The sequence below is a fragment of the Bacteroidota bacterium genome, from assembly GCA_016706865.1.
GTDB lineage: Bacteria > Bacteroidota > Bacteroidia > Chitinophagales > BACL12 > UBA7236.
Window position 1 is genome coordinate 288,358 of record JADJIS010000002.1, and the last position, 57,671, is coordinate 346,028.

General features: G+C 35.3%; 40 protein-coding genes (2 of these 40 only partly in view). 34 read left to right on the forward strand and 6 right to left on the reverse strand.

Going from position 1 to position 57,671, the window contains the following annotated elements; all coding sequences use genetic code 11:
* Positions 1-121: the 5' end (the start) of a MoxR family ATPase gene (locus tag IPI31_04385; protein ID MBK7567043.1), read on the reverse strand. The gene continues 881 nt to the left of window position 1, outside the view; 121 of the gene's 1,002 nt are visible here — the first part of the coding sequence; its start codon is at positions 119-121; its stop codon lies beyond the left edge, outside the window.
* A 183-nt stretch (positions 122-304) separates the two neighbouring features.
* Between IPI31_04385 and IPI31_04390 the strand changes: the two genes are divergently transcribed.
* Together IPI31_04390 and IPI31_04395 are read left to right on the forward strand one after the other, a co-directional pair.
* The gene (locus IPI31_04390; protein ID MBK7567044.1) at positions 305-709 is read left to right on the forward strand and encodes an OsmC family protein; all 405 of its coding nucleotides are present in this window, start codon (positions 305-307) and stop codon (positions 707-709) included.
* A 3-nt stretch (positions 710-712) separates the two neighbouring features.
* Positions 713-1,111 carry a group III truncated hemoglobin gene (locus IPI31_04395; GenBank protein ID MBK7567045.1) on the forward strand — a complete coding sequence of 133 codons (399 nt, stop codon included), beginning with the start codon at positions 713-715 and terminating at the stop codon, positions 1,109-1,111.
* A 2-nt stretch (positions 1,112-1,113) separates the two neighbouring features.
* Here the strand turns inward: IPI31_04395 and IPI31_04400 are convergent, their stop codons facing one another.
* Positions 1,114-1,521, reverse strand: a complete 408-nt coding sequence (locus IPI31_04400; protein ID MBK7567046.1) for a 6-carboxytetrahydropterin synthase — start codon at positions 1,519-1,521, stop codon at positions 1,114-1,116.
* Between the two features lie 128 nt (positions 1,522-1,649).
* Here IPI31_04400 and IPI31_04405 point away from each other — a divergent pair, with 128 nt between their 5' ends.
* The 6 genes from IPI31_04405 (at position 1,650) to IPI31_04430 (ending at position 7,603) form a co-directional block, all read left to right on the forward strand.
* A complete protein-coding gene (locus tag IPI31_04405) occupies positions 1,650-2,138 on the forward strand; it encodes a glutathione peroxidase (protein MBK7567047.1) in 489 nt (162 codons plus the stop codon).
* Between the two features lie 128 nt (positions 2,139-2,266).
* Positions 2,267-3,424: a hypothetical protein gene (locus IPI31_04410; GenBank protein ID MBK7567048.1), complete on the forward strand. Its 1,158-nt coding sequence runs from the start codon at positions 2,267-2,269 to the stop codon at positions 3,422-3,424.
* A 12-nt stretch (positions 3,425-3,436) separates the two neighbouring features.
* A complete protein-coding gene (locus tag IPI31_04415) occupies positions 3,437-4,834 on the forward strand; it encodes a hypothetical protein (protein MBK7567049.1) in 1,398 nt (465 codons plus the stop codon).
* A gap of 6 nt (positions 4,835-4,840) precedes the next feature.
* Complete coding sequence (locus IPI31_04420; GenBank protein MBK7567050.1) at positions 4,841-5,326, forward strand: gliding motility lipoprotein GldH; 486 nt, start codon at positions 4,841-4,843, stop codon at positions 5,324-5,326.
* A gap of 5 nt (positions 5,327-5,331) precedes the next feature.
* Complete coding sequence (locus tag IPI31_04425) at positions 5,332-5,832, forward strand: hypothetical protein (GenBank protein MBK7567051.1); 501 nt, start codon at positions 5,332-5,334, stop codon at positions 5,830-5,832.
* A 343-nt stretch (positions 5,833-6,175) separates the two neighbouring features.
* Positions 6,176-7,603, forward strand: a complete 1,428-nt coding sequence (locus IPI31_04430) for an ATP-binding protein (protein MBK7567052.1) — start codon at positions 6,176-6,178, stop codon at positions 7,601-7,603.
* Between the two features lie 61 nt (positions 7,604-7,664).
* On the opposite strand, the gene xth is transcribed toward IPI31_04430, so the two are convergent.
* On the reverse strand, positions 7,665-8,432 hold the full coding sequence (gene xth / locus IPI31_04435) for an exodeoxyribonuclease III (GenBank protein ID MBK7567053.1): 768 nt from the start codon (positions 8,430-8,432) through the stop codon (positions 7,665-7,667).
* A 78-nt stretch (positions 8,433-8,510) separates the two neighbouring features.
* On the opposite strand from xth, the gene IPI31_04440 reads away from it, so the two are divergent.
* The 9 genes from IPI31_04440 to IPI31_04480 all read left to right on the forward strand — a co-directional run bounded on the left by IPI31_04440 (position 8,511) and on the right by IPI31_04480 (position 29,712).
* Positions 8,511-11,039 (forward strand): sulfatase-like hydrolase/transferase, encoded by a 2,529-nt coding sequence (locus IPI31_04440; GenBank protein ID MBK7567054.1) that lies wholly within the window; start codon positions 8,511-8,513, stop codon positions 11,037-11,039.
* A 405-nt stretch (positions 11,040-11,444) separates the two neighbouring features.
* On the forward strand, positions 11,445-13,952 hold the full coding sequence (locus IPI31_04445) for a sulfatase-like hydrolase/transferase (protein ID MBK7567055.1): 2,508 nt from the start codon (positions 11,445-11,447) through the stop codon (positions 13,950-13,952).
* Positions 13,953-13,980: 28 nt separating this feature from the next.
* Complete coding sequence (locus IPI31_04450) at positions 13,981-16,503, forward strand: sulfatase-like hydrolase/transferase (GenBank protein MBK7567056.1); 2,523 nt, start codon at positions 13,981-13,983, stop codon at positions 16,501-16,503.
* A gap of 290 nt (positions 16,504-16,793) precedes the next feature.
* Entirely contained in the window at positions 16,794-19,313 is a 2,520-nt protein-coding gene (locus IPI31_04455; GenBank protein ID MBK7567057.1) for a sulfatase-like hydrolase/transferase, read from the forward strand.
* Positions 19,314-19,580: 267 nt separating this feature from the next.
* On the forward strand, positions 19,581-21,890 hold the full coding sequence (locus tag IPI31_04460; protein MBK7567058.1) for a sulfatase-like hydrolase/transferase: 2,310 nt from the start codon (positions 19,581-19,583) through the stop codon (positions 21,888-21,890).
* Positions 21,887-24,418: a sulfatase-like hydrolase/transferase gene (locus IPI31_04465; protein ID MBK7567059.1), complete on the forward strand. Its 2,532-nt coding sequence runs from the start codon at positions 21,887-21,889 to the stop codon at positions 24,416-24,418. The genes IPI31_04460 and IPI31_04465 overlap by 4 nt, the downstream gene beginning before the upstream one ends.
* A 4-nt stretch (positions 24,419-24,422) precedes the next feature.
* Positions 24,423-26,945 (forward strand): sulfatase-like hydrolase/transferase, encoded by a 2,523-nt coding sequence (locus IPI31_04470; protein MBK7567060.1) that lies wholly within the window; start codon positions 24,423-24,425, stop codon positions 26,943-26,945.
* Positions 26,946-27,096: 151 nt separating this feature from the next.
* On the forward strand, positions 27,097-28,125 hold the full coding sequence (locus tag IPI31_04475) for a PorP/SprF family type IX secretion system membrane protein (GenBank protein ID MBK7567061.1): 1,029 nt from the start codon (positions 27,097-27,099) through the stop codon (positions 28,123-28,125).
* Positions 28,126-28,755: 630 nt separating this feature from the next.
* Positions 28,756-29,712, forward strand: a complete 957-nt coding sequence (locus IPI31_04480) for a hypothetical protein (protein MBK7567062.1) — start codon at positions 28,756-28,758, stop codon at positions 29,710-29,712.
* An 8-nt stretch (positions 29,713-29,720) separates the two neighbouring features.
* Here IPI31_04480 and IPI31_04485 read toward each other — a convergent pair whose 3' ends face one another.
* On the reverse strand, positions 29,721-30,461 hold the full coding sequence (locus IPI31_04485; protein MBK7567063.1) for a nitroreductase family protein: 741 nt from the start codon (positions 30,459-30,461) through the stop codon (positions 29,721-29,723).
* Between the two features lie 32 nt (positions 30,462-30,493).
* On the opposite strand from IPI31_04485, the gene IPI31_04490 reads away from it, so the two are divergent.
* The 5 genes from IPI31_04490 (at position 30,494) to IPI31_04510 (ending at position 34,317) form a co-directional block, all read left to right on the forward strand.
* Positions 30,494-31,036, forward strand: a complete 543-nt coding sequence (locus tag IPI31_04490; protein MBK7567064.1) for an SWIM zinc finger family protein — start codon at positions 30,494-30,496, stop codon at positions 31,034-31,036.
* A 345-nt stretch (positions 31,037-31,381) separates the two neighbouring features.
* On the forward strand, positions 31,382-31,888 hold the full coding sequence (locus IPI31_04495; GenBank protein ID MBK7567065.1) for a transcriptional regulator: 507 nt from the start codon (positions 31,382-31,384) through the stop codon (positions 31,886-31,888).
* A 70-nt stretch (positions 31,889-31,958) separates the two neighbouring features.
* A complete protein-coding gene (locus IPI31_04500; GenBank protein ID MBK7567066.1) occupies positions 31,959-32,348 on the forward strand; it encodes a hypothetical protein in 390 nt (129 codons plus the stop codon).
* A 27-nt stretch (positions 32,349-32,375) separates the two neighbouring features.
* Complete coding sequence (locus tag IPI31_04505) at positions 32,376-33,173, forward strand: fatty acid desaturase (protein ID MBK7567067.1); 798 nt, start codon at positions 32,376-32,378, stop codon at positions 33,171-33,173.
* A gap of 241 nt (positions 33,174-33,414) precedes the next feature.
* Entirely contained in the window at positions 33,415-34,317 is a 903-nt protein-coding gene (locus IPI31_04510) for a TIGR01777 family protein (protein ID MBK7567068.1), read from the forward strand.
* 72 nt (positions 34,318-34,389) lie between these two features.
* Here IPI31_04510 and IPI31_04515 read toward each other — a convergent pair whose 3' ends face one another.
* Positions 34,390-37,347, reverse strand: coding sequence for a T9SS type A sorting domain-containing protein (locus IPI31_04515; GenBank protein ID MBK7567069.1), 2,958 nt, complete (start codon positions 37,345-37,347; stop codon positions 34,390-34,392).
* 492 nt (positions 37,348-37,839) lie between these two features.
* Here IPI31_04515 and IPI31_04520 point away from each other — a divergent pair, with 492 nt between their 5' ends.
* Positions 37,840-38,688 carry a hypothetical protein gene (locus IPI31_04520; protein MBK7567070.1) on the forward strand — a complete coding sequence of 283 codons (849 nt, stop codon included), beginning with the start codon at positions 37,840-37,842 and terminating at the stop codon, positions 38,686-38,688.
* A gap of 34 nt (positions 38,689-38,722) precedes the next feature.
* Here IPI31_04520 and IPI31_04525 read toward each other — a convergent pair whose 3' ends face one another.
* A complete protein-coding gene (locus IPI31_04525; GenBank protein ID MBK7567071.1) occupies positions 38,723-40,825 on the reverse strand; it encodes a carbohydrate binding family 9 domain-containing protein in 2,103 nt (700 codons plus the stop codon).
* 300 nt (positions 40,826-41,125) lie between these two features.
* Between IPI31_04525 and IPI31_04530 the strand changes: the two genes are divergently transcribed.
* From IPI31_04530 to IPI31_04580, 11 genes are all read left to right on the forward strand, one after another.
* A complete protein-coding gene (locus tag IPI31_04530) occupies positions 41,126-41,464 on the forward strand; it encodes a PadR family transcriptional regulator (protein ID MBK7567072.1) in 339 nt (112 codons plus the stop codon).
* Position 41,465: 1 nt separating this feature from the next.
* Positions 41,466-43,097, forward strand: coding sequence for a PspC domain-containing protein (locus tag IPI31_04535; protein MBK7567073.1), 1,632 nt, complete (start codon positions 41,466-41,468; stop codon positions 43,095-43,097).
* 65 nt (positions 43,098-43,162) lie between these two features.
* A complete protein-coding gene (locus tag IPI31_04540) occupies positions 43,163-43,678 on the forward strand; it encodes a hypothetical protein (GenBank protein MBK7567074.1) in 516 nt (171 codons plus the stop codon).
* Between the two features lie 39 nt (positions 43,679-43,717).
* Positions 43,718-44,356 carry a hypothetical protein gene (locus IPI31_04545; GenBank protein ID MBK7567075.1) on the forward strand — a complete coding sequence of 213 codons (639 nt, stop codon included), beginning with the start codon at positions 43,718-43,720 and terminating at the stop codon, positions 44,354-44,356.
* 462 nt (positions 44,357-44,818) lie between these two features.
* The gene (locus IPI31_04550) at positions 44,819-45,355 is read left to right on the forward strand and encodes a transposase (GenBank protein MBK7567076.1); all 537 of its coding nucleotides are present in this window, start codon (positions 44,819-44,821) and stop codon (positions 45,353-45,355) included.
* A 106-nt stretch (positions 45,356-45,461) separates the two neighbouring features.
* Positions 45,462-47,492 (forward strand): T9SS type A sorting domain-containing protein, encoded by a 2,031-nt coding sequence (locus tag IPI31_04555; protein ID MBK7567077.1) that lies wholly within the window; start codon positions 45,462-45,464, stop codon positions 47,490-47,492.
* 320 nt (positions 47,493-47,812) lie between these two features.
* Positions 47,813-50,734: a gliding motility-associated C-terminal domain-containing protein gene (locus IPI31_04560; protein ID MBK7567078.1), complete on the forward strand. Its 2,922-nt coding sequence runs from the start codon at positions 47,813-47,815 to the stop codon at positions 50,732-50,734.
* A 106-nt stretch (positions 50,735-50,840) separates the two neighbouring features.
* The gene (locus IPI31_04565) at positions 50,841-53,321 is read left to right on the forward strand and encodes a gliding motility-associated C-terminal domain-containing protein (GenBank protein ID MBK7567079.1); all 2,481 of its coding nucleotides are present in this window, start codon (positions 50,841-50,843) and stop codon (positions 53,319-53,321) included.
* A gap of 72 nt (positions 53,322-53,393) precedes the next feature.
* Entirely contained in the window at positions 53,394-55,253 is a 1,860-nt protein-coding gene (locus IPI31_04570; protein ID MBK7567080.1) for a hypothetical protein, read from the forward strand.
* 790 nt (positions 55,254-56,043) lie between these two features.
* Positions 56,044-57,237 carry a M48 family metalloprotease gene (locus IPI31_04575; GenBank protein MBK7567081.1) on the forward strand — a complete coding sequence of 398 codons (1,194 nt, stop codon included), beginning with the start codon at positions 56,044-56,046 and terminating at the stop codon, positions 57,235-57,237.
* A 36-nt stretch (positions 57,238-57,273) separates the two neighbouring features.
* On the forward strand, positions 57,274-57,671 hold the 5' portion of the coding sequence (locus IPI31_04580; GenBank protein ID MBK7567082.1) for a DUF4011 domain-containing protein. It continues 4,990 nt past the right edge of the window; 398 of the gene's 5,388 nt are visible here — the first part of the coding sequence; its start codon is at positions 57,274-57,276; its stop codon lies off the right edge, out of view.

The following is a 57,671-nucleotide window of genomic DNA, read 5'->3' on the forward strand; positions in this document are numbered from 1 at the left end:
TCATGTACTTTTGCCCGATAATTACTTTAGAGGTTTCCAGGCGCAGCAGATCAATAAATGCGCTTTCTTCGTGGATACGATCGTTTAATTCTTTAATTTCAGCAGATGCCAAAGTTTCCATGCAATATAAGTTTAGTCAATTTCAAAAAACACGAGGTTGCAAAGTTAACATTGCCTTCCCCGATTAAATTTGGTGTGCAAAGTTAATTAAGGTTAATGTAAGGATAAACATTGTTAACCAATGTTTTATAACAAAAACCTTTCCTGTGTATACCTTTATCAAATATTAATTAAAATCGGAAGTATGGAAGATAAAATTCTAGTTACATCTCATTTGGGAAATAATAAGTATAAAACAGTGCTAAGCAATGGACGAACTGAAATTATTGCAGATGAACCAATTGCAAAAGGCGGCTCAGACCTTGGTCCGGCGCCCCGTGAATTATTATGTATGAGTTTGGCCGCTTGTACATCCATTACATTGCGGATGTATTCCGATCAAAAAAAATGGGAAATAGGGGAAATAGATGTAGATGTGGAATTGGAAAGTTCAGAAACAGAAACGATCTTTCACAGGAAAATAAGGTTTGGTTCTTCTATCACCGAAGAAATGAAAAACAGATTGTTGCTTGTTGCCGATAAGTGTCCGGTACATAAAATTTTTTCCAAAGGGATAAAGATCAATACGGAATTAATAATGAATACATAAAAAATGGAATTGAATAAAGATATTCAAAGCAGGGATGATATTAAAATTATTATTGATGCCTTTTACGAAAAAGTAAAACTGGATGATACTATCGGATTTATATTTAATGATGTTGCTGACGTAAATTGGGAAGAACATTTACCCATTATGTACGATTTTTGGGAGGCTACCGTATTAGGTACCGTTGTTTATGCGCGAAATGCCATGGCACCGCACTTTAAACTGAATGAAAAAGTAAAATTAACTGCCACACATTTTGAACGTTGGTTAAAACTGTTTACTGAAACCATAGATAATTTATACTCCGGTGTTATGGCCGAAGCAATGAAAATGCGGGGTAAAAATATTGCAGGAGTAATGTTATTTAAAATGGGTGATGAAAATAAATTGAGGATAGTATAAATTTATCCCGGATATTCTACAAAATTATTTTCCGTTTCGTATAACTGAATTTTAATATCAAATGCAGCATCTAAATGATGGCGGAATTTCTCCCAAATTACCTTTGCAATATTTTCTGCAGTTGGATTTAAATATTTAAATTCAGGAACATCCAAATTTAAATTATTGTGATCGAAGGGTTCTATCACTAATTGGTCAATAAGATCTTTTACAGTTTTTAGATCAATAACATATCCTGTTTCGGGATTTATATCACCGGTTATTTTTACAATAAGAATATAATTATGCCCATGGTAATTCGGATTATTACACAAACCAAATACACGATCATTCGTTTCCTCATCCCAAGCCGGATTAAATAACCTGTGTGCCGCATTAAATGTGGCTCTTCTGCAAACGGTAGTTCTCATATTCGAATAACAAACATTGAACTGCAAAGGTTGCTAAAAAATTGGGAATGATAGGTGGTTTATGGTTTTAGACTCCTCAGAATGTTTCAAAATACCATTTTTGGCTTAATTTTGCCTATAATTGTATAATGGTCAAAGAAAACACGATACATACCTTTAAAGTGCCCGCAATTGATGGTGGAGAGATCGATTTCTCTGCATTCAAAGGAAAAAAAGTGCTTGTAGTGAACACCGCAAGCGATTGTGAATTCACTACACAATATCGACAATTACAGGAGTTGTATACGAGTTTTAATAACAATCTTGTAGTTGTTGGATTTCCCTCCAATAATTTTGGGGAACAGGAACCAGGTACTAATAAAGAGATCAGGAATTTTTGTTCATATCGGTATGGCGTTACATTTCCATTAGCTGCAAAAAGTGAAGTAACGGGTGCTGCAATTAATCCTGTATTTAAATGGCTTAAGGAACAAGAACTTGACGGAGATCTCAATAAATCAATTACCTGGAATTTTCAAAAATTTCTGCTTAATGAAGACGGTGAATTAATTGCCGTATTTCCACCTTCCGTTGATCCCATAAATGATGAATTATTGGGTTTTTTGAATTTGAATTAATAACGTTTTTTTAAGAAATGTTAATGGTTTCAAAGCTAATTGCATTGATTCATTACTTAATAACTTACTGTCAGTTATAACATGAAAAGATCCGCACTAAATCTTAACTTTATCCCTAAAAATAATTTGTGTTTTTTAAAGATGTAACAGGACATACCAAAATAAAACAACAACTGATAAAGGCGGTTCAGGAAAACCGTGTGAGTCATGCTCAATTGTTTTTAGGCCCTGAAGGTTGCGGTAATCTTGTAATGGCTCTGGCTTATGCGCAATACATTAATTGCGAAAACAGATCGGAAGATGATTCCTGCGGAAAATGCCCGAATTGTATAAAATCCCAAAAATTTATTCATCCTGATATTCATTATACCTTTCCTTTTGTAAAAATTGATAAGGAAAAAAAAGAATTGAGTGCCGACTATATTTCTGAGTGGCGCGAATTTTTGCATAAAACACCATATGCCAATTACAATCATTGGATATCCTCCATTGCGGCAGAAAATAAACAGGGAAATATTACAGCAAAGGAATGTTCCGATATATTGCGGCGATTGAGTATGAAAAATTTTGAGGCAGCATATAAAGTTTTAATTCTTTGGTTGCCAGAATTTCTCGAAAAAGAAGGAAACCGATTATTAAAAATAATAGAAGAACCACCCGACAATACCGTTTTTATTCTGGTAGCAAACGACCAGGAAAGAGTGTTGAATACCATCATGTCGCGTTTACAGATCGTAAAATTCAATCGCCTGACTGATGAGGAAATTATCAGTTCACTGATGGAAAAATTCCATATTCCAGCGGTTCAGGCAAAAAAGATCGCCACTTTGAGCGATGGTGATTTTAATGAGGCTGCACAACTTGTTGAAATGGAAGAAGACGGCGAGGGGATCCTGATTCGGGAGTGGATGGAGGTCTGTTATCGCCAAAATGTAAAGGGTTTATATGCCTGGAACGATAAATTTGTGAAACAAGGCAGGGAAAATCAGAAAAATTTCTTCCAGTATTGTCTACACTTTTTTAGGGAGATATTGCTTATTGAAGCAGGTGCAGCAAGCATTTCCAAGCTTACTGATGCCGAATTAAAAACAGCTGCCGGTCTAGGCAAACTCTTGGGTGTAGAAAAAATTACCCGAATTCTCGAACTGTTTGATAAAAGTATTTACTTTGTAGAAAGAAACGTAAATGCGAAAATATTGATTACATACGTTTCTATATCCCTTTTAAAACAGTTTCAACCAAATTACAATTACCGTGAACCATTTTTTGAAAAATGGTCCATTTAAAATATATAAGAAATGAGTTGTGCAGGATGTTCAGTTGGTTCCAATACCGGAACCCCTACGGGATGCAAGAGTAACGGGCATTGTGCCACCGGAGGATGTAATAAATTAAATACTTACGATTGGTTGCGTTTTCTCCCTGTTCCTGTAGGGCAGGAGTGCAATGTGCACGAAATAAGCTTCAAGAATGGAATACGCAAAGGCTTTTACGCCAATAAAAATAAAATAGATGTGATGACCGGCGACATGGTTTGTGTGGAGACGGATAGTGGTTTTGATGTGGGCAGGATCTCTCTCTCCGGTGAATTGGTGAAATTGCAGATGAAAAAACGCAAGGTAAATGCCGACAGTCAGTTTTTACCCATTTTGCGCAAAGCAACCGAAACCGATGTTCAAAAGATGATGGAAGGTCGCGCTATGGAAGGTGCCACCATGCTTAAAGCGAGAAAATTTGCCAGGGAACTGAACCTCGACATGAAAATAGGGGAAGTGGAATATCAGGGTGATAAAAGAAAAGCTACTTTTTATTATATCGCCGACGATAGAGTGGATTTCAGGGAATTGATAAAATTATATGCCAAGGAATTTCGTGTTAAAGTAGAGATGCGTCAGATAGGTGCTCGCCAGGAAGCGGGAAAAATTGGAGGATTAGGGTCTTGTGGCCGCGAATTGTGTTGTTCAACCTGGCTTACTGATTTTAAATCTGTTGGAACAAATGCTGCGCGATATCAGAACCTCAGTATCAATCAATCAAAATTATCCGGTCAGTGCGGCCGATTAAAATGTTGTTTGAATTATGAATTGGATACCTACATGGATGCATTACACGAATTTCCGAAAGATGCAGATTTTTTAAAGACCGAAAATGGAGATGCGCGTTTGGTGAAAACGGATATCTTCAAAAAATTAATGGTTTACGAATATAGTGATGCAAGTAAACAATATGCATTAACCATTGATAAAGTAAAAGAAATTCGCGCCATGAATGTGGAGGGTAAAAAACCCGATCATTTGGAAGGATTAAAAGTAGAAGCTGAACCGGCAAAAAAGGAAGTGGATTATATTAATGTTATTGAACATGTGAGTTTAAAAACAATTGAAAAAGCAGGAAAGAAAAATAAAAATCCGAATCAGCGCAACCCGAATCAAAGAAATCCAAACCAGAAAAATCCAAATCAAAGACCACAAAATCCGAGGCCGCAAAATCAACAGGATAATAATCCAAACAGAAATAAAAAACCTGAGGACAGAATAAATCCGAATCGCGAAAACAGAAACCCGAATAGAGATAATCGAAATAACCCTAATCGAGATAACAGAAACAACCCTAATCGCAACAACAGGAATAATCCGAACAGGGACAATAGAAATAATCCTAATAACAGAGATAATAATCCAGACGATAAAAAATAATTTGTTTTGAAAAATGTTTTCCTAATTTATTGTTTATTATTTACCGCAATATTTTTTTCAGCTTGCGAGAAGTCGCGTGTTTTTGATAAAAATATTTCGCTGGAAAAAGAGGGATGGTTCTATGGGGAAAAGGAAAATTTTGAAGTATCCATTTTGGATACCAATACCACGTATAATTTATATATTAATGTTCGCCATACAGATGAATATCCTTATAATAATTTGTGGGTGAATATGACCACAGTTTTTCCGGATAGTACTGTTCAGGAAAATAAGGTAAGTGTTGTTTTATCTGAATCAAATGGCGAGTGGATCGGTACTTGTGTTGACGGTATTTGTTATAATTCAGTACTTGTTCAAAGTAATTTTTTACTCAATCAAAAAGGCAAATACACCATTTCTCTCGAACAGGATATGCGCATGAATCCGCTTCCTTTTGTTTTAAGTATTGGGGTGAAGTTGGAGAAGTTTGGGATCAGCACGGATCAATAATTGAAATGGATTTTAAATCAAACTACAACTATTTGATCCTTATTTTACGATTGTTTGCTTCTCTTTTTGGATTTTTTATGATCGTAATTGTAGTCTTGCTCATAAATAGCGATTACATGGATTTTGATTCGTCATATTCAAACGAAATTATTGGTTTACTCGCAGGAATGTTTTTATTACTTTATTTGCCATATCAATTTGGAAAACCTCTTTTTACACAACGAAATAATTTGATCTTTGAAGGTGGAGATTTGAAAATTATTGACGTTTTAACAAAGGATGTCACAAAGTTTAGAAAACATGAAATAACAGGATTTTATACCGACAAACAATCAACCGGTATTTATGATTTTAAAACGATAATTTTAGTTTTTAAAAAAAGGCCGGATATAAAATTGCCTCAATTTTTATATTGGAACTTCAAGGATATTCAATCTGCATTAGAATCAAATGGAATCGAGAAAATTGTATATGCCCATTCAAAGAAAAACGAATTAAATAAATAGCAAGTACTTCATTCTTTCATTCCTTCATTCCTTTCTTTTTTTTATCCTTTTTTAATCCGCTCTATCCGCGTCATCGGCGCCAGTCCGCCCACCGGCGGGTTCCCTTTTTATTCTTTCATTCCTTCATTCTTTTCTTCCCTTCCCTCAGACCTGCACAGGTTTCCAAAACCTGTGAGGTCGTCGTGCCTTCATTCTTTCATTCTTTCATTCCTTCATTTTTCATTTCCCCCTTTGTGTCAAATAAGACATAAATTTTGATGAAAATGTCTTAAATGACCAAAAATAGTCAAATAAGGTTGTTAAAATGACCTTATTTGACTATTTTTGTGCTAATAAGTAATATATGGCATTATTTCCTTTTTCTGAGGAGCAGATCATCAGCAGACTACAATCTGATAACCCGTGGTGGGTGAATGGTGCTTTGGACGACTTTTATGAGGCGTTTGAGCCGAGATTGTATTTTAATATATTTTACCCCTTGGTAAAAACAACTTCTGTGAATAGGGCAACCGTTCTGATGGGTCCCCGAAGAGTTGGAAAAACAGTGATGATATATCACAGCATTAAAAAATTGATAGAGGAAGGCGTGTCGCCCCAAAAAATTTTGTATGCTTCCATTGAGACTCCCATTTATAATAATATTTCGCCGGAATATCTTTTTACGTTGGCTAAAAAAGCATCGGGTGATCTGGTATCTGAAGGCTGGTATATTTTTTTTGATGAGATACAGTATTTAAAAGATTGGGAAGTTCATTTAAAAAACCTTGTTGATGTATTTAGAAAAACTAAATTTATTGCAAGTGGTTCGGCAGCCGCTGCATTAAAATTAAAAAGTAATGAAAGTGGTGCGGGAAGATTTACAGATTTTATGTTGCCTCCACTTACTTTTTATGAATATATTCATCTCAAAAATTTAACTCCATTAATTAAACCTGATACCATAAACTGGAAAGGAAATATAGCATCATTTTCTTCTGCAACCAACATCTCGGAACTAAATAAATGTTTTGTGGAGTATGTGAATTTTGGTGGTTATCCGGAAGTTATTTTTAATCAGGAAATTCAGAGTAATCCCGGCAGATATATGCGCGCAGATATTATCGACAAGGTATTATTAAGAGATCTTCCGGGTCTGTATGGTATTCAGGATGTACAGGAACTCAATTCGTTGTTCACAACAATTGCGTGGAACAGCGGCCGAGAATGTAGCATGGATGAATTGAGTAAAAACAGTGGTGTGAAAAAAAGCACATTGCGACAATATTTATTTTATTTGGAAGCTGCATTTTTAGTGCATATTGTCAAAAGAGTTGATCAAAAGGCCGGTCGTTTTCAAAGAGAAAATTTCTTTAAAATTTATTTGACGAATCCCAGTTTGAGAAGTGCATTATTTGCACCACTTGGTGCAGAGGCTGATGGTATGGGTGCGCTTATGGAAACTGCAATATTTAGTCAGTGGATGCAACGCACTTCCTTTATTCCCTATTATGCACGATGGAAAAATGGTGAGGTTGATCTGATAAATATAAATCGCATAAAAAATAAACCTGATTGGGCAGTGGAAATAAAATGGAGTAATCGTTTTTTTGAAGCTCCTAACGAATTGAGAAGTCTTGTTACCTTTTGTAAAGAAAATAATTTATCTCAGGCTTTAGCCACAACTATAGATAAAACCGGAATTAAAGAACACAATGGAATTCAAATTCAATTTATACCCGCTTCTGTATATGCGTATAATGTTGGAAAAAATACGATAGAAGGTTTGAATTAAATCTTAAATTGAAAATTTAACTGTCATTCCTTCATTCCTTCATTCTTTCATTCCTTCATTTTCAACTCCATTTCATCTCCAAAACCTGAGGGCAATGATCACTATGCATTGCATCGGGATATATTTTTGCTCCAACAAGATCTTTGCTTAAATTTTCGGTAACTGCTATATAATCAATTCTCCATCCTTTATTATTTGCGCGGGCATTTGCACGGTAACTCCACCAAGTATATTGATGTGGATCTTTATTAAAAAAGCGAAGGCTGTCGATATAACCGGAACCGTAAAAGGTATCCATCCACGCGCGTTCTTCCGGCAAAAATCCGGAACTGTTTTTATTCCCTTTAGGATCGTGTATATCCAATGGTGTATGTGCAATATTATAATCGCCGCAAACAATTAATTTTTTTCTTTCTTTTTGCACCTCTTTTAAATGTGAAGAAATATAATCGAGGAATTTATATTTTACTCCTTGTCGTAAATCGCCGGTTGTTCCCGAAGGAAAATAAATGGAATACACACTTTTATCTCCGTAATCGGCACGAATAACCCTGCCCTCACAATCGTAATCATTATTTCCACATCCTATCACAACATTATCGGGTTTTATTTTAGAAAAAATAGCAACACCGCTATATCCTTTTTTTTGTGCCGGATGCCAGTAATGGTGATATCCCATTTGGTCAAAAAGTGTAACATCCAACTGACCAGGCTCTGCCTTTAATTCCTGCACACAAATGATATCAAAAGCGTGTTCGCGAACCCAGTCGAGCCATCCGCGATTCATGGCAGCGCGAATTCCATTAAGATTATAAGTTATGATCTTCATTTTTAATTTTTTATGTGATTTAGATAAGATTGTAAAAGTAAACAGGACTTGTTATATTCGCCATGAAATAACACACAAATGCTGAAAAATCTAACCTTTTTTGTCCTGTTAACAGGTATAAACCTCTTAACATTTGCGCAAACTCCCGCACAACCTTACATCATTTTAATTACCATGGATGATATGAATACCATGATGGAAGGATATGAATATTTTCCGCAGGCTAATACACCCAATCTCAATACTTTAATCCAAAATGGTACTGTATTTACCAATGCCAATTGTTCTTCTCCTAAATGTGCGCCATCAAGAACATCTATCGTAACAGGAAAAGATGTTTTATATACTCAGGTGTACGATAATACAAGTTATGCATGTTATAATTTTCGAAAAAACTTCCAGGTGGCCGATGGAAATGGTGAGGTTTACACCTTGCCTGGATATTTAAAAGACATCGGCGATTATTATACATATACTATTGGAAAAGTATTTCATTGTTATGAAGCTTTTTCAGATTACGATTCCATCACTCCGAATCCTTGTTTAAAATCCCTTTCATGGAATAATGCCTTTGTTTACGTAGAAGATGATATTATAAATCCAATTGGTAATGATGTAAACGAAGGCATTTTTACATTAAAATGGGCAAGGCTTGATGATACTTTAATTGATTACATGGAAGACGATGTGAGTGTGGATGCCGCTATTGAATTTATTGATGATTTTGCTGCGTTCGGAACGGATGTTACATGCGGTAATCCTTTTTTCCTCGGATTGGGTATTAAAAAACCACACGCAAATTTTTATGTTCCCGAAAGTTTTTTCAATGATGATTATGTTGGGGATATTTATGCAGAACCGTTTAATAAGCCGTATAATGAACCATATAACGCATTTCCGTATAACGGACTTGTTATGCCACCACAACCGGATCCGCGTTGGGTTGATTATGATTCGTTGGGATATATGGGTCAATTATTTGCATCAGATAACGAGGCAGAACTTTTTGATGAATATGGAGAAAGTTTAATTACTCTTCCGGAAATTGAAGAAGGAATTAGTGATGCAGAAAGAATGGAAATAATAAATGAGACGGAAAGAGCGAATGCAATTTTGGCATATATAGCAGGTATTAATTTTTTGGATTATGAATTAGGAAGATTTTTAACTGCGCTGCAATCACATCCTGAAATTTATAATAATTGCGTAATTATTCTAACTTCCGATCATGGTTTTTCTCTTGGAACTAAAAGGCATTGGGGTAAATTTTCCATGTGGGAACCCGATGTAAGAGTTCCATTAATATTTACAGATATGCGCAATCCCGAAGCGCAAACATGTGCCAAAAGTGTTAGCACTCTGGATATTTTTCCAACACTTTTAGACCTACTTGATCTTCCGGAACCCACCTTTGCTGCAGGTGGAAGATACCTTGATGGACATAGTTTTTTACCACTGGTTAATAATCCGGATCTGATGTGGGAAAAACCATCACTTTCAACCGTTAAATCAAAAAATCCGGTTGGAATGGTTAATGATGCTTCTTGTTTTCCGCAATATAGTATTCGCAACAACAGATTTAAATATATTAAATACCAAACCAATAATGTTCCGCCGCTTTTAACTTGCAATGAAGCGGCCAGTATTCGTGAAGAAGAATTATATGATATGGGAGTAAATCGCGAAACAGATCCATACGAATGGAATAATCTGATAAACGATCCTGCATATGCTCCTGTTGTTAATTATATGCATCAGTTTTTGCCCGACAGTGCATTATATCTCCAAAAAGCATTTATTGTAAATATCGCCAACGCAGGTACCTTACCATGTTTTTTAAAAAATAACAGCAAGGTAAAATTACAGGCAACTTTATATGATCCGGAAGGAGTTTTACTCACAGGTGCAGGTTATACTTTTAAATGGACAAATAATTTAACCGCGGCTGTATTTACAGGAAAAAATTATAATTTTAATATGCTTACAGTTCCTCCGGCAGTATATTCGGGCAGCGATAGAATATTGTTTTATCTTGAGGTAACCGAAACAGCAACCGGCAATCTTGTTGCATTTAATACAAAAACATATTATATAAATAATGCAAATACACCGGTAGGTGGGTTTACCTTAATAAATGATGTTCCCGCTTTAACAACTTCGATCAACACTTATTCATTATCCGGTAGTTACACAAATACCTATTGGAATTTTGGAGATGGAAATACATCAGAAGAGTATTTACCCGACACACATTATTATTCTGCACCGGGAATTTATACGGTTACTAATTATATACAGTATGGTAATGGATGTTTGAAAAATTATCATCGCACCGCAAATTTATTGCGTGAAGGTTTGCCCGAGTTTGAATGTGTATTATATCCAAATCCTGCAAATACTCAATTAAATATTACTTTGCAAAATGATCTGCAGGATGCTCAAATTCAAATATTAAACACCCTGGGTCAGGTAGTATTTAGTGAAACAAAAAATTCTCAGAATAAATTAATACAACTTAACATTCAAAATATTCCACCGGGTTCTTATATCCTCGAAATAAGGTCAGAAGAGGTATTCACTCATTCGAAATTCGAAATTGTAAGATGATTTTTACATTTACAGATATCAGCCAATTACAGGTTGATATCTGTAAATTTTCACTCTCATTATTTGCCATCTGGCCTGCAAAAATGATCGTAATTCGACATAATAATTATGTTCAGAAATCACTTCGCTAACTCATAGGGTCATTTCACATTTAAAACAGGTCAATTCGCATATTTCAGCTTGTGGGGTGGTGAGAGGATGGTAATTTTAGTTTATCCAATCCCATGGTATTTTACTCAAAATTGATTCATTTTTTATTCTTTGGCGATACAGTTTTACCTGAATCCAGGTTTCCTGTGCCCTCTATTTTATCTGATCTTCAGATCCTTAAAAGGCATAAAAATTATTTATTATTTGATTTCTATGTGACATTTTTCTATATCAAAACACACAAACACACACAACATGAAAAATCCAATTTTATTCATTTTACTACTCTGTGCAGTAGTAAATTTACCGGCACAGGTTGAAATAACCCAACCCAATATAATTTACATCGTGATAGATGATCTCAATGATTATATTGAACCTTATTACGGGCATCCTCAGGTTAAAACCCCTAACATAAAAAGTATTGCGGATAGCGGTACTGTTTTTTTAAATGCCTTTGCCTCCTCACCGGTTTGTGCTGCATCACGTGCCAGTATTTTTACCGGTAAAGATGCGGCGTATACGGGTTTATTAAATAACCAGGATATAGATTGTGGCGATTATCGCGCAAGTTTTATTCCCGGAAATTATATCATCACTTTGCCGCAATATTTAAAAGACAGTGCCGGATATTTTACCTCGGGATATGGTAAAATATTTCATTGTGATGCCGCATCCAACGAATATGACACAGAAACCGCAGATGTATGTTCCAAAACAAAATCATGGAATAAATTTATTACACCTCAACAAGGTGCAGGTGTTCATGCAGCAGCGGAAGCTACGGATGAAGATATAACTCAATTTAAATGGTCGAAACTGGATAGCAGCTTCGAAAGTTCTTTAGAAGATTATATTGCTACGGATAGTGTATTGCAAACAATTGATGATTATGTATTACATCCCGAATTATTTTGTAACAGGCCATTATTTATGTCTATCGGATATCATCTTCCCCACCTACCAATGTATGTAACAGAAAATTATTACCCTGAATATTATCAGGACAATATTTACGAAGAACCTTTTGATAAGCCATATAACTTCCCATTTAATGCGTTTCCTTATAACGGAATTGTAATGCCTCCCCAACCTAAAATTGCCTGGGACGATTATGATCATTTAGGCGAACTAGGAAAAAATTTTGCCGGTCCCTATATACACAATGGATTCTTAAGTAATTGTGAAACAATTGATCCTTTACCCATAATAGAGTATGGAATTTCCGACGAGGAAAGAATGGAAATTCTTGCGGAATCAAAACGCGCAAATGCAATTATGGCCTATATTGCATCCATTCAATTTATAGATGCTCAGGTGGGAAGAGTATTGGAAAAATTGAAAGAAAATCCCGCACTTTATTATAACACCATAATTATTATAAGCAGCGATCACGGATATTCCTTAGGCGAAAAAAAGCATTGGGCAAAACGCGCATTATGGGAAACAGACATTCGTGTTCCATTGATAATTACAGATAATAGAAATATGTTATCGCAGGTTTGTAACAGTGCAGTTAATTTAATCGATCTTTTTCCAACCATTTGTGAGTTTGCTGAAATAAGTGAACCTGTTTTTCCTGATGGAGGAGATTATTTGGATGGCAATTCTCTCACTCCCTTTTTATTGCAACCGGAACTTAATATTGAACGACCGGTATTAAGCACCATTCGACATGAAAGCGGTGAGGAATCTTCCTGTTTCCCGCAATATTCTGTTCGCAATAATAAATTTCATTATATCCGTTACAGATCAAATAATGCAGAGGAAGGACCTGATTGTGATTTTGCAAACTCCTATACCGAGGATGAACTTTATAAAATTGGTAAAAAGAGAGAGGGAGATCCAAACGAATGGAACAATTTAATTAATAATGAAGAATATCAATCAGTGCTTCACTATTTGCAACAATGGCTACCCGATAGCTCAAAATATTTGCAATCTGCTTTTACTGTAAAAATTCACAATAGAACGCTGCCTTGCTTTTTACCCAATAATGGAAATTTGAAATTAATTCCTATCGTTTACAACGAACAAGGGGTAATAATGACAGGCGACGAACTTGATCTTTATACATTTAAATGGACAAATAGCCTAAATGATGAGGTGTTTTTTGGAAAAACGTATATTTTTGATATGGCCTCCATTTTACCAGAAATATTTGTTTTGAATGATGAAATGCTGATCAATGTGGAGGTTACCGAAACGGCAACAGGCTCCTTGATGGGATTTAATAATAAAATTATTTATATAAATAGTCTCAATACTCCCGCTGTTTCCTTTGATATTCATACAAATGAAATAGAGAACAGTGTTGAAATCATAGATTATGAGATCTCCGGTAATTATACCAATAGTTATTGGGAATTTGGAGATGGAATCAGTTCAGAAGAGTATTGGCCTGCCACACATTTTTATTCCGTTCCAAGTTCTTATACCATTAGTAATTATATTGAATATGGAAATGGCTGTGAAATGAATGTTGATCAAACCATCGAAATATTTCGTCAGGGATTAGATTTGGCCGGTTATACCATATACCCAAACCCGGCATCGGAAAAAGTAACCATAGCATTGGAAAAGGCGGAAACCAGTGTCGAAATTCAAATAATTAACATGTTAGGGCAAACAATATTCGATTCCAATGTAATTCCTGAAGGAAATTTGATATATTTGGACATTGAAAAAATACATGCCGGGAGTTATATCCTAAAATTAAATACGGAATCGACTTCAGCATGTAAAATAATTGAGATTATTTAGTTTATATTGTCTGATTAAAAAAAATCAAATGAGAATTCAATTTTTTACGCTCCTTACTATTTTTGCTATTTTTCAACTTTCTGCTCAGGTAGTTCCAGCAAAACCGAATTTTATATTTATTGTGGTGGATGATCTCAACGATTATACACAGGGATTGAACGGCAATCCGGAAGTTCAAACTCCGAATATTAATGAATTGGAATCTATGGGAATTAGTTTTGTAAATGCATATGTAAATACTCCCGGTTGTGCGCCCTCCAGAACCAGTTTTTTATCAGGTAAGGATATTGCTTATACTAAAGTTTTTAATAATGAAGATTACGTTGCTAAATTCAGAAGTAATTTTACTGCCGCTGAGGGTAATGCTGAGGTGTTTTCACTTCCTGAAATTTTAAAAGATTCGGGTGGATATTATACCTATGCTTTAGAAAAAATATTTCACAATTCAGCACAAAATGATTACGACAAATCAACACCAAATCCATGTGATAAAGATTTGTCATGGAACAAAATGAAACATTTTGATGAGACTCTTCCCTTAATGGATTTGCTGGATAATTATGCATTCGGAGATTTTTTTGACTGGGGTATGATACCTGATTCTTTAGAACCTATTTTGCAGGATTATATCATGACCGACAGTGCCATCCAATTTATTAATCAATTTGCAAATGGAACGGCTAACACTTGCGGTAGACCATTCTTTTTAGCATTGGGATATAATCGTCCGCATTCCGACAGATATATTCCTCAAAAATATTTCCCACCTTATTATCTTGAAGATATCTATGAAGAACCATTTGTTGCCCCATATAATTCTCCCGCCAATGCATTTCCTTTAAATGGCCATTTTATGCCTCCGCAACCTGATCCTATATATAATGATTATTATCAGCTGCCTGAACTAGGTGTGGGACAAAAACTTGCAGATTTCGGTGAGGGTTATCTGGAATTAATTGAATTTGTTGATCAGCTTCCTTTTTTACCGGTTATTGATGCAGGTTTAACGGTGGAAGAAAGACAAAATATTATTATGCAAACAGCAGCTTCTAACGAAGACCTCGTGTATGTTGCCGCTGTGCAATATATTGATGCATTAATTGGAAAAGTGATTGATACCTTACAGGCCTTTCCCGAATTAATGGAGAACACGATAATTGTTTTAGTAAGCGACAATGGTTATTCTCTTGGGGAGAAACGTCATTGGACAAAATGGGGATTATGGGAAACCGACCTGCGAGTTCCTTTTATTATTGTAGATCCTTCACGACCTTCAAATCAGATCTGTAATAGAAATGTTTCTCTGTTAGATATATTTCCAACTATTTGCGATCTCGCGGATGTTGCATATCCAACCTTTGCCGACGGAAGTGATTATCTCGATGGACACAGCATTATTCCATTACTCAATGCTCCGAATTCGTTAATAGAAAATCCATCCTTATCCACTACTAAAAGAACATCCGGAATCGGGAGTTGTTTTCCGCATTATTCTGTGAGAAACGAAAAATATCATTACATACGATATCAAAAAAATAATAACGGAGACCTTGGAATTACCACTTGTGATCTTGGCGGAACTTATTACGAGGAAGAATTATATGAGATTGGTGTTGATCGAGAAACCGACCCCAACGAATGGAATAATTTAGCTGCCGATCCTGATTACGCACCTGTTATTGATTATTTAGAAGAATTTATGCCGGGTGGTTCATTGTATTTACAAAAAGCGTTTACTGTTCAAATATCAACCAAACCATTACCCTGTTTTTTAAATAATAGCACAACAGTTAAAATTTCCTCCTTTTTATATTCCGATATGGGATCAGCAATTGGCGGCGCGGCATTATCAAATTATCAATTTAAATGGACCAATAGTTTAACTGCAGCAACTTTCTTCGGTAGAAATTATAATTTTAATACTGCATCAATTCCGGCACCGGTATTTACTGCAAATAATAAAATAATTTTTTATCTGGAAGTAACGGATCTCACATCCGGAGATCTTGTTGCATTTAAAACACATGAAATTTCGATCAACAGTGCAAATACTCCTTCCTCAACATTTGCGGTTGTAACAGATCCTGTTTTAAACAGTGCTGATATTGTTTCTTATAATATTGTTGGAAGTTATACAAATACATACTGGACATTCGGTGATGGCATTACTTCGGAGGAATTTATTCCGGATACCCATTTTTACGCCGCTCCAGGCCCGTATTCTATTAGAAATTATATTGAATATGGAAACGGATGCGTGAAAAGTAAAGCGAAAAATATTACTATTACCCGCGAGGGAATTGCGGAGATCAGTTTTAATATTTATCCAAATCCCGTAGATGATATATTAAATATAATTTTAGACGAACCAAGCCAGGAAGTTACTATTCAATTAATAGACATTTTAGGAAAAGTTGTATTTGAACAAAAATATTATTCATCCCAGGAATCCATTCAGATAAACACAGGGCAATTAATTCCGGGTATTTATGTTGTTACTATAAATGCGGGAGAAATTACAGGTAATAAATTATTGGAAATTGTGAGGTGAATTCTAAGACAGATTAATTTCGAAGTTGCTTAGGTAATTTTCATTAACAAAATACAATTCTCAAAATTAATTATATATTATTTTTATCATATTGTAAATATATATATATATCTTTTGATGTCTTTCGAACCATAAAAAGCCTTAATTGGATAATGAACTCGACTAAACCGGGTTGCATAAATATTGCTCTGCTAAGTTAATGCTAGGTTTCGCACTTATTTTAGCATCGTTCACTAAATGGATACGAGAATAATTGCAAATTATTATATTTTTACCATAAGATTAAGTTTATGTTAAATCGTGGTATCTTTTTCTTTGCTGTTATTTTTTTGGGTGTAAAGTGCGCTTTTGGTCAGGTAACAGAAAAACCAAATATCATTATTATCATGTTTGATGATTTAAATGATTGGGTAACCGGTTTTAATGGACATCCTCAATCCTCTACGCCGAATATTGCTAAAATTGCCGATTTTGGTACTACTTTTTTAAATGCCTTTTGTTCAGCCCCGGTTTGTGCACCTTCCAGAACAAGCTGGTTAACGGGTAAAAATCCACATTATACGGGAATCTATAATAATGAAGAATTTAATGATCATGATTTTAGAAGTAATTTTCCAGCTGATAAATTTATAGTGACACTACCCCAATATTTAAAAGATTCGGGTGGATATTATACAATAAGTATGAATAAAATTTTTCATGCTGATAGTTTTTACCCTGATTATGATGATGTTACTTCCGATAATTGTGCTAAAATGCTTTCCTGGAATAAGGCCATTTATAAACCCAATGGCAATGCATTATTAGAAGCCGGAGAGATTGCAAATGAGGATATTGAAAAATTTGAATGGTCGAAAATAGATTCATTGCTAATATATGAGATGCAGGATTATGCGATCACCGACTCTGCTATTAATTTTATTAATCAGTATCAGGATGATCAAAATGAATTCTGCAACAAACCATTTTTTCTCGCATTGGGATATCATAGACCACATCAGGAATTATTTATTCCTGAACAATATTTTTTAAATGACTATGTAACTGATTTTTATAAAATTCCATTTGATATTCCATTTAATTATCCGGAAAACTCCTTTCCTTACAACGGAGTTGTTTTAGCACCTCAACCTATATTGCCTTATAGCGATATTGATCAATTGGGTTATATGAGTAATAAATTGGCTCCCCCGGGTATTCATAATGAGCTTCTTGCCTGGGGTGAAGATCTCTACCCATTACCTGTTATAAATGATACACTTACAGATGAGGAAAGAAAATTGATCTTATTTAAGTCAAAAATGGCCAATGCAGTTATGGCATACTTGGCAGCAATTAAATTTGCTGATGATCAACTCGGCCGTTTTTGGAATGCACTGGAGTTAAATCCGGATATTTTAAATAATACGATCATCATTATAGCTAGTGATAATGGATATGCTTTAGACGAAAAAACGCACTGGAAAAAACGTGGCCTTTGGGAAACCGATATCCGTATCCCCTTTATTATAGCAGATATGAGGAATCCAACAAATATTAATAGTTCCATTCCAATTAGTTTGTTAGATATTTTTCCCACTCTATGCGATTTTGCAAATATTGAACCTCCATTAAATGGTGAGGGAAATAGTTATCTGGATGGAATAAGTTCGAAGATGATCTATTCTGATACATCTCTTATATATGAAAGGCCGGTTCTAACCATTTTTAAAGACGCTTTGGGATTGGAAGCGTCTTGCTTTGAACAATATTCTGTTAGAAACGATCGATTTCATTATATTGAATATCATTCCAATAACCTTCCTCCCGCATTAGATTGCGATCCATCTAAAACAACAATAGAAAAAGAATTGTATGAAATTGGAATTGATAAAAAAACTGATCCAAACGAATGGAATAATATTGCTGATGATTCTACCTATTATTCAGTTATAAATTATTTGCAACAATGGCTCCCCGGCCATATTTTTGAAAATAAAAAAACCTATAAAATTTTAATTGAAACTGCAGAACTGGATTGTGCATTAACTGCTTCAGATTCGATCGTATTAAAATTTAATTTATATAGTGATGAAGGCCTATTAATTGAACCACCCGCTGATAATATATATTTATGGACAAATAATCTTACCCGAGATACCTTGTTTGGTATCGAAACCTGCTTTAAAATCAGTTCAATCAATCAAGATCTTTTGGAATCAAAAAATCAAATTTTATTTACAATACAGATGATCGACACCTTATCTCACGCAATAAATGCGCTCGATATAAAAACTATTATTCTTAAGGAAGAATCCACTCCATCAATAAAATTTGAAGTGCAACAATTATACAACAGTAATACCGTTGCCCTTAGTAATATAACTATGAATGGTAATTACAGCGATTTGTTATGGGATTTTGGGGATGGATTTACATATTCCGGAACAAATCCCCCGGAACATACTTATAATTCGTCGGGAACATACACTATTACAGCAAGCTGCTATTATGGGAACCAAAATATATGTGTTGCCCAATTTAAACAGGTTTGTGTACTCACCACAAATACCTTGTTTCCAGCAAACCTCTTATTGGTATATCCTAACCCTGCGCAAAACAACCTGTTTATACATACTCAAAATTTGGTGGAAGATGGAGAGATCCTGATATATTCAATTTCAGGGGAAAAAGTAAAAGCCGTATCTTTAGCTAATAATCAAACTTTAAATATTAGTTTGTCGATCTCTGAATTAACCCAAGGATTATATTTTATTGTGTTTAAAACCGGTATATATTGTTACCCTGGCCAATTTATAAAAACCATTTAATTACTGTGAAAACATTGAAAATTACTTCTCTCACGCTTGGTTATATTTGCCTCATCCTATTTACAAACAGGCAGGTATTAAAAGCGCAGGTAACCCCGGCTCCAAATATTATATTTGTTACATTCGACGATCTTAATGACTATGTTGAAGATCTTGGTGGCCAGATTCAGGTGGAAACCCCCAATCTTACACTTATAGCAAATTCCGGGAACATCCTTTATAAACAGTTATTGCAGTTCCACTCAATGTGGTCCGTCAAGAGCGAGTATGATTACAGGTAAGGAACCTTACTATACCCATATTTACAATAATCCACAATATAAATGTAAAAATTTCAGACTCAATTTTAAGCCGTCATTGGATAATGAAACCGTTTTTACATTACCTGAATGGTTAAAAGATTCAGCGGGATATTTTACATATTCATTAAATAAGATCATGCATTGTTATGAAAACCTGATCGATTACGACAGTATCAGTACCGATCCATGTGATAAGGATTTTTCCTGGAACCGAGTTTTTTATTTCACCGATTCTGCCGTTATTGATAATGCAGGTGATGCTGCTTTAGGAGGGCCCGACAATGTGAGATGGAGTCTGCTCAATGACACTCTTGAAGATTACATGGAAGATAATATTATGATCGACTCCGCGATCGCGTTTATTAATGCATTTGGCGACGGAGCTGATATTACTTGCGGAAAACCATTTTTTTTAGGAGTTGGTTTCCTCAAACCGCATTTACCCTATTTCGTTCCTGAAAAATATTATTCAGACTTTTATTTATCTGATTATTACTCTTCCCCGTTTAATTATCCTTATAATTTTCCAAAAGGTGCTTATCCCTATAATGGAATAATAATGCCTCCCCAGCCCGATACAATATTTAATGATTATAACCACTTACCCATTGATGGTGTTGCAAGATCTTTAGCTGATCCGGGACCTTTAAATAATTTACTGGAATTTGCAGAAGAAATTATTCCTATTCCAGAAATAGATCCATTGTTAACTGACGAGGAAAGAATTGAAATTCTGGAGCAAGCAGTATGGGCAAATTCTATTATTGCTTATATGGCAACTATCAAGTTTATTGATGATCAATTTGGAAGATTATTAACGGCTCTTCAGGAAAATCCCGAGATCTATAATAATACGATTATTGTAATAACAAGTGATCATGGATTCTCCCTCGGGGAAAAAAAACATTTCCTAAAAGGTAGTTTATGGGAAACCGATACAAGAGTACCTTTAATAATTGCAGATCTTAGAAACCCGGTGGAACAAATTTCTTATCAAACAGTAAGTAATATTGATCTTTTCCCAACTATTTGCGACTTAGTGGGTGTCGATTATCCAAATATGCCGGATGGAAATAATTATCTTGACGGAAAAAGTTTGGCACCAATTCTAATTGATAATAGTTATTCCTTTTACAGACCTGTCTTATCCACTTACAGTGAAAAAGATTCCTTAGATCAGGGTGCATGTTTTCCGCAATATTCACTTCGCGATGAACGATTCCATTACATAAAATATGCAACAAATAATGAATACGGTCTATACGATTGTAATATTGCCATGAGTCAAACAGAAGAGGAATTATACGAAATAGGATTCAATAGAGATATAGATCCCTTCGAATGGAATAACTTAATTGAGAATGATGATTACAAACCTGTTAAAGATTTTATAAGTCAATGGCTTCCCGGTGAAGATCTTTATTTGCAAAAAGCCTATACCATAAAAATTCAAAATGATCCACTTCAATGTCTGTTAGATCATGGAGATACTCTGGTAATGAATTTTAATTTATACGACACAACGGGAGCTTTATCTCCGGTTCCGGCAAATTATCTTTTTATCTGGACAAACAATTTAACTGATGATTCACTTTATGGCAATTCAGTCGTATTTCCTACTGACTTGATAAACGAAGACGATTTTCTTGCAACGAACCGACTATTTATTTATTTGACCATGCTTGATACTGCTAATTCCATAAAGGCAGCATTTGATATTAAATACTTTTACCTAAATGAAATTAATGAACCGGAAATATACTTTAATACAATAAAGGGTGACACTACTCAAGCTATTATAACTGACCTTGCAATAACCGGAACTTATAATGATATATGGTGGGATTTTGGCGACGGGACCATCATTGAAGACGACGATCCGGAGTTTTACAGTTATGCAGCGATCGGCACTTATACTATAACATGTTACGTGCAATATGGAAATGATACAACATGTATAAAAACATTTTCTAAAACTTTTACCACTAATATAAAAGAATACTTCAAGGATGATATACTTTGGGCATACCCAAATCCGGCAAGAAATATTATTTCAGTCTCCCTCAAATCAGGAAATTTTAATGGTAATTTACTCATTTATGACAATGCAGGCAGATGTTTAATAAGGCAGAACTTTACATCTTCCACCTCCAATATTCATACGTTTGATGTAAACCTTTTCCCATCCGGAATATACTACCTTTATTATATAGATATTAATGGAATATCAGCGGGTACACAATTCGCGGTAATACATAAAAATGATCCCAAATGATGAAAAAATATTTTTCCCTTCTTTTTATTTTTCTCTTTTATACTTTGTGCGTTTTTTCACAAACTGCGTCAAAACCTAATATTATACTTATTATAGTTGATGATTTAAATGATTATGTGGAAGGCTTCAATGGACAAACTCAAATTACCACCCCCAATATTAATTTTTTAATTGAAAATGGATATCAGTTTAATAATGCTTTTTGTAACAATCCTGTCTGCGCTGCATCCCGAACTAGTTTTTTAAGTGGTAAAGATATTTTATATACAAATATCTATGCAAATAACGCATACATAGATGAATTCAGAGATAATTTTACAGAAACATCAAATAATGAGGAAGTAATCACACTGCCCGAACATTTGAAGGATGTAGGAAATTATTACACTATTGGAGTAAATAAAGTTTTTCACGATCCATTTAATAAAGATTACGATGCAACAACTGCAGATCCATGCGAAAAGGCATTGTCATGGAGCAGGGTTATTTCCTTTGGTGAATTTGATGAAACAGATTCCATTCTTCTGTCTACAAATGAAGGTGTTGAAAAGTTTAAATGGGGACGTGTTCCCGATATTTATGAACCCGACATGAAAGATTCACGAGCGGTAGATTCCACAATTAAAGTGCTTACCGAAATTAATACCGGGGAAATTGAATTATGTGACAGTTCTTTTTTTCTTGCTTTAGGATTTGCATTACCACATTTAGATCTTTTTGTTCCACAATCCTATTTTTCTGAATTTTATTTGGAGGATATTTATGCAGCTGATTTTAAAATTCCATACAACTTCCCGGTTAATTCATATCCGCCTAATGGCATCATAATGCCTCCGCAACCGGAAATAAAATGGAATGATTATTTTAATCTTGGGCCCCTCGGAAAATCGATTGCAATAGGACAAGGAGACATTGAAGAATCATTTACCAATTATACTGATAGCCTTCCATATCTCCCCGTGATCGACCCTGACTTTACAGATTCTTTACGTTGGGAGGTTACTGCGGAATCGAAAAGAGCAAATGCCGTAATGGCATATATGGCCGGCGTAAAAAGCGTTGACTCTCACATAGGAAGAATTTTGGCCTATTTGGAAACAGTACCTGAAATGAAAGAAAATACAATAATTGTTTTAGTTAGTGATAATGGGTTTTCATTAGGCGAAAAACATCACTGGATGAAACGAAGCCTTTGGGATATGGATATCAGGATTCCTTTTGTTATCTATGATCCAAATAGACCAGGAAATATAATTTCCGATAGAACTGTAAGTTTATTAGACCTTTATCCCACTATTTGTGAACTTACTAATACCCCCTATCCTGAATTTTCCGATGGATCAAATTATTTGGATGGAAAAAGTATAGTCCCTTTACTCGATAATCCTGAACTTGCGTGGGAACGTCCTGTTTTAATTTCATGGGAGGCAGAAGCGAATAAAGAATGTTCCTGTTTCCCGCAATTTGCCATCAGATCTGATAAATTTAAATATATTGAATACAGCTCTGATGGTGATGATCCTTTAAATTCCTGCAATCCTGATTCCAGTTTTAAAGAATCGGAATTTTATGAGATTGGTGTCAATAGAGAAACAGATCCGAATGAGTGGAATAATTTGATCGACAATCCGGATTACGAACCTGTAATTAATTATCTTACCCAATGGATGCCTGATGGACCATTTTATCTTAAGAATACCTATAAAATATTAATTAAAAATAATGCCCTGCCATGTCTCGTAAATATAACAGATACACTCAACCTTTATTTTGATCTATATGATACCTTGGGAATTATAACGACCCCGCCAATTAATTATGTTTATCAATGGACAAATAATTTAACTGATGACATATTCTATACTCCAACTACTCAATTTCCTTTAAACGAAATTCCCGAAGCAGTATTTTCTACAAATGATAGAATTATGTTTTATATTGAGATGATAGATACTATAGAAAATACAGTTGTGGCATTTGATACAAAATATTTTTATTTAGAGAGTGATAATATTCCAAATGTTTCTTTTGGTGTGGTTAACGGAACAGAACTTACTGCCTATATTACAGATTTGGAAATCACGGGTAGTTATAATTCCATATGGTGGGATTTTGGAGAAGGAAACTTGATCTACTCCGCTGACCCCGGCCCTTATACTTATTTAACTCCCGGAACGTATACTGTTTTGTGTTATATGCAATATGGCAACGATCCGGGTTGTATTATTAGCTTTGAACAAACAATTAAGGTGGAAGTATCTGATTATACCTCAAACAATACATTATTTATTTACCCTAATCCCGCAAATGAATATGTAAATATTTTTATAAACGAGTCTGTATTAAATGGAATGTTTTATGTAACAGACGTAGTTGGCAGAATAACTCAGGTTTTAAATTTAACAACAAATGATTACCCTTTTATACAGATAAACATTTCAAACTATACACCGGGAGTATATTTTGTCATCAATAAAAAACCCGGAGAAATTGAAACGGGTTCATTTATTGTAATGCCTAAAAATTAATGAAATGGTAAGGAAATATTTATTGGCCTTATTATTCCCTGTTTTATTTTATGGTAAAATTGTCGCACAATCTCCACCTAATTTTATTTTTATTATTGTAGATGATCTGAACGATTATGTAAATGGATTTACAGATCAGCCGCAGATCGCAACTCCCCACCTAAACCAAATTGCAGCAGAAGGAACCATATTTTTAAACGCTTATGCTAACGCTGCAGGATGTGCACCCTCCCGTACAAGTTTTTTAACGGGAAAAGACCTTCACTATACTCAGGTGTATTCAAACGATGATTATAATTCAGTTTTTCGTGACAATTTCACAGCCGAAAAAAATAATTCTGAAATATTTACCTTACCACAAATTTTAAAGGATAGCGGAAACTATTTTACCTATTCAATAAATAAAACCTTTCACAGTCCAAATGAGAATGATTTCGATCAAAGTGAAAATGACCCATGTTCTAAAGGTTTATCCTGGAACAGAATGAGTTTAAATTTTGATTCAGAAACACAACTGCAAAAATGGGAGGAATTTAATTTTGGTAATTATTTTGACTGGGGTCAAATTCCTGATAACCAGGAAACATTGATGGAGGATTATATTGGTGCAGATACGGCTATTGAATTTATTCATCAATATGCTGCCGGCACAGTAAATACCTGCGATAAACCCTTCTTTTTGGCACTTGGATTTTATAAACCACATCTTGAAAGATACATTCCTGAAAAGTATAGTCCCGGATTTTATGAAGAAAACATTTTGCAGGATCCTTTCCCAATAAATTTCAATTTGCCTAACAATGCATTTCCTTACAACGGAATTGTAATGCCTCCTCAACCTGAAATAAAATTTGATGATTATAATGCTTTACCATATCACGGTATTGCACAATCAATTGCCGATGTAGGAAATATGTATAACGATATTGATAATTTTGTAAATAACATAAACACGCTTCCGGAAATTGATCCACTTTTATCGGATAATGATAGAAGATTTCTAGTAGGGGAACTTACACAGGCAAATTATCAAATAAATTATATATCTGCGGTGCAGTTCATTGATGCGCAGATAGGTCGCGTAATGGATGCTTTAAATGCCTATCCCGATCTTAAACAAAATACGGTAATAATAATATTAAGTGATAATGGTTATTCATTAGGGGAAAAAAAACACTGGACTAAATGGACATTATGGGAAACGGATATTCGTGTGCCACTTATAGCTGTTGTCCCGGGTAAAAATGGAAATCAAATTGTACATAAAACTGTATCGCTACTCGATCTATTCCCTTCTGTTTGTGAATTAGCTAATGTTAATATTCCTAACTTTTCCAACGGATCAAAATATATTGATGGTAAAAGTTTAATTCCCCTGATTGATCAACCGGAATTAATTTATGAATATCCTGCCCTCACATCCATTCATAAAAAAGTTGGAATTGGCTCCTGTTTTCCGCATTATTCTATTCGTAATGAACAATTTCATTATATCAGATATCAAAATAATAATGATGGATCTTTCCCTAATTCCTATTGTGACAATACTTCAAATTCATTTGAAGAGGAGTTATATGAAATTGGTTCCAACCGCGAAATTGATCCCTATGAATGGAATAATTTAATAACAAATCCTGATTATAAACCTGTAAGTCAATTTCTTTCTCAATGGATGCCTGATAGTGCTTTATATCTGCAAAAAACAAATAAGGCTATAATTATAAACCATACAGTGGAATGTTTGACGGATCGCAATGATACCCTTTTCTTATCTATTAATTTATTTGATACTGCCGGTATTTTAATGGAAGCACCGGAGGATTTTATCTATAAATGGTCAACAAATCTTTCCGATTCCGTCTTTTTTGGAACAGAGGTGGAAATACCAATGCTGTTAATAGAGGAAGAAAATTTTAATGCAAATACTAAAATTTTGGTTTACTTCGAAATGAAAGACCTTGAACAAACAATTACAGTCGCCTTTGACCTGAAAACAATTTATTTAAATTCCGGAAATCTTCCCGTTTCCGATTTTTCCATCTGGCATGAAGAGGGGTTAACGGTTTGTGTGCACGATTATACAATAGAAGGATCGCATACGAATAGTTGGTGGGACTTTGGGGAAGGACAAATTGTTGGCGATGAAATTCCCGGACCATACACTTATTCCGAACCGGGCACTTATACCATCACTCAGTATATAGAATATGGGAATGATTCGTGTTTAACCTTAAGTCAACGAGATATTATTCTTGAAAATGGCATCCTTTCGCCGGAATTAAATGTAAAAATCTTTCCAAACCCAGCTTCCCAATTCCTGCACATTGAATTAAAGGATCCCCTTGAATATGTTGCTTTAAGAATTTGTGATATAACCGGTAGATCAGTTTATGCCAGGCGATTTTTAAATGACAATTGCATCTTTGAAAGCTCAGTTGATGTTTCAGGCCTCGACCCCGGGGTGTATTTTTTAATTTTGGATTCCGCCGATAATGTTTATAAAGAACCATTTGTCGTGGCTCATTAACTTGTATCTTTAACCAATGAATTAAAAATTAAGGAAACCCAATTTTGTCTAAACATTCAACGTTTACATCCAAATGACAAATTCCTTTGTTAATTTTGTGTGGATTACAAGATTTTAGTAACTTTGGATTGAATAAGCCAGGAATAACCTTATGAATAGAATTCTCTTAGCTTTAATTATTGTTTCATCAGTAATGAGCTCCTCAGCTCAGGATATTCATTTTTCGCAATATTCTCAGTCGCCGCTGACCCTAAATCCTGCCTTAACCGGCTTAACTCCCTGTACATACAGAGGGGTTTTAAACTATAGAAATCAATGGGCGAGTGCAGTTGGGCCTGCATCTTATCAAACCTTTGCCGGATCTTTCGATGCCGGTTTATGGAGAGATAAAATGAACGGTAACATCTTTGGCGTTGGTGCAATGGTATACAATGATGTATCCGGTGATGGTTCCCTTACAAACCTTACCATGATGGCTTCTTTTGCCTACCACCAAAAACTTGGGGACGAAAACCACTATCTCTCTGTAGGAGGACAAGTCGGATTTGTGCAGAAACGCGTTGATTACAATAAATTAATCTTCGAATCACAAATCGGTCTGAATGGAATTGATCCTACACTTCCGAGCGGAGAATACGGTGACGACAATTTTTCTTATCTCGACCTTAATGCCGGTGTAAACTGGAGAAGCCGTTTTAGCGACAATTTCGCGATGCAACTTGGAGGAGCCTATTTCCACCTTACCGAACCAACCGAATCTTTTTATAACTACAACGTAAATAAATTAAATGCCCACTATGTTGGATATGGATCCTTCAAAATTGGGATGGGTAAAAACTCTGTGTTGATCCCTTCATTCTTATATATGGAACAAACAGAAGGTTCCAACGTTCAAATGAACAGCGGAATTGATGTTGGATTACAATTGGAAAAAGGTGTTTCCATGGTGTATATCGGAACACATTACAGAACAGTGGATAATATAGATGTTGCCGATGCACTTATCGTTAATCTCGGATTAGATTATAACAATATTAATTTCGGTTTGAGTTATGATATCAATATATCGGGATTATCTACAGTTACCGATTATCGCGGTGGTATCGAATTATCGTTTATCTATTGGGGATGTATAGATGTGAACCCTAAAATGAAACCAATAGATTGCCCAAGATTTTAATTACTACAAAATATTTATAAAAGATCCCGGTAAATTTTATCGGGATTTTTTTATGCAATTTATTTTTATTTACCTCGTTTTAGTATTGTAAAATATATCGATAATTAATGGGTCAGTGGTAAAAATTGGGGAGTGAGTGATTATAGTTGATCTGTCTTTTTGAAATTAAGACTTATTACCTTTATTCTTATTTGCACTAAATAATCCTCAATTTATTAATTGAATAAATTCATATAAGGAGTTCAAATTAAATTAAAGAGTATTGATCCTCAATATTAGTTTCGGGAGCTGTCGGTGGGCATCAGCAGGTGGTTTTAATGTCCCTTATGCGTCGCCACATCAAATTAAAAGCTCCGATGGTAGCGAGATTTGAGCGAAAATCAGCGCCACTATTTGGAAAAAGTAGAATTTGATTTAAACACTAATTTCCATTGGAACCACCTAGTTAACATTTAGTTGTGGCGCCTTTTTCGCTCCGGGTGGCAAGCATTAGGGACATTTTAGCCGCCTGATGTAGCCCTTGACTTTTGGCGCCACCTTTTGGTCAAACAAAAGGTGGCAAAATTTCGGCAACTGTAATTATACATTCGGAGCTGGATTTTGTTTTATTAATAACTTAATGACCTTTGTATGCCTATAAATAATAATGAAATTATTGATACTTCCTGGAAAATGAAGGTGTCCCTAATTAATTCCTTGATCATGATTCTTGGCCTGTCGCTTGTTTCCTGTAAATCGGAAAAAAAAGATATTTCCAAATTCGATGAATCCAATATTTTACCGGCAATAAATATAATTCCGCAAGTGAAAGAGGTGCCCTTCGACAGTTTCAACAGAGAGGAAATTAAAATTAATCTTCAAAATAAGATCCTGCAAAAACAACCACTCATTGTTCATGTATTTGTTCCGCTGTGTGATAATGATAATCAGGGAATCGTTCCGGTTTCTGCAAGTCTTGGTGATGGACAAAATCTTAAAACAAATCTTTATTGGGGAGCGGGATATGGATTAAAAACCCATTTTAAAAAAACAGGATGGAAGATCATTTCTGATGTAATAGATACTTCCAATGCAGTGTTGGAGAGAATTATTTTTGAGAAAAATATAACTCCCTCCGCACGGGTAATAGTTATTGCCGATGCATATGCCGGTGATGAAATGACTTTATGTCTGGAAGATTTTTTTAGTAACCTTGCTGAAACACTAAATGATTCGGTGAAAATAAATGATACGGTATTTATCGATCTCAATAAAGCAGACCTTGTTGCATTCACCGGTCATAACGGATTAATGGACAATGGCATTAATGAAAAAGTAAATAAGAGTGCGACACCAAAGGATGCTGTGGTAATTGCATGTATTTCGCATTCTTATTTTAAAGAAAGACTCAACTATGTAAATGCATATCCATTAGTAACTACAAAAAGTTTAATGGCGCCCGAAGCTTATGTAATAAGTGCAATTATTAATGCATGGGCAAACATGGAAGATGATCGAACTATTTTTATCAGCGCGGCATCTGCTTATAGCACTTACCAAAAATGCAGTTTAAATGCTGCCAAATCCATTTTTAAAACAGGATGGTAAAAATAAATTTATAAAGTGAATATTACTTCTTCTTCCGGAACTCTGAATTGTTCATGATATAATCCCTGTTCTGTTCCGGGTCCACAACTTATGATCATGTTTATTTCATAGGAGGAAGGAAATTTTAGATATCGTTTTAATTTATGTGAATCAAATCCTTCCATGGGGCAAGTGTCGTAACCCTCCGCTTTCATGCTTAACATAAATGTTTGTGCTGCCAGTGCTGCCGATTTATGACAAACTACACGCAGATCATTTTTACTCACCTGCCAAACAACCGGTCGCCAAAAAGATGCAACACTTACCACTAATTTTCTGATCATTCCTGCAATTCCGAACCAATCCTGAAAATAATAAAATAACATTAATTGCGAATAATATTTTAATCTGCGTTGTTCTCTTTTAGTTAATTCTTTTTCGGGTTTATTATTATAACGCGCATGATGAAACGCATAGTTTGATGCTGCACGTTGTTTATATTTCTTTTTTGGAATAACTATAATTATCATTTCGCGTGCTGTTCTCGCAGCACTTTGATTCATACAAAATTTTGAAATTACCTTTAATTTATCCTCGCTTTTAACATGATAAAATTCCCACATCTGCATTTTACTCGAATTTGGCGCAAGTAATGATCTCTGAATACTTCTTAATACTGCATTGGAATCAAATGGTTTTTCCGCATCAAATACACGCATACTCCTGCGCCCTTTTACGATCTGATCAAATTGTGTTGTGGAGTCTGTCATAAAGAATATTTATAACGAAGGTAAACACAGTAATGTCCTTTTCAAAACAATATTGTATTGATGATCCATGCATTTTAATTTATAGGGAAGCACGCTATCGCTATAATAATCAAAACAATTTGATTACTTCTCTCTATTTTTGCAAGGTGGTAATCCATCTCAATCATCTCGAATCAGAACTCAATGAAAAAACGCGTTTGCGTGGGTATGATTTTTATTGTGAAGGCCGGGTTAAATCCGTTTTTAATATTAATGGAATCGAATGGATGGCCATTGTTCAGGGTTACGACGATCACGTTGTGCAACTCAAAAGACACAACGATTCCATTACTTATTGGGAATGTAATTGCAACGACACGGAAGACCCCTGCAAACACGTTGCTGCTGTTTTATTTTATATTAAAAAAGAAGGCAATAAATTAGTTAAACTCGATACTACAGGTTACGAGGAAATTAAAGAACATTTAAGTTATTTACCCCCGCACGTACTTCGTTATCTCATCCTAAAATACGCCGCCGAAAATTCTCAGTTCAGAAAATTTTTGAATGGGTTTTTTAATATTGAGAAAAAATAATAATGAGAAGTGAGGAGAAAAGAGAGAGGAGTTTAAATTTCTTGCGAAATTTTTGGGTCGATACGTTAGTGAGACCCTCGCTAAGAGCGAGAGCCTCACTCGCTCCGAGGTAGTAAATCTTAAAAATCCCACCGTTTGTTTTCCTGATACTTGATACCAATAAGGAGAAAGGAGGGAGGAGAAAGGAGTTTAAATTTCTTGCGAAATTTTTCCATATTCAACCCTTTGTTTTCCTATGTCCCCCTTACCTTTTCCTATGTCAAGTCCTGATTCCTATGTCCTATTTCCTACATCCAATTTTCAGTATATTTTGAAAGTTCGAAAACTTTAATATACCTTTGCTATATGAACCTGCCGGAAGCAAAAGATAAATTTATTCAAAGCTGGGGAAGCCTGGGTAGCCAATGGGGGATAAATAAGACCATGGCCCAGATTCATGCGCTTTTGCTTATTTCTGCGGAGCCGCTCACTACGGAGGAGGTGATGGAAGAACTTCAAGTGAGTCGTGGAAATGCGAACATCAATTTGCGCGAACTCATTAACTGGCAGCTCGTAAGAAGGGAAACCAAAGCCGGCGAACGGAAAGATTTTTTTGTTGCGGAAAAAGATATGTGGACCGTTTTTCGCCTCATTTTTAAGGAAAGAAAAAAAAGAGAAATAGACCCGATGATACAGATCATTCATCAATTGGGAGAGGTAAAAGGTGATAAAAAGAACCCGGAATACAAGGAGTTCAGTGATGTGCTGAAGGATCTGAATACCCTAACCAATAAAGGGGACAAAATGATGGAACTTGTGATCAAAAGTGATGAAAGCTGGTTCTTAAATACTTTTATTAAACTGATCCGCTGATTTTTTTTATGTCAAACTTTCAATTATTTCTAAAACTTCAATAACTTCTAACAATTTAAAAAGATAAATTATGCAAAACTTAACCATCGTGGCTTATTGCGTTTATTTGCCAATAAGCATTATGCTCACCATTTGGGTTGCAAGAACCTTATTTACCAACGGGAGAATTTTTCTGCTCGAAATATTTCATGGCAACAAGGAACTCGCCGATTCGGTGAATAAACTGTTATTGGTGGGATTTTATCTCATCAATGCCGGATATATATTATATATCATGACGATTTCCGAGAAGCTTAATACCCCGCAGGACGTTATGGAAATGCTGAGTAAAAAAATAGGACTTATAATTTTGGTTTTAGGCTTTATGCATTTCTTTAATATGTATATCTTGTTCAGAGGAAAAAAGAAATCGCGGGAGAATGAATTGAGAAGATTGCAAATTGAAAGATCTGAAAACTAATTTGATCACCACTTTAAAATTAAGATCATGTCGACACCATTAATTAAAGATGATCGTTTGAAAGAAGTACAATGGAAAGATCTGTTGTATTTAACAAGAAGGGAAATTGCAGTGGAAATTCTGTTATCTCTTCCCTGGTTGGTTGGTTCCTGCGTTTTGGCTTATTTTCATTTGTATCTTCCTGCATTGGTTTGTTCCTTTTTTTTCTTTTTGACAGGATTGCGCCAATCACATAACGCGCAACATTACACTATGGGAATTTCTAACCGCGCCACCGAATGGTTCCTGTTCTTTTTAAGCAGCACCATGATGGCAAGCATGCATGCCGTAAAATATAATCACATTCAACATCACAAACATCCCCTAAGCGAAAAAGATGTGGAGGCGAGAAGTGCAAAAATGAATTGGTGGAAAGCAATAATGACTGGTCCCTATTTTATTATTTTGATTCATCGGCATGCCATGCAGTACGCAAATAAATTTATTAAACGCTGGATCTTTTTTGAAGTGAGTGTCATCCTTTTGGTATTTTTTATTACCTATTTTATAATCCGTATCGATTGGATCACTTATCATGTGACAGTGATGATTATTGGTGAATGTTTTACCTCGTTTTTTGCGGTCTGGACAGTTCATCACGATTGCGACAGTAACAAATTAAATTCCCGAACTTTGCGGGGGCCATTTATAACAAAAATATTTTATAATATGTTTTATCATACCGAACATCATTTATTTCCTAAAGTGCCTACTTGTCATCTACCCGAATTAGCAGAGCGTATTGACAAGGTAATGCCAGAAATTAAGGATAAAACGGTTTTATAATTAAATTGCGGGGCTTTGAATTAAAGGGTTGGAAGGGTTGAAATTGTAGAAGGTGTTGAAAGGGTTTGGTACGGAGGAAAATAAGGGTTTAACCTTTGAAAACTTCGCTGCTGAAATAGTGAGGCTCGCGCTCTAAGCGAGGGTCTCACTAACGGTAAACCCTAAAAAAATCGCCAATATTACAAACTGCGACTGTGACTGATCACTCCTTTTAAAATAATCATCATTAAATTAAATAACTATGAAAATAGTAATAGCCGGGGGAAGTGGATTTATCGGAACTTATCTTGCAAAATATTTTGCTGATAAGGGAAACGAAATTATAATTTTATCCCGAAGCTCTCATCCCACCAAAAATAATATTAAATATATTTTATGGGATGCAAAAAGTTTAGGGACATGGAAGGATGTATTGGAGAATTCTGATATATTGATAAACCTTAGCGGCAAAAGTGTAAATTGCAGATACACGAAAAAAAATAAAAAAGAAATACTTGAATCACGCATTAAGGCAACAACAATTTTGGGTACTGCCATTAATACTTTACAACATCCTCCCAAAATATGGTTCAATGCTGCTTCAGCAACTATTTATCGGCACGCTGATGATTATCCTCAGGACGAATTAACGGGAGAGATCGGAAGCGATTTCAGCATGGATGTTTGTAAGGCCTGGGAAAAATGTTTTTACGAACAAAATGTTCCGCATACCAGAAAAATTGTTTTGCGTATGGCAATTACTCTGGGCATTGAAGGTGGTGTTATTCTGCGATTCAAGAATTTGGTGCGATTTGGTCTGGGTGGAAAAATGAGTCACGGACAACAAATGATGAGTTGGGTACACGTGGAAGATATAGCCAGAAGCATAGAATTTTTGGCAGCGAATGAAAATTTAAACGGCATTTTTAATATTTCATCTCCCTACCCCTTAAATAATGATGCATTTATGCGTGCAATCAGAAAAGCAATGGGAATGCCCATTGGTATATCAACTCCCCGTTGGTTTCTTGCCTTCGGTGCATTTTTGATCGGAACAGAAACAGAACTAATTATGAAAAGCAGATGGGTGATACCACAAAAATTAATTGCCGCAGGATTTCACTTTAAGTATCCGAAAATTGAGGATGTGATGAAGGATATTTAATTTTATTTTTAACATAAAAAAAGATCCCGCCAAAACGACGGGATCTTTTTTATTATGAATAAAACGGAATAATTATTTTTGAATAACTACTTGTTTATTAAGTACATCAGTTCCGGAAATTAATTGAACCTGATAAATACCGGAGGCATTATTTTCGATATTGATCTGTTTAACAATTTTTCCATTTGCAGCAACCATAGTTTCATTGTAAACCAATTGACCTGCACTGTTATAAATATTCAACGAAGTATTATTCTCCAATGAAGTATTAATAATTTCCAATGTGAAAATACCATTAGATGCAACAGGATAAATGTTCATGAATACAAGATGTGCATTCAGATCTTCAATGGCAATAACACCATCATCAATCTGACCATCACAATCATCATCAAGATCATTTTCAATTTCTGTTGCACCAGGATAAATTGCAGCATTTGTATCATCACAATCTGTATTATCTGCAACATAACCTGCTGGAGGATCTCCAATTACATCAATAAATACTGCGGCATTTCCAAAACCATCACCATCAGCATCCTGATAATAAGTTGTAGGTGTACCTGCTTCTTCAATAAATAATATATCATCAAGAAATAATCTGTTAACTGCTCCTGTAGAATAAAAATCTACTCCACCCAAATTAGCGGTATAAACATCTGAAAGAACAGAAACACCATTTATTATTACTTCAATGGTATTGGCATCAAGATCAACTAAGTGTTCCACTTTAAACCATTGGTCAACAGGATAAGAAAAGGTTGGACCTCCAACAGGAACAGTAAATTCACCGGTTCCGGAAGTTACATCACCAAAATATAATTCAAGTGTCCAAAGAACACCAGGAATTTCTGTATCCTGAATATTGTAATATCCTGATTTTCCATCAGGAACATACATTTGCCATTCTAAGCGGTAGGTTCCGGTAGTTTTATTGCCGAGTTTTAAAATAACATCGGTAGTTCCACCTTCAGGAATTAAAACAGAGTTATCACCAGAAAAAGATTCTTCATCACTTACGATTCCGTCTTCGGTAGTACCTTCAACACCACTCCATGTTGACCACCAATCGGCATAAGGTCCAACATAATCACCTACATCATAAGTATCGATATTGTCGCAAAATATTGCACCCGGAATTGCGCAAGGTTCAGCACCAACAATTTCAGTATATAAAATATCATCAAGGTATAATCTGTTTGTAGCGCTTGCAGAATAAAAGTCAACGCCACCAAGATTACCATTATATACATCACTTAAAGCTAAAACACCATCAATATACACTTCAATGGTATTAGCATCAAGATCAACCAAATGTTCCACTTTAAACCATTGATCAACAGGATAAGTAAAAGTTGGTCCGGCCGCAGGAACGGTAAATTCACCTGTTCCTTCTGTTACATCACCAAAATATAATTCGAGGTTCCATGCAACACCGGGAACTTCCGTTTCCTGAATATTATAATATCCCATTTTACCGGAAGGCACATACATTTGCCATTCAAGGCGATAATTTCCGCTGCTTGCATTGCCTAATTTTAAAATTACATCTGTGGTTCCTCCTTCCGGAATTAACACAGAATTTTCACCCGCATAAGCGTATTCATTACTAACAATTCCATCTTCGGCAGTACCTTCCACACCACTCCATGTAGTCCACCAATCGGCATAAGGTCCAACATAATCGCCTGCGGTATAAGTATCAATATTATCGCAGAAAATTGCACCTGGAATAGCACAAGGTTCGGGTATAACTGCTTCGATCAATAATATATCATCAAGGTATAATCTGTTAGTAGCGCTTGCAGAATAAAAGTCAACGCCACCAAGATTCCCATTATACACATCACTTAAAGCTAAAACACCATCAATATAAACTTCAATGGTATTAGCATCGAGGTTAACTAAATGTTCCACTTTAAACCATTGATCAACAGGATAAGTAAAAGTTGGTCCGGCCGCAGGAACGGTAAATTCACCTGTTCCTTCTGTTACATCACCAAAATATAATTCGAGGTTCCATGCAACACCGGGAACTTCCGTTTCCTGAATATTATAATATCCCATTTTACCCGAAGGCACATACATTTGCCATTCGAGGCGATAATTTCCGCTGCTCAGATCACCAAGTTTAAGAATAACATCGGTAACTCCACCTTCGGGAATTAACACAGAATTTTCACCTGTATAAGCATATTCATCACTAACAATTCCATCTTCTGCAGTTCCTTCCACTCCGCTCCATGTAGACCACCAATCGGCATAAGGTCCAACATAATCGCCTGCGGTATAAGTATCGATATTATCGCAGAATATTGCATCCGGAATTGCACAAGCTTCAGCAGGAAGCACTTCCGACAATAATACATCGTCAATATAATATTTGTTATTCGCATCTATGGAATAAAAATCGATCGCACCGATATTACCCATATAAACATCAGTAAATACCAATGATCCGTTAACATAAACTTCCATAACATCAGCATCAAGGTCGATAATATGTTCCACTAAGAACCAATCGGCAACAGGGTAAGAGAAAGTTGGTCCGCCGATAGGAATGGAAATGATACCATCACCTGATGGTGCTGGAACTCCAACAGCACTAAGGCCGAAAAGTAATTCGAGATTCCAGGCAACTCCAGGAACTTCAGATTCCTGAATATTGTAATAACCGGTTTTTGCATCCGGAACATACATTTGCCATTCCAGGCGCCATTTTCCTGAACTTAGATCACCCAATTTCAGGATGATATCATTTACTCCGCCTTCAGAAACGAGCATGGAATTAGATCCTGAATATGCCTGATCAGTGCTTATCACACCATCTTCTGCTCCGCCTTCCACGCCACTCCAGGTAGTCCACCAACTGGCCCCGGGACCAAGAGGATCACCTGCAGTATAAGCATCAAAATTGTCACAAAGGGTTGCTCCCGCTATCATACAGGGCGGGTCGATCTGCGAAAAGACAGCATTAGTGCTGCCCAGCATGATCAGTAGTAAGAAATTTGTAAGTATAGTTTTTCTCATAACACTTGTATTTTATTTAAAATTAACAGTTTAAGTTAAAAAATCAAAATTAACGTTAATTTTTTGTTAGAAAAGGAGAGAGGAGAGAGGAGAAAGGAGAAAGGAGTTTAAATTTCTTGCGAAATTTTACCAATTCCCACCGTTTGTTTTCCTATGTCCTAAGTCGTATGTCCTAAGTCATATGTCCTAAGTCATATTTCCTATGTCAAAAAATTTATAAAATCTAAGCAGAAACATTTTTTTACGGAAATAAACTTCTTAAAGGAAGATGATAAAATATTTAAAAATAATTCCCAAATAAAAATATAAGTGTGTTAACCGCTTATAAGCGATTAAAAGCGTTTAAAGGGTTGTCAGATAAACTTTTAAACAATTGTTTTTCTAAAAATAGCAATTTTTGAGCGCTAACAATTGCATTAACTGCGCAGGTAAATTAAACGATTATTAACAGGCAATTACAAATACAAATATTTTAGCATTAAATATTTTGTTATGCCCGAAAAAAACAAACCCGCAATTACGCACGACGACGATCTGCGAGCGGAAAATGAAGTAAAAAAATTAAAACTCGAAATGGAATTCGGCGCTCAATTCGGATTGAATTCCACAGCGCTTCCACCGGAAGTGGAAAAACAATTTTTAGATAATGTACTTGCATTTGAAAAACAATATGCAGAAAGAGTGCAGATAAAGTTGTTTGATTATATCGGAAGACCGGATTGTATTCCCGCCGCTCAATTAACAGATAAACAACTTGTGGAAGAAAGTTTGAAACTCTGTAATCTTTTAGAGGAAAATGGTATTAATGTAAGTGTGCTTGCCGAATATCCCGATGAAGTGCGATTGCTTTACACCTTTGTTACGGAAGAATTATTTGACCATGAAATTGATAATATGCGTATGCCGGGATGGACACTCAATTTCATTTATGAGGAATTTCATCCGAATCATCCATATGATATTCGCAACAGATGTAACGAATTTATCGACTATATTTTTCGCGATGCTTTTCCCGGAGAAGAGAGGTTTGATAAATGTGTGATTTCCTGTTCTGATCTTATTTATGATGAGAGTGACGACAGTGAATATAAAAGAATGTTATCGCCAACATTGAGCAATTATTTTGATGCATTTCCAACTAGAGATCTTGACGAATTTGAAATTACCTCTCTGGAAAATGATGATGAATTCGGGTTGGTAAAATTCACCATCAAATACAATGTGTTTACAGAAACAAAAGAAAATCTTACCTTTTCCGGTAACGGACAATTTGTTTTAATACAGGAATATGGTTGGTGGATGATCAAGAAAGTGGATATGCCGGGGTTGGAGCTGCATTAATTTTTTGGGTAGGATTTTTACAGAATAGATTGCCTTAATCACCTCCAAAGGTTTTCGTAAACTTAACCGTAAACGCCTGATTATTAATATAAGGTAGTTTAGGATCCAATCTTGTACGGTAATTATTTATTCCCTGATTAATTACAATAAAAAGATCAGTTCCTTCCTTTGGATTATAACGGAATCTAATGTTTGTGCTGGTTTGTTGACTGAGATCGTCGAATTGAAAATAGGTTTTGAGAGAATATCTTGTAGTGAAATTATATACCAATCCTAAACGAATTAAATTGCTTTCATATAAAGTATTTTTATCTTCGGCGAGATATTTTTCAAAGGTGATATGATTGTATTCGTAGGTGAGGGATAAATTAAAATGTTTATTCACCCAATAGGTGATATCAGGTTGAACATATAAACGGTCGCCTCCGTAAAATCCACCGTAGGTAGTATAAATGGATGCAGTATAGTTAGATTGTTGGGGTGAGACGAGCGTGATCGCTGTATTAAATGTTTGATATACTCCGGCGGAAATTGCATTGCGATCGTCCAGCTCCCAATCGAAAAACAAAGAATCCTGTTTAAATTCTATAATGGAAATATCGATCGCCGCACCACTCTTAAAATTAATTCCGGTGTAAAGATCATCGGCAATAGTTTCGGCACCACCATTTTCTATTTTCCATCTGTATTTATTAAAGGTGGAAATATAAAAATAATTTAATAGTTTGCTGTTCTTTAAATTCCATTGATATTTAAGTGTACCTTTTACGGAACCGTAATCATTGTCATCCAGATAACCCATAACGGGATTCAAATGCTGACCAACAAGATCTAAAGTGGCATTATAAATAAATCCCTTTGTTGCAGATTGAAAAAATCCGGTATGAAAATATAAACTCTCTAAAAGATCGGGAGTTTCAAAATTGTCTAAGGTATTTATCAAGCCCCCTTCAATGGTAAATTGTTGATTTAATCTTTTAACAAAATCAATTCCAAACGATTGATTTGATAATGCCGAAGTATCGGTATTGACTCTGTTGCAAACAATTGCGCCAACAAAACTTCCAAGGGAATCAATATCACGGCGTGTTCGCAGGACAGTAAAATTATGCGGTGAAATTCCGACGGAGGATACACCTTTTGTCTGCATATTTAATGCGCCAATTTGCCAGTCGTTTACTTTTCCTGTAAGACGTACTCCGCCAATGATTGGTACAATAACTCCGTTTTCATTTCCAATTCTTCTTGTAATAAATAATTCGTTTCCGGATGGAAAACCAAAACTTAACTGATTTGCGGATTCCAGAAAAAAACTTCTCTTTTCGGGAAGATTTACTTCATATTTCGAAAGATTAATAATTCTGTCGTCAACTTCCGCTTGTGCAAAATCGGTATTAATTGTGAGGTCGAGGGTTAAATTTTTAGAGAGACCATATTTTGCATCCACCCCTATATTACTCACAATTTTATCCAGCGTTTCATTTTCAAAAAAATGTTTACGCGTCATAAAATTGGAATTTTTTTCATATGCTGTACCCTCAGCATTTAAAACATTTTCTTCATAATAATTTGCAATAATATAGGGACTGATATACAATGGATTTCTGCTTTTCAGATCACGGAAAACAATTTCCCTCGCATAAGAAATATTTGTCCAGGTATTTTCTGTATTCGGATCACATTTAGGAAAAGTGATTAATTCATTTTTTCTTTTAATTAAACGTGCAATCCTGAAACCCATTAAAACTTCTTCTTTTTGTTCGAAACGAAGCGAGGAAAATGGAATTCTGTATTCCGTGGAATATCCAAAATCGCCAACATAGGTCCGCGCTTCCCAAAATGTGTTATATGAATCATTTAATCCCCCACCATCTTGCGTAACCTGGGCATCCCAACGGGCATCCAAAGTATTAGCGACAAAATTTAGTCCTGTAATTTTATCGTGGTATGGATCTATAATAAATGCTGTTCCATCATCCTGTCCCAACGGAAAATCGCGTTCCATTTCAAGCCGAATCATTTTGTCGGCTTCAGAATCAAAGGAAGTAATTGCAACAAACAGATAGGTATCATTATATATAATACGCACTTCCGTTCTTTCTGTCGGAGCCGCACCAGGGTCAGGACCTTCCTGCATAAAATCCGTTTCAACTGGTGTTAGTAACCATTCTGCTTCGTCTACAACTCCGTCAAGCGTTATATCTTTTTCAGTTCTGTATGGCTAATAAGGAGCCTGTGCCTGCAAAATACAGAGATTGGAAATTGTAAAAACGAAGGAAAAAAGAGCGGCTTTCATAATTTTCGGAAAAATAAGTAATTTTTTTTGATGCCCGAAATACTTGATTTTACTGCATTTTAACAAAATATAACACCTGCTACCTGTAAAAACCTGCTACTATGTATTGCATAGTTCAAAGTTATACCATAGCTTTGCATCATGAATGTAGAAAATGCCCAGGCTCAAATGCGAAAGGGTGTGCTGGAGTTCTGTATACTGGCCATAATAAGTGAGGGGGAAATTTATCCTTCGGATGTGATTAGCAGATTAAAAGAAAGTAATCTGCTGGTTGCGGAAGGAACAGTTTATCCTTTGCTCAACCGGCTAAAAACGATGGAACTTCTCAGTTACAAATGGGTGGAAAGTAATTCGGGTCCACCCCGCAAATATTATCAGTTAACTGATAAAGGCAAACTTTTTTTAACCGAACTCAATAAAACATGGCTCGAATTATCGAATGCCGTATCTATAAACTCAAAACATTTAAACACAATTTAACATGAACAAGTTATTATATGTAAATATCGGCGGCTTGGTTTTTCAGATAGACGAAACCGCTTATAAAAAATTAGATACTTATTTAAACAGTATCAGAAAAAAGTATACTTCCACACCGGATGGTGACGAGATCATTAAGGACATTGAAGATCGAATTGCTGAATTATTCACCGAAAAGGTTGGTGAACGCGGAGCTATTACGGATAATTATGTAGATGAGATAATTACCATAATGGGAAAGCCGGAAGATTATGAGGAAGAAATTCCAACTCCACACTATAATAATTCGAATACGCAGGAAAAAAAATCTGGCGGGTCTAAATTTTATCGCGACAAAGAACACAATGTTTTAGGAGGTGTATGCTCAGGATTTGCCGCAAAATTTAATGTGGATTCTTTATGGATTCGACTTGCTTTTTTAATTGCCTTCTTTTTTGCAGGAACAGGATTGTTATTATATATTATTTTATGGATAATAATTCCCGAAGCAAAAACAACCGCAGAGAAATTGGAAATGCGCGGTGAAAAAGTTGATATCAGCAATATCGAAAAAACAATTAAAGATGGTGCAAAACAATTTACTACCAAAGTAAATGAATTTGGAGAAGAGGTTAAACAAACTTTTTCACGTGAGAATATCGACAAGTCAAAAAAAAACGCCGGTGATTTCATAGAAGGATTTGCACAAACCATAAAACCCGCCGTGCAAACAGTAGCGAAAATATTTGTAGGAGGAGTTTTAATTTTTAGCTTATTAATTGTTGTAGTTATTATTGTTGAATTATTCAGCAACTGGGGAGATCCATTTTCGGAGATAGACTTTTTGGGTAACCAGATAATGGCAGGAAGCAATCAGGCGTGGCTTTTGGTGGCATCTGCCTTAGCTCTGGTAATTATTCCTTTGCTCGGTTTAATTTTCTCCAGTGTAAAATATTTGGTTGGTATTAAAAAGAAAACCAGATATGTAAGTGGTGGACTTGGATTATTATGGACAGTGTGTTTATTTATCGTAATTTATTTGGGAATTACCATAGGAAAAGAATTCAGGGTAGAAGGAGAAGTAAGTAATAAAATGGATATTGCTCAACCGGCAAATAATACTTTGTATGTGCAATTGAATGACAACGATTCCGACTATTACAAAACGAAAACAGGATATAGTTTTGATTCTGATTCAAAACATGGTAAACACATAATAAAAAAGGATTTTTGGGAAGATAATCACGACTGGGGATATATCAACGTTGAAGAAAATTCGTATGCATTTCACCGAATAGAGGTGGAATTTGAAAAAAGTACCGACACTAATTTTGTAGTGCTGATAAATAAAATTGCAAAGGGACATGACCGATTAGATGCAAAAGAAAATGCACAAAATTGTACATTTTTTATCGTTCAGTCAGGAGATTCACTTTTAACCATTCCATCCGTGATAAAATTAAATGATATGGAACAATGGCGCGATCAACAGGTATATATTACTATTCGGGTACCAATGGATAAATATGTGCAAATAAATAAAAACCTGGAGTATTGTCTGGATGATAATGAATATACCTCCGATTTAAAGTATATCGAATTATATGACACTAAACTTCGGATGACCAGTGGAGGATTAAAACCGGTTTTATAGGCGAACCGGTTTGCAAGGAAAAGGCAATCGTAAAAAATATTTACTAATTTTAAATTTTTACGATTATGAACATTAATTCAGCACATTGGCATTTATTGCTAAACCACTTTCCCATCATACTTAGTGTGATCGGAACAGGATTTATAGTTGCATCCTTTATTTTTAAAAAGCAACATCTGAAATTCGCAAGTCTGCTGCTTATCATTCTGGCAGCAGCTTTCACCATACCTGCATTTGCAACCGGCGAACCTGCAGAAGAACAGGTGGAAGAAATTTCGGGAGTTACCCATGAGGCAATTCACGAACACGAAGAAATTGCCGAAAAAGGAAGAATTGTAATTTTTATTACCGGCGGGTTGGCATTTATAACACTTTTATTATTGCACTTTAAAAAGAAATCTGTTCAGATGTTTATGATTCTCACCTTATTAGCCTCCGCAGGTTCTGCCGGAATTTTAAGTTATGTGGGTTATACCGGAGGAGAAATAAGACATAGTGAAATAAGGGGAGATTTTAATTTTGGAAAAAAGGATAAACCGGCAAAAGAAACCAATATTCCAGTGGTTGAGGATGATGATTGAAACTTTATAGTATATTTGGTATAAATAAAATTCCTCTTTATGAAATCCTGCGTACTTACCTTTGTTCTTGTTGTTTGTGTTTTATCCGGAATAAAAAGTCAAACGATAGGGTTAAAAATTAATCCGATCGCTACAACAACAAATTTTAGCGAAGAGTATGGATGGGGCTTTGGAAGCGGAATTTTTTACGATCACAATATCTATAAACGGCTTGGTTTCAGTAGCGGAATATTTTTTACACAGCTCCGGGAAGTTTACATCAATGTATTTTGCTGGTCTGATTTAGAACATATTTGTCCGAATAAAGTAGACGAGCGATATGATATCATTGAAATACCCATCAACCTTTCTTTAGATTTTTCCAATGCCGTAGACAGCAAATGGAAGTTTTTAGCATATACCGGGTTTTCTTATGGTTTTGTAGTCAATAAAGATATAATTTCTTATTACGATGATTACAAATTATTTTACGAAGAAAACGACTACAACAAACACCTGTTTTTCTTTAATGCAGGATGTGAAATACGACATACTATTAATAAAAAAATTGTTTTATCATTAGGAAGTCAATACCAATTTATAAAACCTGAGCTTGATTCATATGAGTGGATGCAGAGTTGTAATATTTATTTTAAGGCGGGTGTGAATTTAGATGCGATAAAAGCTAATAATCAATAATTTTCATATGCTCGCACGCCATGGTTGGTGTGGAGTGGTTGGTGTGCCGTGGTTGGTGTGCCGTGGTTGGTGTTGTTCACCAACCACATTCACGCATGGGAGGACATATGTTCCGGCTAACAACTAACCCCGCACGCCGTGGTAGGTGTTATTCACCAACCACCTGGGACGCGTGATGCTACGGCCAAATTTTGGTGTGCCGTGGTTGGTGTTGTTCACCAACCACATTCACGCATGGGAGGACATATGCTCCGGCTAACAACTAACCCCGCACGCCGTGGTTGGTGTTTTTCACCAACCACCTGGGACGCGTGATGTTACGGCCAAATTTTGGTGCCGTGGTTGGTGTTGTTCACCAACCACCTAGGACGCGTGATTATACGGCCAAATTCTACGCAATAATTTAATATATAAAAAATTAATCACTATTTTTATCATATTGTTTAACCCTAATAAACGTTTATGCCCTTTTACAATCCCTTTTTACAGGAATACACCATTCCTTTATTTTTTTCCACCTCCACTATTTTAAATTGGAAACCGCTGCTTGCAAAAGATGGAAATAAAAATATCATCATTTCCAGTTGGCGACATCTGGTAGAAACAAAAAGAATTAATATGTACGGATTTGTAATTATGCCGACACATATTCATTCTATTTTTTCAATATGTGAAAATCAATTAATGAAAGATGTTCAAAGAGATTTTGGAAAATTCACAGCAAAACAATTAATATTAAAAATACATTTGGATGAAACTCTTTTCATTGAAGAATATAAATCAACACAAAAGGACAGAAAATATCAGATCTGGGAAAGAAGACCATTAGCAATTCCAATTTATAACGATAAAACATTTTATCAGAAATTGAATTATATTCATTGCAATCCCTGCAGTGCAAAATGGAACCTCGCAAATACTCCACAAGAATATCTATATAGCAGCGCGAAATTTTACGAAACGGGAATTGACGATTGGGGGTTTTTGACATCCATGTAAGTCACTCCCGAATGTGGTTGGTGAACAACACCAACCACGGCGTAAGAGGAAGAGTATTAATTAATTGGCGGGATATTATTATTTTTGGACTACAAATCCACAGCTTATGCATGTCAAAATTATTATTGTTGCATTAATTTGTAATCTATTCCTTACGAATTTTTGCTATTCTCAATTTGGTGAACTTGATTCCACTTTTAGTTTGGATGGTTATGCAGCATATACCATGGTGGATGAATGTAACGATGTAATTGCGCAGCCCGATGGCAAAATTTTGGTGGGAGGTTATTCCTATTCCGCTTTTGGCGGTAAAGCTTCATTGGTAAGATTTTTGGCAAACGGCGATGTAGACACCGGGTTTGGACTCTCCGGAAAGACCACCGCTTCAAATGGCACTGGAGATGGTGATAATGAGCTAAACGCTATTGCACTTCAACCCGATGGTAAAATAATTACTGTAGGTTTTGGAGATTATTCATTTGACAATACTGGAATTTCTGTATTGCGATTTTTACCAAATGGATTTTTGGATGCCAGTTTTAGTGGCGACGGTAAGGTGATGACAGATATTTATGCTGATGAGGATTATGCCTATGATGTTGCTGTTCAGGCAGACGGTAAGATCGTTGTTACTGGTAGCGCCTGGAATGTTGATGATAATGAATTTTTCGTGGTTCGATATAATACAGATGGAAGTCTCGATACAGAATTTGGCACAGGAGGAATCGTAACAACTGCCATGGGAATAAGATCTTGTTATGCAAATGCTTTGAAAATACAACCTGACGGAAAAATTGTTGTATGTGGAGTTTATGAATATTTATTTGAAGATTTTATGGTAGTTAGATATAATGTTAATGGCAGCTTAGATAGTACTTTTGGTGGAGATGGAATTGTAACTACAAGTATTCAAGAGCCCGATTTAGCGTTTGATCTAGCGATTCAGGAAGATGGTAAAATCATTGTTTGTGGCAAAACAAGGCTTGGAGCAGCCTGGTCTTTCGGATTGGTAAGGTATAATACCGATGGTACACTTGACGTAAGTTTTGATACTGATGGCATGGTAATCACGGGATTTGGCTCATATTCCGATTTCGCACAAGCAGTTAATATCCAAGGGGATGGAAAAATAATTGCAGGGGGAGTGTATAATTATAATGATTTAAATTCTGATTTTGCAATTGCACGATATTTAACAAATGGAAGTCTGGATGTTACTTTTTCGGGAGACGGAAAACAAATTTCAGATCTGAATGTAGTAATCAATGGAAATTACATTACCGGTATGGATATTTTACCCGATGGTAAGTTAATTGCAGCAGGAGGATACACTGATTTTATAGTTGCAAAATACACAACGGGTTATGTGCCATGCGAGATCCTTACAAATATTACCACAGACGGACCAACAAATTTTTGTGCCGGAAGTTCTGTGATATTAAATGCTGTTTATGATTCAACCTATACCTATCAATGGTTTAAAAATGGTACGGCAATAGTAGGTGCTATAAGTCAAACATATAATGCAAATACAACAGGGAATTATTCCGTGAATATTGGAAACGGAATTTGTTTTGCATCTTCCGATACTGTAAATGTAATTAAATATCCCAAACCAAATCCTTCAATCATAAATATAGATCCAACTAATGATCTTTGTTTTGACCCTTCCATCAAATTAAAGACTTCGAATGTAATGGGGTATACCTACCAATGGTATAATGGTGCATCTCCAATAGCAGGAGCAACCTCCAATGTTTATATGGCAACGGAAACCGGAAATATAAAAGTTCGCGCAACTACAGCTTTTGGTTGTAGTAAACCGTCAACTCCATATTCCATAATTAATAGTTGTAAACTAGCAAATAAGGATTTTTCTGAACTTTTGATTTACCCCAATCCAATAGAAGATTTATTAAATATAAACCTCCAATTTTCTTCCCCTCAAACAGGAATCTCTAAAATTAAAATTTATAATATGTTTGGAGAAGTGGTTTATCATGATCAATTTGAATTGAAATACGAAAACCAAATTCAAAGTAAATTGTTGTTACAATCCTTGCCAAATGGTATTTATATTTTTGAAATAATATTCGCAGATAATATTATAGCGGAACAATTTGTTATTGCTCGTTAATTTACGAATGCCGTGGCCGGTGTTTTTCACCATGAAAAACACCAACCACGGCATACCAGCAGATTACGTTACGATGCAATTTATTGAATATACTCTAAAACATACTCAAAAGAATCTTCACATCACCCCATTTTTTTATCCTTTTTTATCCGCCATACCCGTGCCATTCGTATATCCCTTTTTTCCCTAACTTTTATCCTTTTTTATCCGCCAAATCCGCGTCATCCGCGTTCCCCTTTTTTTCTCCTCAATTGCTTTTATTCCATTTTATACCGTATATCCCAAAAATTCCCTAATTTAGTATTCCATTCGCCGAGCCTATGATCAGATTTTACACCGCACTCCTTGTTTTTAGTTTTACAATTGTTGGACTTAAAGCCCAAACATTTCAGTTATATACTGAAGATTTCAATGGACTAACAGCCCCATTTATACTCAATTCTACGGGCCCAGGAGGGGCTGTGGGAACAAATAAATGGATCATAAACGATAGTTATGAGGGCGGATTCGGATACCCCAATACTACCACGCAAGACCTCACTGAATTTGGAACCATAGGTGGCGCTCCCATGAGCAAATATTTACATATTTATGATGAAGAAGCTGCTCCTGCAATTACTTGTGCCAGTTATAATACAACAGCTCCCTCCGACAATTTTGCGGAGATGTCGAGCGGATTTTGTACGCTTGGTTTGATCGATATCGAATTTACTTTTTTCTGGTTGGGCGAAGGTGACCCGAACGATTATGGTCAGGTATATTACAGCGCAGATGGCGGTCCCTGGACTGCAGTGGGCATGGGACTTTACAACGATCAAACCTTATGGAAATATGAAGTGATAACCGATCCTGCTTTTCAGGAAGTTGCAGATCTTCGTTTTGCATTTCGTTGGGTAAATAATGCAAGTGGCGGTGCAAGTACCATGTCGTTTGCAGTAGATGATATTATTGCTGTTGGAACTTATGATGAAGCAATTCACCCGGTTGATATCGTGATAGATTTTTTATTTCCTGATCCTGTTTGTAAACTCAGCACAGTTGTAGTTGGTTGGTCGCTTACAGATCCACTTTGTGATGGAATTTATGAAATAGAATTATCAAATGCTGTTGGAGCATTTGCATCACCAATAAGTTTAGGTGTATTTACAATTTTAGCGGAAGATACTACAGGAGCAATTGCCGCAATTATTCCGGGATTTGTTCCCGATGGATCCTGTTATAAAATTCGAATAAACCGAACCTCTCCGTTGCCCGAAATTTTTGGAGAGGCCAGCGTTTGTTTCGCCGTCGAAAATTGTCCGAATACCATAACCACATTAGCACCGGTAGTTACTTACGATTCCAATGCAGTATGTGTTAACAGTGTAATTGATGTACCATTTTTCTCCACCGGAGTATTTACTGCTGGAAATGCCTACACTGCTCAGCTCAGCGACTCCACCGGAAGTTTTGATTCACCTTATATTATTGGAACATTATATACCAGTGCCACTTTCGATCCCGCTTTAGGTTCTCCTCCGGGAACTGTTTCCGGAATTGTTCCTGTGGTTCCACCGGGATGTAATTATTTTATTCGTGTGGTCTCGAGTTTACCACCCGTTATAGGATCCGTTTATGGACCTATTTGTATTCAGGAATGTGATATTGAAACAAATGATATTGAAGATGTTTATGTGTGTATCACCGAAGATTCGGGTGTAACAGTTACCATTACTTACGATGTAAATGTTTTTGATGATATAGAAACTTATTGCGATACCAATACTTTCTGTGTGGAAGTATTAGATGCAATGTTTTTTACGCAGGCGAGTTATTGTGAACTGGGTTTAACCGTTGATACAGAATCGGGAACAATTGATCTGGTAATTCCGGGTTATTTCGATCTGCTTGCAATGGGATTGGATGCAGGGATCTGGTATTTGCGCGTAAATGCAAATTGTGGAACGCCTTCAGAAAATACTTTAGGAACACTCATTCATTTATCCATAGGTGCACCTGCAGATAATGCTCCCATATTAATTCCGGAAGATACTCTTTTATGTGAAGGCGCAATTGGAAATGCACTCGTTGTTCCATATAATATTAATTCCGATTATCAGTTCCAATTTGGAATAGGAACGCCATTTAATTGGGCATATAATCCAATTTATATTGATTTTACCGGTGCAACCGGCGACGTAACATTGCGAGTTAGAGAAATTAGTTTTGGTTGTCCGGGACCTTGGAGCGAATATGTAACCTTCCATGTAATAGACGTTCCTATTGTAACAATTAGCGGTCCTCCGAAAGCCTGTACCGGAGATACCACCTATTTTAATGTGCCGTATTTTATCACAACTTATTACGATTGGTCTCTTTCCGGAGGGACAATAGTGGATACTTCCAATAATGTTGTTGGTGTTATTTGGGATGAAGCCGGTGTTTATACCCTGAATGTTTTTGCACTGAATGAATGTGGAAGCGGAAGCGGAACTAAAACCATTACCGTAATTGAAACAATACCGGTGGATGGGGGAGATGATGTAACTATTTGTGTTGGTGAGGCAGCAATATTCAGTACCCTTACAACCGGTGTTCCATATTATGCTTGGTACGAACTGGCTACGGATTCTCTGTTATCTGATGATTTTTATTTTACTGTTTATCCCGATACAACAACAAGTTATTTAGTTGTTGGGGAAGATGATGAGGGATGTGCAAGTTATGATACACTTACTGCCTTTGTTGAATATCCTTTTGCCGAATTTGATACCGCTGAATATTGTATCGGTGGAATTACTGTTTTGGATGCAGGTTATGAAGGATCCACTTATAGTTGGAATACAGGAGCAACATCTCAAACAATTGAAGTTGGATTATTCGGTACCTATTCGGTAACAATAAATACTGCGGATGATGCATGTGATATCACGAAAACATTTTTGGTGAATGAAGTAATAGATGTGTGCGATCCCATTGTTGACATTCCTACGGCATTTTCACCTAACGGAGATGGTATCAACGATTTTCTATTAATTATAGGTTCGGCAGTTGTTGATTTCGAAATTTCCGTATATAACCGTTGGGGCGAACAGGTGTATTTTTCTGATAATGCAGGAATTATAAATAATCAGGAAATGTGTTGGGATGGAACTTATAAAGGAGTAGCACAGGAAATGGGATCTTACGTATATGTATTAAGTGCAACGGGTGGAAATGGAAATACTATTCAATTGCAGGGAAATATTACATTGGTGAGATAATAATTTTTGTTTGGAATATGTTGTATAAATATTCTGATGGAAATTGAAATAGTGTTTTTGATCCGTTATTCCCGAACGTATTTTAAACACAGTGAGCATTAATATTATGAAAAGAATATTGTTTTTTTTTATCCTCATTGCTGCAATGCAGTTTGTATTTGCACAACAGCAGATGCAGGTAAAAAAAAATGATTATACCTCATTTACCAAACCTTCCGCCGGAAAATATATTCCACAAAAAATAATATCGGAGGAATTACTCGACAATACTCCGGAGCAATATCGATCCAATCCCGATTTCGGAATATTACCTATAAATGCACCGGATGATTGTTACGAATTAATTCAAAAAAGAACTCTGGATTCGAGATATTATGTTAAAAATAATACGGGAGGAAAGGTATTTTACACACAACAATCTTATGGTCCTATAAACTATGTTGATCCTAACGGTTATTTGAGGGCAATTGATTTTTATCTGCATCCAAGTGCGGTAGATGGAATATATCTTGCTGATGCTCAACCACTTCCCACTCAAATTGATCTTTTAAATAATCATACTTCCATCACCATTAAAGATCTGAATTTTAGATTTAATGATGACCTGAAATTATTATTTCAAACGGGAAATACATTTTCTTCCTCACAATATTTTAATACTTCCGACCATACTGTTGGCAGAGATGGTGCATGGATAAAAAATATTTTTAAAGGGATGGATGGAGAAATTGCATTCCGAAAAAGCGGAATAAAAACAAATTTTATTATTCAGGATAAAACTATTGTTGATGTAAATTCCGATTATTTAATTATTGAAGAATTTATTGACCTGCCTTCAGGATATCATTTTGCAGAAGAAGATGCAGATGGATATTATTTGCCAAACGGTGATTGGAAAGGAAAATTAATATTAAAAAACGAATTTGGTTTGCCGATGTTGCGCATGGAAAAACCAATAATTCTCGATCAAAATGCAAGCAGCACACATTTAATGGATCAGGTAAATGCTGTTGCATATAAATTAATTAAAAAAGAGGGCGGATATACTTTGCAAATTAAAGTAAATACAAAATGGTTGATATCTCCCGATCGAATGTATCCTGTAATTATTGATCCTACTTTAATTGGCGAAGCAACTTATGTTGCCGGTGATATTGGTTTTGAATTTAATCCAGTTTGTTTTGCGGAAGCAGATTATTGTTCTTATTCATTGGATATTGTAGTTCCCGGAAAAACTACTTTAACAGCAGCTTATTTTGATGGCACTTATTACTCATTAAACTTTGGATGTTTTGGTGTAACCGATTGTTTAAAGAGTCAGGCCGCCTTTCGAATTTTAGGTATCTGTGATGATTCACCCTATGCCGGTGGACTCTGGTCGTGCCTCTCTCCGGATGGTGATACTGCCGGTACGTGTTATGGTATTGATCTGGATATGTTTAATACCATTGCATGTATTCCACCTCAGTGTGCCGATTATAATTTTACTTTTGAAATGCGCACCTGGCATTGCAGTTGTACGCAACCGCCATGCGGAATATTATGTCACTACATGCCATCTGGAAGTTGGGTAATTACCATTGAAGGAAAAACCGTCGAAGAAAATCCCGAAGAATCAGACCTGCATCCCGATTTTACAATTTGTGCAGGCGATACCATAGATCTTTATGCATCAGGCACCTATGGTGTTCCTCCTTATGTTTATGAATGGATTCCGGGAGGAGTGTATGAAGATGTACATTTAGTTTGGCCGGCAACAACCACAACTTATACATCCGTAATTCATGATCTGTGTGATATGACGGATACTGTGTCACAAACAGTAACGGTAAATCAATTACCTATTGTAGATATTGGTCCTTTTGAAGGATGTTATCAAACAACAATTATTGCACCCGGCGGATATACCAGTTATGTGTGGACCGATGAAAGTGATTCCATTTTAGCAACAGGTTCCAGCAGTTTATTAGTCGACTCCACCGGAATTTATTATGTAACTGTAATTGATGATAATGGTTGTGAAGGAAGATCGGAACCCATTCAGGTGAATATTTATGAAGCACCGGTAATTAATGCATTTCCAGATACTGTTTTTGTGAACGATGGAGCACTTGCATTATTGGAAGTGGAAACAATTGTTGGTGGCGATGTAAATTATTTATGGTATCCTGCAGATGATATTAATTGTCCCACCTGTTCAGAAACCCTAGTATTTAGTGTAGGCGAAGAGAATGTTTATTACGTAACAGGCGAAGAACACGGTTGCATTTCAGAACCCGATTCTATTATTGTAATTATGTCGGAAAGCGAATTAATTATTCCCAATGCATTTACGCCGAATGAAGACGGTGTAAATGATAATTTCCATATCCTGAATCCCATTTTTTATCCCATTTTCACCTTCGATATCTACAATCGCTGGGGACAACTCGTATTTGCTACACAAGATATTTTATACGGCTGGGACGGCAAAGTAAACTCCATCGACCAGGAGATCGGCATGTATGTCTGGATGGTTACTTACGAAAAATCGAATGAACCGGGGAAGGTTTATTCTTTGAGAGGGACGGTGACGTTGTTGAGGTGATTGTTTTTTACAAAATAATTATAATATCCAAACCCAATTTTATTAGACGAAAACCATGGAAAAAAAAGCATTATGAAAATTTTACTATTTGGATTATTTAGTTTTTACACTTTCCAATTTGTATTTTCACAAACCGCAACTGATGCTGAAAATATTGCTAAAAGTGGATTAAGCCAGCAAATTGTAAGTGAATCACAGGGTGCATTAAAATTGATAAATTTCAAGAAACTTAAAGGAAAAACCTCAGAATTTGATAACGAAATTTTCTATGAATTAGAATTTCAAATTGAAATTGAGGTAGTAAAGAATTATTATTTGAATACAAGTTTGACGAAGCCATTTGTTGGAGTATCAGGAAGCGGTTGGAAGTATTTTGAGTGCACTATTCAAGGTGATGGATTTCTTTATAAAATGAAATTAACAGAAGGTAATAAATATTCGTTAATAGGTAATGCAACGTTAATAGAAAAGAATAATGGTTATTCTTTCTCGGGTTATGAAATTACTTCGCACAAGCAAATTTCTAACTCCTTAAGCAATGATACTGAAGAAAAAACTACAACTCTACCAATTTCAACATCTAAAAATGTTTACTGCAAGTACGAAAAGGGTAGTTTAGTAGGGGTGAGTGAACAAAATGCAAAATACGTCGGATATTGGTCTAATATGGATAATGAATGTTTTGCAATTTTATTTAAAGAAGGAGTATTTAAGATATTTATGGATTGCAGTTACAATGCGAAGACCAACGCAACATTCACAACAACTGATAGTCAAATCGAAATTGAACCGGGGGCTCAATTTACTTTTAATATTGACACTTTAACATATACCTTAAAATACTATAATGACTGTTATTTGATGAAAATAACAAAATTTGAAAACCATGCAAAAAATAATGTTTATGAAAAAGTTTCTGGCATTGGAGATACGGTTGATTTTAAAGGACTAGAGGCTCATCAAAAATATTTTGGTTTATGGGTAAATGAGGAAAATAAGTGTTTAGAAATAAAACCGAACGGTTCAACAATTAATATTGGTAAAGGAATTTATAAGGAAGGTGTTCTTACTTTAAATTCAAATTATATGGGTTTACCAAAAGGTAAGTATATCCATTTTAAGGATGGCACTTTAGAAAAAACAATTTTTTTGGATAGCGAGAATTCTATCCAAGTTAATGAAAGTTTTAAGAAAACATTGGATGAAGCTTTTTATTATGATATTAAATTAGCATCGGATAATCATTTACTTACTTTACTTTCAATAAAATATACTGATAACTCTTATTATAATGAGAGCATTTATCCCAGGTATAAACTTAAGAATGATGTGTTTGCTTATATAGACTCATCTGAAAGATTCAATTTACTTGCAGAGATAAATAATTCAAAGGCGCAAAGTGTTCTTAATGCAGATTTTAAGATTACACTTTATGCCTTACAAACTGGTCAAATGCTTTATAAGGGCGGTGCAACTTTAGAAATTATTGTTAAAGACTTTAATAATGAAGTCCTTGATTCATGTAAACTAAAAATTGAAACAGGCTTTTTGAGTGATTATAAATCAGAAAAAGATGCAATATTGGCAATTAAAAATAGAGTTGACGAACTAGTTTATCGCGCAATTTGGTCATGTTTTCCGATAAAAGCCCAGATTATGGAAATATTGGAAAGAGATAAAAAGGGAAACGCAAAAACAGTCAAAATTAATGCTGGTCATGAAATGGGTGTCTTTAAAAATTTTCAATTTCGAATCGATGACCCTCAAATCATAAATGGCGAAAGTAAAAATAAAGGGCAATTGCAAGTTATTACAGTTAATGATGACGGTACATCTATTTGTAAAGTATTAGGTCAATCCGAAACTATTACAAATGCTATAGAATCGGGTAAATTAATTTCTGTCACAACTATTTATGATGATTTAGAATAAATTTACTCATTACTATGATATTAATCCAACCCTTAACTGCGAACATATTAAAGAACACCAAACAATAATTGAGATTAAAACTTTTGGAGTGTATTTAATCACCATAATATACGGAGATGAGATTTTTACGAAAAAGGTATTCATCAATTAAAAGGAAACTTTAAAGGTATTACGAACATACAAGGTATAATACCTTCAGAGGTTTTAAAAAACTTGCAAAGGTCGCTCTAGATGCGTTTCCCTCGCAATTTTTGCCAAATTTTACCTGTTTGGCATGAAAAAAATACAAAAAATGGGTTATTCTGATGAAAAATTTACAATGCAATACCTTGTTAACCGCAAAGCGCAGTAATATGTATAGATTTTACCAAAATCTATACAGACCTGTTCTTAAGTGTATAGATTTTAATGATTACTTTACAAAGGGATAAAACTGCCGAGATTAATAGCCTCAGTGTTCACAATTCCATGTAGGTGAAAAAGGGAGAATTTTAATGGAAAACTTATAAATGGGTGTTATATGGTATAACTAATTGTAATTTTAAAGTGATATTTTTTAATTAAAAACTTAAACTAATGAATTACGGGATTGATTTTATAAAGAATAAAAGTCTCTATTAGCATTTATCCTTAAAATATTTAATTCATCTTTTAGCGCATAAAATTTTACGCTACTCAACCTGAAAAAATCTTTGGAATCCATCGGGAAAATCCTTTACTTTGAGTAGAACTGAATGCAGTTAATTTCAAAATTCCAACATAACCCCGTTAAAACAAAAAATTGCCCAATATGCTCGATATTCTACATTATCATTTGGTAACAACCGAATACTTCAAACAACAAGAAAAGTTGTGGCAATTTTTTGCGCACCACACCTATAAGGAAGATCATTTAAAAAGTTTTAAAATAGACCTGCTAAAAAATACCTATCAGTTTGAAGAATCTGCGGATCCGGAGCTATTTAAAAAGGTGCAGGCAGCTAAAGAAAAATTAAATCTTTCGCTCCCCGTATTTTTATACCAAGCGCAAAATACGGAAGACATGAATGCTACAATAGCCTACATCAATAATGAAGCGCATATTGTTTTCAGCGGAAAAATATTGCAATTTCTTAACGAGGAAGAAGTACAAGCAATAATTGCGCATGAATTAAGTCATGTGCAACTTTATTGTCAGGCGGGAGGTGAGGTGGAAATTACAGATCGTATTATGAATGCAATTTCTAATCACTATAGCTGCACTCCTCCATACTATGAAACGGCAAGACTTTTTAAGTTGTATACGGAGATCTTCTGCGACCGCGGAGCATATTTGGTAACCGGAAATTGTGATGCTATAATTACTTCTCTGGTTAAAATTTCAACGGGTTTACAAAAAGTAAATGCAGAGAGTTATATTAAACAAGCAGAAGAGATCTTCTCTCTGGAATCGGAAACCAAAACCATGGGATTTTCCCACCCTGAAAATTTTATTCGCGCCCGTGCAATATGGTTATGGCATTCAAAAAACAACGAAGCAGATGCAGAGATAAAAAAAATGATAGAAGGAAATATCAATATTGAAGAACTGGATCTTTTCAAACAAAAACATATTTCAGAAATTACCGAACGTTTAATTAAATTGATCTTACATCCCGAATGGATGCAAACGGAACAAACCCTGGCATTGGCAAAACAATATTTTCCGAATTTTACCCTTAAGCAGATCCCGGATAAAATTGAATTAAAAGATCATTTGGAGCATTTACATTCCACTTTATCAGAATATTTTTCCTATATCATGTATGATTTCATTTCTGCCGATAAAAATTTAGAAGATATTCCTCTAGGATACTGTTTTTATATGGCAGAGGAATTAAAATTGGATAATGCATTGGCGGCAACAGTTAAAAAGGAACGAAAACTCAGCGAAAAAAAGGTAGCAGCTTTAAAAAAGCAAAGCGTTTCTGAATATTTGAATATGACATCCGCTTCGTTGGCATAATAACGTTATAATAATATTAAATTTTAAGCAGACCACATGAATAACATTATTACATTTCAGCAATATCTTCAATCGGATCAAAGTGAACATTTATGGTCAGCGGATGAAGTTATCGAATTTATTTTACCACTTTTTGAAGAGGTTTTGAGTTTTCACGAAAATGGACAGGTGGCATCCTTTGAACGTACAGATACAATATTTATTAATAATGGAAGACTGGATATAGATGAAAATTTTTCGCATGAACCAGTAAATAATTTGCATGAAGTATTAAAATTATTGGCAAAGGATCAAATAGCAGGCTTTTCCATTACCGAGCGTATTACGCTCGATGAGGATCTTTCAGCAAATCAATCTTCCAGCACCAATCATCAGATTCAAAATAATCCCAACGATATTCCGACACATCCGGTTTATATTCTGGGATATCAATG

Coding starts and splice junctions, on each gene's coding strand:
- IPI31_04390 (MBK7567044.1), top strand. CDS start 305: ATGGAAGATAAAATTCTAGTTACATCTCATTTGGGAAATAATAAGTAT.
- IPI31_04395 (MBK7567045.1), top strand. CDS start 713: ATGGAATTGAATAAAGATATTCAAAGCAGGGATGATATTAAAATTATT.
- IPI31_04400 (MBK7567046.1), bottom strand. CDS start 1,521: ATGAGAACTACCGTTTGCAGAAGAGCCACATTTAATGCGGCACACAGG.
- IPI31_04405 (MBK7567047.1), top strand. CDS start 1,650: ATGGTCAAAGAAAACACGATACATACCTTTAAAGTGCCCGCAATTGAT.
- IPI31_04415 (MBK7567049.1), top strand. CDS start 3,437: ATGAGTTGTGCAGGATGTTCAGTTGGTTCCAATACCGGAACCCCTACG.
- IPI31_04425 (MBK7567051.1), top strand. CDS start 5,332: ATGGATTTTAAATCAAACTACAACTATTTGATCCTTATTTTACGATTG.
- IPI31_04430 (MBK7567052.1), top strand. CDS start 6,176: ATGGCATTATTTCCTTTTTCTGAGGAGCAGATCATCAGCAGACTACAA.
- xth (MBK7567053.1), bottom strand. CDS start 8,432: ATGAAGATCATAACTTATAATCTTAATGGAATTCGCGCTGCCATGAAT.
- IPI31_04440 (MBK7567054.1), top strand. CDS start 8,511: ATGCTGAAAAATCTAACCTTTTTTGTCCTGTTAACAGGTATAAACCTC.
- IPI31_04445 (MBK7567055.1), top strand. CDS start 11,445: ATGAAAAATCCAATTTTATTCATTTTACTACTCTGTGCAGTAGTAAAT.
- IPI31_04450 (MBK7567056.1), top strand. CDS start 13,981: ATGAGAATTCAATTTTTTACGCTCCTTACTATTTTTGCTATTTTTCAA.
- IPI31_04455 (MBK7567057.1), top strand. CDS start 16,794: ATGTTAAATCGTGGTATCTTTTTCTTTGCTGTTATTTTTTTGGGTGTA.
- IPI31_04460 (MBK7567058.1), top strand. CDS start 19,581: ATGATTACAGGTAAGGAACCTTACTATACCCATATTTACAATAATCCA.
- IPI31_04465 (MBK7567059.1), top strand. CDS start 21,887: ATGATGAAAAAATATTTTTCCCTTCTTTTTATTTTTCTCTTTTATACT.
- IPI31_04470 (MBK7567060.1), top strand. CDS start 24,423: ATGGTAAGGAAATATTTATTGGCCTTATTATTCCCTGTTTTATTTTAT.
- IPI31_04475 (MBK7567061.1), top strand. CDS start 27,097: ATGAATAGAATTCTCTTAGCTTTAATTATTGTTTCATCAGTAATGAGC.
- IPI31_04480 (MBK7567062.1), top strand. CDS start 28,756: ATGCCTATAAATAATAATGAAATTATTGATACTTCCTGGAAAATGAAG.
- IPI31_04485 (MBK7567063.1), bottom strand. CDS start 30,461: ATGACAGACTCCACAACACAATTTGATCAGATCGTAAAAGGGCGCAGG.
- IPI31_04490 (MBK7567064.1), top strand. CDS start 30,494: ATGTCCTTTTCAAAACAATATTGTATTGATGATCCATGCATTTTAATT.
- IPI31_04495 (MBK7567065.1), top strand. CDS start 31,382: ATGAACCTGCCGGAAGCAAAAGATAAATTTATTCAAAGCTGGGGAAGC.
- IPI31_04500 (MBK7567066.1), top strand. CDS start 31,959: ATGCAAAACTTAACCATCGTGGCTTATTGCGTTTATTTGCCAATAAGC.
- IPI31_04505 (MBK7567067.1), top strand. CDS start 32,376: ATGTCGACACCATTAATTAAAGATGATCGTTTGAAAGAAGTACAATGG.
- IPI31_04510 (MBK7567068.1), top strand. CDS start 33,415: ATGAAAATAGTAATAGCCGGGGGAAGTGGATTTATCGGAACTTATCTT.
- IPI31_04515 (MBK7567069.1), bottom strand. CDS start 37,347: ATGAGAAAAACTATACTTACAAATTTCTTACTACTGATCATGCTGGGC.
- IPI31_04520 (MBK7567070.1), top strand. CDS start 37,840: ATGCCCGAAAAAAACAAACCCGCAATTACGCACGACGACGATCTGCGA.
- IPI31_04525 (MBK7567071.1), bottom strand. CDS start 40,825: ATGCAGGAAGGTCCTGACCCTGGTGCGGCTCCGACAGAAAGAACGGAA.
- IPI31_04530 (MBK7567072.1), top strand. CDS start 41,126: ATGAATGTAGAAAATGCCCAGGCTCAAATGCGAAAGGGTGTGCTGGAG.
- IPI31_04535 (MBK7567073.1), top strand. CDS start 41,466: ATGAACAAGTTATTATATGTAAATATCGGCGGCTTGGTTTTTCAGATA.
- IPI31_04540 (MBK7567074.1), top strand. CDS start 43,163: ATGAACATTAATTCAGCACATTGGCATTTATTGCTAAACCACTTTCCC.
- IPI31_04545 (MBK7567075.1), top strand. CDS start 43,718: ATGAAATCCTGCGTACTTACCTTTGTTCTTGTTGTTTGTGTTTTATCC.
- IPI31_04550 (MBK7567076.1), top strand. CDS start 44,819: ATGCCCTTTTACAATCCCTTTTTACAGGAATACACCATTCCTTTATTT.
- IPI31_04555 (MBK7567077.1), top strand. CDS start 45,462: ATGCATGTCAAAATTATTATTGTTGCATTAATTTGTAATCTATTCCTT.
- IPI31_04560 (MBK7567078.1), top strand. CDS start 47,813: ATGATCAGATTTTACACCGCACTCCTTGTTTTTAGTTTTACAATTGTT.
- IPI31_04565 (MBK7567079.1), top strand. CDS start 50,841: ATGAAAAGAATATTGTTTTTTTTTATCCTCATTGCTGCAATGCAGTTT.
- IPI31_04570 (MBK7567080.1), top strand. CDS start 53,394: ATGAAAATTTTACTATTTGGATTATTTAGTTTTTACACTTTCCAATTT.
- IPI31_04575 (MBK7567081.1), top strand. CDS start 56,044: ATGCTCGATATTCTACATTATCATTTGGTAACAACCGAATACTTCAAA.